This window comes from Nocardioides cremeus, from assembly GCF_030518195.1.
Classification (GTDB): Bacteria; Actinomycetota; Actinomycetes; order Propionibacteriales; family Nocardioidaceae; genus Nocardioides; species Nocardioides cremeus.
Map to the genome: position 1 here is coordinate 168639 of NZ_JAULSC010000001.1, position 55602 is coordinate 224240.

Genomic DNA, 55602 nt, shown 5'->3' on the forward strand with positions numbered 1-55602 from the left:
CGGTGCGCGGGGCGGCGTACGTCTGGTCGGTCGAGGTCACCAGCACCCGCAGCCGCGAGCCGACGGGCACCTCCCACGTGCCGCCCGGCAGCGCCACCTCGACGACGGTCTCCTCGCCCGGCGTGGTGGCCACGGTGACCGGGGCGACCAGGCGCCGCGCCAGCTCGGGGACGCCGTTGACGACCTGCCACAGGCTCAGGAACAGGGTGCTGCTGCGCCCGGTCGAGGTGACGGTGAGGCGCACCCGCGGCGAGCCGACGACGGTGCGGGCCTCGTCGAGCTCGGCGGTGTCGAAGGAGGCTGACTGGCCCGGCAGGGCCGCCAACGGGTAGGTCGAGACCACGTCGCTGAACTCGTCGACCGCCCCGCCGGTCGACGGCACCGCGGTGATCGACTGGGGCTCGCCGCCCGGCGGGTTGGCCACGGGCTGCGCCTCGCCCTCGAGCGAGAGCGACTCGTACGTCGTCGAGCCGGGGTCGTCGGTGCTCTGCACGGTCGAGGCGTCCTGGCCGCGGCTGCGCGGCAGCACCCAGCTGAACGCCGGGATCGGCAGGTCGGTGGCCTCGTCGACCCCGGGGCCGCGCAGGTAGTGCTCGAGCCACGGCTCGATGGTCGCGGTGTCGGCCTCCAGGGAGCCGCCGAGGTCGTCGTGGCCGCCGTCGCTCCAGCGCACCGCGACCGGCGTGCCCTGCTCGCGCAGCACCTCCGCGGTGGCCTCGGCCTGGTCGACGCCGAAGAGCGTGTCGGCCATGCCCTGCACCAGGTACGTCGGGGCGTCGAGGTCGTCGAGCAGCGGCGCCGGGCTGTGCTCGCCCAGCAGGTCCAGCAGCGCGGGGCTGGGCTCCCCGGTCTCCGTGGCCTCGAGGAACAGCCGGCACACCTCGGGGGCGAACCGCCCGCAGACGGCGCCGGCCGCGGGCGCCCGGCCCGACGTCCGCCCCAGCACCTCGCCCATGCCCTGGGCGGCGGTGGAGAGGAAGAACCGCGACGCCCACAGCTGCTTGAACGGTCCCGGGAGGTCGCTGTCGCGCACCGACTGGGGGAAGAACGACTCGGCCAGGTCGTGCCAGGTGATGGCCGCGACCACGGTGTCGACGCGGGGGTCGGTGGCGGCGGTCATCAGCGACACCGCGCCGCCGTACGACGCCCCGACGAGGCCGACGCGCGGGTCGCCGTCGGCGTCGGTGACGACGTCGTCGCGCTCGGCGAGCACGTCGACCAGCGCCCGGGCGTCGGCGATCTCGTAGTCGGGGTCGGCCAGGTGGATGCGCCCGCCGGAGGCGCCGAAGCCGCGGGCGGTGTAGGTCAGCACCAGGTAGCCGTCGTCCGCCAGGTCGTCGGCCTGCTCGACCAGGTCGTCCTTGCTGCCGCCGAATCCGTGGGTGAGCAGCACCGCCGGGTGCGGGCCGTCGCCGTCGGGCACGAACACCGAGGTGTCGAGCTCGACCTCGGCGCCGCCGGGCTCGGGACCGACCGCGACCAGCGCCTCGGTGACCTCCACTCCGCCCGCCCCGGTCGCGGTCGCGGGAGAGAGCAGGGCCACCGGGGCGGCGAGGGCCAGGGCGAGGGCGCCCGCGAGGGCGGCAGTGGAGCGGGCGCGCATGCCGCCAGTCAACAGGGTGCCCCGTCACCACCGCCGTTGGTCGAGCAGTGACGAGCGCCAGCGAGGAGCGACGCCGAGACCCGGTGACCGACGTGCTCGCCGTACGCCGGGGGCCGCCCCGCCGTTGGTCGAGCAGTGACGAGCGCCAGCGAGGAGCGTCGCCGAGACCCGGTGAGGTGCCCGCCCGCCGTACGCCATGGACTCACTGGGTCTCGGCGTCGCTCGAGCCTTCGGCCCTCGCTGCTCGACCAACGGCGGTGCGCTCCGTCGGTCGAGCAGTGACGAGCGCCAGCGAGGAACGTCGCCGAGACCCGGTGAGTGACGTGCTCGCCGTACGCCATGGGGTGAGGGGGTCTCGGCGTCGCTCGAGCCTTCGGCCCTCGCTGCTCGACCAACGACCGCCGTTGGTCGAGCAGTGACGAGCGCCAGCGAGGAGCGTCGCCGAGACCCGGTGAGTGACGTGCTCGCCGTACGCCATGGGGTGAGGGGGTCTCGGCGTCGCTCGAGCCTTCGGCCCTCGCTGCTCGACCAACGACCGCCGTTGGTCGAGCAGTGACGAGCGCCAGCGAGGAGCGTCGCCGAGACCCGGTGAGGTGCCCGCCCGCCGTACGCCGGGTTCTCGCGGGGTCTCGGCGTCGCTCGAGCCTTCGGCCCTCGCTGCTCGACCAACGGCGGGTGTCACTCGTAGCGGCGCACCCGCTCCTCGGGGCTGCCGGCGCCGCGGGTCAGCAGACCGGCCAGCTCGTGGGCGAGCACGGCGCCGACGCGGCGGCAGAACTCCTCGGGCTCCTCGGCGGCGTCGGGGTGCTCGGCCACGACGCGGTCGACGATGCCGGCCTCGTGCAGGTCGAGGGCCCGCACCCGCTGCTGGCGCGCCATCTCGGGGGCGTGGTCGAGGTCGCGGTGCACGATCGCGCTGGCGCCCTCGGGCGGCAGCGGCGAGAGCCACGCGTGCTGGGCGGCCACCACCCGGTCGGCCGGCAGCAGCGCCAGCGCCCCGCCGCCGTTGCCCTCGCCGAGCATCAGGCTCAGCGTGGGCGCGTCGAGGGTGACCAGGTCGCCCAGGCAGCGGGCGATCTCGCCGGCCAGGCCGCCGTTCTCGGCGTTCACGCTCAGCGCCGCACCCTGGGTGTCGATGACGGTCAGCAGCGGCAGCCGCAGCTCGGAGGCCAGCCGCATCCCGCGCCGCGCCTCGCGCAGCGCCTCCGGTCCGAGCGGGTGCGCCTTGGTCTGGCCGCGCCGGTCCTGGCCGAGGAAGACGCACGGCACGTCGCCGAAGCGCACCAGCGCGATCAGCAGCCCCGGGTCGGCCTCGCCCTGCCCGGTGCCGTTGAGCGGCACGACGTCGGAGGCGGCGTAGCGCAGCAGGCGGCGTACGCCGGGGCGCTCGGGGTCGCGCGAGCGGGTGACCGCCTCCCACGTGTCGACGTCGGGCACGGCGTCGTCGCCGGGGTCGGGCACCTGGGCCATCTGCTCGCGCGGGGGCAGCATGATGTCGAGGGCGCGGTGCAGGATGTCGGCGATGTCCTGCGGGGCGACGACGGCGTCGATGATGCCGCGGGCGTAGAGGTTCTCCGAGGTCTGCACGTCCTCGGGGAAGTCCTCGCCGTAGAGCGCCTGGTAGACCCGCGGGCCCAGGAAGCCCACCAGCGCACCGGGCTCCGCGACCGTCACGTGGCCCAGCGAACCCCAGCTGGCCATCACGCCGCCGGTCGTGGGGTGGCGCAGATAGACCAGGTAGGGCAGCCCCGACGTCTTGTGCGCCATCACCGCCTCGGCGATGCGCACCATCTGCACGAACGCCGGCGTGCCCTCCTGCATCCGGGTGCCGCCGCTGATCGGGGCGGCCAGCAGCGGCAGCCCCTCCGCGGTGGCCCGCTTGATGGTGGCGACCAGCCGGTCGGCCGTGGCCCGCCCGATCGAGCCGGCCAGGAAGCCGAACTCGCCCAGCACCACTGCCACCCGGCGCCCGCGCAGCACGCCCTCGCCGGTCACCACCGCCTCGTCGGTGCCGGCCTTCTCGCGCGCCGCCGCGAGCTCGGCGCCGTACTGCTCGCTGATCTCGCCGTACGCCGGCGCCTCGTCCCAGCTGCGCCACGACCCCTCGTCGAGCACGAGGTCGATGAGGTCGTGGGAGGTCAGCCGCGTCATGGTGCGAAGGCTAGGGCTCCCGGGGCAGCCGTGTGAGCACCTCTCGCTCCTCGGCCCGCGTCAACCCGGTGACCACCGCCTCCGGCGTCGCCCGCAGCCACGCCAGCGTGTCGGCGGCGGTCTCGGCGAGGGGACGGACGGTGAGCCCCGCGTCGCGCGAGGGGGTCCAGTCGTGCGCGAGCATGCCGTCGTACGCCGGTCGCGGCAGCCACAGCGGCAGCGAGCGCGGGCCCATCCACGGGGTCACCCCCGCCGCCGCGAGCGCCTCGTCGTCGACCCACCTCCAGCGCGGCGCTGCGCCGACCCCGGCGGCCACCTCGTCGAGCAGCCGGCCGAGCGGCACCGCGGGGCCGACCCCGTCGAAGACGCCGGTCAGGCCCCGTTCGGCGGCGTCGACCAGCCAGCCGGCCAGGTCGCGCACGTCGATGACCTGCACCTGGTCGTCGGGTGACCCGCCGGCCAGCACCGCCTCCCCGTCACCGACCTCGTCGAGCCGCGCGGGCCAGTAGGTGAAGCGACCGGTGGGGTCGCCGGGCCCGACGATCAGCCCGGGCCGCACCACGAGGGCCTGGCCCGCCTCGTCGAGCACCGCCTGCTCGCAGGCGGCCTTCATCGGACCGTAGGCCTCGGGCTCCTCGTGCAGGTCGGCGTCGTCTCGGGGCTCGCGCAGCGGCAGGGTGCCGGGGCGCCCGCCGCGGGTGGTGTCGTCGGCGTAGACGTTGATCGAGGACACGAAGGTCCAGTGCGCGCCGGGCCACGTCGCGACCGCCGCCCGCACCCACGAGGGCGTGCGGGCCACGTCGACCACGGCGTCGTACGCCGTCGAGGTGAGCTCGTCGGGCAGCCCGGCGACCCGGTCGACCGCGACGTGCCGCACGCCCTCGGGCACCGCGCCCGAGGAGCCGCGGCAGGCCGCCGTGACCTCGTGGCCGCGGGCGGCCGCCTCGACCGCCACCGCCCGCGACAGGAAGACCGAGCCGCCCAGCACCAGGAACCGCATGGGGTCAGCCTCGCACCCGCTACCCCCGAGCCGGCGTGACTTCCCCGAGCAACCAGTCGTCGAAGAACCCGGCGAGGTCGCGCCCGGAGCGCTCCGACCACCAGGCGGTGATCTCGTCGTAGGACGACGTGGCGTTCTGGTGCTCGGCCGGCCAGGCTCGCACCAGCTCGAGGAACAGCTCGTCGCCGAGGTCGCGGCGCAGCTCGTGCCACATCAGGGCGGGGCCGTAGTAGATGTTGGACTCGCCGAAGGTGGCCGGGTCGTAGTCGGCGGGCGGGCCGGCGGCGGCGCGCTCCTCGTCCTCGAAGGAGGCCCAGTAGTCCATCAGCTGCTCGAGCGTGTAGTCCTCCTGCTCGGCCTCCCACATGCCCTGCAGGTACATCGCCATGCCCTCGTTCATCCACACGTCGCGCCAGTCCGAGGGCGTCACGTCGTCGCCGTACCAGTGGTGCGCGAGCTCGTGGACGACCACGGCGGGCGAGGTGGTGTAGTCGGTCATCCCGAGCGTGATCATGGTCTGGGTCTCCATGCCGCTCTCGCTGTCGACGAGCAGGATGCCGAGGGTGTCGAAGGGGTAGGGGCCCAGGATCTCCTCGAGCCACGCCAGCCCCTCGGGGGTCGGGGCCAGGGCGCGTGCGAGGCGCTGCCGCTCGCGCGGCACCCAGTACTGGATCGGCACCCCGCTGGCCGACTCGTCCTCGGTGAGCACGTAGTCGCCGGTCGCGATCGTCATCAGGTACGACGCCGCCGGCTCGGCCAGGTGCCAGGTCGTGGTGCGCAGCCCGTCGGCCTCGGTGGTGTCGACGAGCTCGCCGTTGGCGATGCCGGTGAACGGCTCGGGCACCGTCACCGCGATGTCGTAGAGCGCCTTGTCGGAGGGGTGGTCGTTGACGGCGTACCATGTGTAGGCGCCGTGCGGCTCCTGCATGGTCCAGGTCGAGCCGTCGGGCATCGTGGTCCAGCCGTTGGTGGCGAAGTCGCCGCGGGTGGTGGGCGCGGGCACCGGCAGCGGGGTGCCCTCGAAGTCGAGCGCGAGCTCGTAGCGCTCGTCGGCCTCCACGTCGGCGACCACCACCAGGTCCTTGCCCTCGTGGCGGAAGTCGACCTCCTCGCCGTCGACCAGCACCGAGCCGACCCGCAGCTCGGGACTCAGGTCGAGCTGCAGCTCGTCGTCGTCCTCGGTCGAGCGCAGCAGCAGCACCTGGCGACCGGTGAGCACCTCCGCGTCGGGATCCCAGGCCAGGTCGAGGTCGTAGTGCAGCGCGTCCACGCCCGGGTCGCCGATGCGCGGGTAGACCGAGTCCTCGACCGGCTCGTTGAGCGCGACGTCGAGTGCCGGGTCGTCCACGCCGTCGTACGCCGCCTCCGCGGCCGCGGCCGGCACCACGAGGGCCGGTGCCCCGGCGCCGGCGGGCCGCTCGAGCAGCGGCTCCTCGGTCGCGCCCGAGCACGCGGCGAGCGCGAGCAGCGGCACGCCCAGCAGCGCGCGCCTCACGCGTCGTCCCCGCGCAGCAGCGGGCGGGCCAGCCGCCGGCCGTGGTGGATCTGGGCCTTGACGGTGCCCAGCGGGAGGCCGAGCAGGCTGGCGATCTCGTCGTAGGGCAGGCCGTAGACGTCGCGCAGCAGCAGCGGCTCGACCAGCTGGGGGTGCTCGCGCTCGAGCGTCTCCATCGCCTCGAGCAGGTCGAGGCGGGTGCCGGCGATGACGCTGGTGGTGCGGGGGTCGGGGCGCTCGAGGCGTCCGCCGCCCTCGGCCTGCGGGTCGGCGGGCACGGCCTGGTTCTTCATCCGGCGGTAGGTGGAGCGGGCGCTGTTGACCGCGACCGCGTGCATCCAGGTGGTGAAGCGCCCGCGCCCGGCCCAGCCGCCGATCTTGCCGGCGATGTTGATCAGCGCCTCCTGGCAGGCGTCCTCGGCGTCGGCGGAGTGCGGCAGCACGCCCTGGCAGACGCGCAGCGCCCGCGGCCGGACCGCGGTCAGCAGCTCCTCGAGGGCAGTGCGGTCCCCGGCCTGCGCCCGTCGGGCCAGGTCGTCGATCTGGTCGGCGTCGTACGCCTCCGGTGCGCCCACTGGTCTCCCTTTACTCGATGGCCCATCATGCCTGGGTGTCCACCGGTCAGCGGATCCCGCAGCGCCTGGGCCGCTACGCCGTGCGCCGGCGGATCGGCTCGGGTGGCTTCGCGACCGTGTGGCTGGCCTACGACGAGCACCTCGACTCCCCGGTCGCGGTGAAGGTCCTGGCCGACAACTGGACCGACGACGCGCAGGTGCGCCGCCGCTTCCTCGAGGAGGGACGCTACCTGCGCCGCGTCGAGTCGCCCCACGTCGTGAGCGTCTACGACGCCGGCGAGCTCGACGACGGCCGGCCCTACCTGGTGATGTCGTACGCCGACCAGGGCACCCTGGCCGACCGGCTCGAGATCGACGGGCTCAGCGCCGCACAGTCGCTCGAGATCGTGCGCCAGGTCGGCTCGGGGCTGACCGCGCTGCACGCGCGCGACATCCTGCACCGCGACGTGAAGCCGGCCAACGTGCTGTTCCGCACCGTCGAGGGCGAGGTCCGCGCGATGCTCGGCGACCTGGGGCTGGGCAAGGCGCTCGACGTGTCGTCGCGGCTGACGATGGTCGCCGGCAGCCCCTCCTACGTGGCGCCCGAGCAGGCGCAGGCCGAGGCCCCCGACGCCCGCGCCGACCAGTACTCCCTGGCCGCGGTGGCCTACCTCCTGCTCGCCGGGCGACCGGCCTTCTCCCACGCCAGCCTGCGCGCCGCCGCCGACCCGCAGCCGCCGGCGCCGCTGGGCGGCGACCTGCCCGCGGCCGTCGACGGCGTCGTACGCCGCGCGCTGGCGGTGGAGCGCGAGGAGCGCTGGCCCGACGTGGAGAGGTTCGTGGCCGAGCTGGGCGCGGTGCTCGCGCCGGCGGTGCGCGGGGCGGACGGCGCGTCCACCGCGCCGTGGCTGCCGGTCGACCCCGAGCTGACCCAGCCCGGCAACCGGCCCTCGCTGCACGCCCCGTCGGACCCGCTGGCCGAGCCCGAGCCGCCGGTGCGTCGGCGCCGACGTGGCCTGGTAGCCGCGACGGTCGTGGCCGGGGCGCTGGCCGCGGCCGGGGGAGCATGGGCCGGGCAGGCGGTCGAGCGCGAGACCCGCCCCGACCTGCGCAGCGTCAGCGACGAGGGCGGCACGCTCTCGGTCGAGGTGCCGGCCGACTGGGAGCGCAGCGTCGGCGGCGAGGGATGGGCCGGCCCCGACGGCAGCGGCTCCTACGCCGCCCTGTCGGTGGGCACCGACCCGGCCTGGACCGACCCGGGCCGCGAGGCCGAGGGCGCCTTCCTGGGCCTGATGCCCGGCAGTGCCCTGCCCGAGCTGATGCCGACCCATCCCGAGTGCGAGGAGGAGCAGTCACCGGTGGTCGAGGACGGCGAGACGCCGTCGGTCACGGTGCTGCACACCGGCTGCGGCGGCAGCGGGGTCGTGGTCGAGCGGGTGCTGCAGGTCGCCGGCAACCGGCTGCTGTGGGTGCAGGTGCGCAGCCTCGACCGGGCAGCGGCCAACCGGGTGCTCGACAGTGTGAGGACCTCCGGCATCTGAGCGCGTACGTTGCTCGGCATGGCCACCGTCACCACGAGCACCACCCCGAGCCTCCTGGGCCGCCTCGTCGGCGGCGCGGTGACGGCGGTCCGTCTGCCGGGCCAGGCGGTCGAGACGGGTCGCCGGCTCGTCGCCGACGCCACCGACGTGGTCGAGCAGGCCGCCGCGCTGGCGGTGCGCGTGGTGCGGCTCGTCGACCGTCTCGAGCTCCTCGTCGACGAGATCGCCGGCATCGCGGCGCGCGCCGACCTGGTGGCGTCGAAGGCGGACACCGTGGCCGGCGAGATCGGCGAGGTCTCCGCGCTCGCCGAGACCCAGGTGCAGCGCCTGCAGGGGCTGCTCGACGCGTGTGCCCCGGCCCTGCTGCACCTGCAGCCGGTGCTCGACCAGGCCGGCGTCGTGCTCGCACCCCGGCACGCCGACGCCGTGGCACGGCTGCTCGACCTGACGCCCGAGGTCATCGACCTGATCAGCCCGGCCCTGACGAACCTGGGCGCCCTCACCCCCGAGCTGAACGCGCTGGCCGAACGATTCGAGGCGATGGGCCAGATCGTGGAGGGCATCCCCGGCTCGAGGCGGCTCAAGCGCCGCGGTGCCGCCGAGGAGGAGCCGCCCGGCTAGGGATCACAGGCGGGGAGCTCAGGGTCGAGTCAGGGGCGAACCCGATGGCCTGCCGTGCCCAGGCGATCCACACTGGAGCCATCAGCCACCACCAGGGAGGAATGCCATGACCGACATCCGCACCAGCTTCGGCAACCAGGGCCTCGTACGCCCCCGCCAGGACCGGCTCATCGGGGGTGTCTGCGCCGGCCTGGGTCGCCGCTTCGGCCTCGGCCCGTGGGTCGCGCGGCTGCTGTTCGTCCTGATCCTGATGGTCGTGCCGGGCAGCCAGCTGCTGATCTACCCGGTGCTGTGGATCCTGATGCCCGACGAGGACGCAGGGGTGTAGCCACCGGGGCTACGTTGAATTGATGGAGCGCCACGAGGTCCTGGTCATCGGCGGCGGCAATGCCGGCGTCTCGCTCGCGGCTCGGCTGCTGCGCGACGGCGCCGAGGACGTCGCCGTCGTGGAGTCGCAGTCCGTGCACCGCTACCGACCACTGCTCAACTACGTGGGCTCCGGCGAGGCGAGCATGTCGTCTCTCGAGCGACCCGCGGCGAAGGTGATGCCCGAGGGTGCCACCTGGATCGAGGACCAGGTGGTCGGCGTCGATCCCGCAGGCCCGAGCGTGCGGCTGGCCAGCGGTCGCGAGGTCGGCTGCACCACGCTCGTGGTCTGCCCGGGCCTCGAGGAGGACTGGGCCGCCACTCCCGGGTTGCAGGAGGCGCAGGAGCAGGGCTGGGCCGGGTCGACCTTCGTGGTCGAGACGGCCCCGGTCGTCTGGCCCGCGCTGCGCCACCTGCGCACCGGCCGGGTCGTCTTCACGGTGCCGCCCGAGCCCGCGCCCTGCGGCGCCACCGCCCTCAAGCCGCTCTTCATGGCCTGCGACCACTGGCGCCGCCAGGGCCTGCTTGACGACATCGAGGTGCACCTGGTGCTCCCGGGCCCCACGCCCCTGGGCCTGGCCGGTCCCGACGAGCGTCTCGAGCGGGTGCTGGCGTCGTACGGCGTGCGGGTGCTGCGCGAGGGCCGGGTCACCGGCCTCGCCGACCGCCGCGTCACCGTGACGACGCCCGAGGGGGAGGTCGAGCTCGACGACGTCACCTACGCCCACGTCGTGCCGCACTACCGGGCGCCGCGGTGGGTGGTCGAGAGCGACCTGGAGGGGGAGAGCGAGGCCGGGCTCGTCGACGTCGACCCGCAGACGATGCGGCACCGCCGGCACCCGTCGGTCTGGTCGCTCGGAGACGTCGCCGACCTGCGCACCCGTCCCTCCGGCGGTGGCCTGCGCAAGCAGGTCGAGGTGCTCTCCCACAACATCACCACCGCCGGCTCCGCGCCCCCGGCAGCACTACGACGGCTACACCGTCATGCCGATCACGACCTCGAAGCGCCGCCTGATGCTCGTCGAGGTCGACCGCGACGGCCGCCCCTCACCCAGCGTGCCGTTCCCCGACCTCACCAAGCCGCGGATGGCCACCTGGTACGCCGACCGCTACGGGCTGCCGTTGACCTACTTCATGCGGATCCTGCGCGGGAAGGTGTAGGCCGGCTCGCCGTCAGCGGCCCCTGCACGCCTGGCCGGGCGACGGCACGGCACCCTTCAGACCCGCGCGCACGAAGATGCCGTAGCTCTGCACGCCGTGGTAGCGCTCGACGCCCGCAGGACTCTGGTTGCCTCGCTCAGCCAGCGCGTCGTCGTCGAAGCCCGGAGGGTTCCCCTCGACCGAGTCCGCGGTGTCGAGGCCGGAGAAGACGCACTCCGAGGAGGCGCGATCGGGCGCGGGGATCTCCTCCCCGTTGCCGTTCACCTCGCCTGCGCTCGCCGCCCCGCCTCCTGACAGCACCAGCCCCACCGCGACCGCGCCCACTCCCACCCAACGACTCATGACCTGTCTCCCTCTCCGCCGACGTCCTGACCGGCCCATCCTCGTCCTGGCCGTCGGCGGGCGGAATCCCTCGATCTGAGGAGATCTCACCCCGTGTGGTGGGGCACCGCTCGCCCCTCAGAGCAGCCCGGCGTGAATGGCGTACGTCGTGCACACGCCAGGTCAGCCCCGAGGCGATGCGCCGACGGCACCCGGACCTGCAGTGAGGAGCTTCCAGGCGACCAGCGCGAACCAGGTGGGCAGGAGCAGCCCGTAGAACAGGTAGCCGAGCCCGAGCACGGGTTGCAGCGCCTCGGAGACGATGCCCAGCGCCCCGGTGACCACGCCGAGGTAGGCCACGGTCCTGCCGAAGCAGCTGTGCCGCATGAGGGTGGAGAGGATCAGGATGGCCGCGGCGGTGAGGACCCCGCCCCAGCCGACGGCGTTGGTGGAGGCGATGAGCGCGTCGGCCGAGATGGCCAGCCCCGCCCGCTCGGCCTCGGTCTCGGCCTCGGCGTAGGAGCTGCTGAGCAGCACCAGTCCGCCCTGCAGCGACTGGGGACTCGCGGCGGTGGCGAGCGCGATGACCTCGGAGACGATCCCGAGGAGCGCGCCGATGGCGGCCACCGACTTGTCGACGCCCTTGAGGGCCACGGCGACGGCGGTGAAGACCACCAGCGCGGGCACCGCCAGCCCGACGAAGCAGAGCAGCTGGGTCAGGTAGACGACCTTGTGGTCGGCGATGTACTCGAGCAGCTCGCGGCCCTCGGTGGGCGGCAGCGGCGCCGTGAAGATCAGCACCACCGGGATCGCCACCAGCAGCACGTAGACGATCGCCGCGTAGCCCCCGACCCTGTAGAGCGTCACCCAGGACGGGTCGGGACGCCCGGCGTCACCGGGGGCGGTGGTGGTCGGCCTGCGTGATGGCTCCATCAGGCAGTGTCGACCGGTGTGCCTCCGCTTGGCCAGCGTGAGGCGTACTGAGCTTGTGGAGCGGACGCGAGGATTTGAACCTCGACCTCTTCCCTGGAAGGGAAGCGCGCTGCAACTACACCACGTCCGCGGAGCCGGCCTCTGGCGAGCCCGGCAGGGGTCAACTATGGACCATCGCTGGGAACGAGACGAACCGAGGGGTCTGGGGCCGGGCGCAGTCGACCGCCCGGCACCTCCTCCGGACGTCGGTCCCAGGACCAGTGCGAGGATGCGTGGATGAGCTGGGGAGACGTCTGGGTCAACGGCGACAAGGTCCGCCCCGAGATCGACGCCGCGGGCCCACGGGCGCCGTGGATCCCCGCGGGCACCATCTCCTCGGAGGAGCGGGCGTTCGTCGAGGCGACGCAGCTGCTGCGGAGGACCCGCGGGGCGCACGCCCGAGCGGTCGAGTTCGACCTCCAGCTCACCTCCGCCGCCGTGGGCAAGGAGCGCGCTGACACGGGGAAAGCCGTCGTCGGCTTCGAGCCGGACGGGTTGTGGCTCGCGGTGGACGTCACCCCGGCGGGGAGCCCCGTGGAGGAGTCGCGCTTCGTGGTGTTTGCGCAGCGTGTGCACGTCGTGGCCGGGGCCCGTCGGGCCGCCCAGCGCGGCACGAAGGGCGGCCCGCGAGGGACCATCCGGCTCCGCGGTCGCGCGCGATCGCGTGAGAGTGCCCTGGAGTGGGGTTACCGGCCGGCTCGGGACTGACCGTCCGACTCGGACGCTTGGGCTGAGCCGATGCCCGGCGGTAACACCAGGTCCGTGCTGCACACCAAACCCTTCGGCGTACGCGTCGACGGTGCCGAGGGAGCAGTGCTCACCACCGTCGATGGCGACCACGTCGTCGACCTGCTCGGCGATTACTCCGCCGGCCTGATGGGCCGCCGGTCAGAGCTGGCGGAGGCGGTGCGGGGAGTGCTTGCTCGGGGGTGGGGGTACGGCGCGATGAGTGCTGGGCTGGTCCATCGGGACTTTGCTCGGCCATATTGAGCGTTCGTCGCCCATTGTCGGTGCAGGGCGACACACTGCCGTCGTGCATGAAATGCAGGGGCGGATGTGACCGCGCCGAAGGGAGGGGCCCTGGTCGGGCCGCGAAGCCAGGCGCGGGTCTCATTTCATAACAACAGCAGCGACGTACGGTCTTTGTGGACCCTGCATCAGGCGGCTAAGACGAGCCGGGCAGTGAAACGGCACCTCGGCCCGGCCAACAAAGGCACTTACCTGCTGGTCGCTGCGCTATGGGAATCGTACTGCGAAGACGTCCTCGCCGAGACTCTCGACGAATTGATCGGAGCCACCGCAGACCCGCACTCGCTTCCTGTAGCAATCCGCCGAGCGGTCGCAAAGGACGTCAGGGCCGATCCGCATGAGCTGAGCCCGTGGGTTCTAGCGGGCACTGGTTGGCGAGAGGTCGTCAAGAACCGGGCTAGGAGGTTGTGCCGCGAGACAGTCTTCAACTCACCGAAGGCGGGGAACGTCGATGAGCTGTTTCGGCGAACCCTAGGCATTCAAAGCATCACGACCAGCTGGACTTCGGTACGCGCGACTGACCCAAGGTCTGCGCTGGATGAGCATCTCGTGCGCCGCGGAGAGCTCGCACACCGGGCCGCTCGTACGACGATCGCCAAGCGACAGGTTTCGGACTTCTACCAGCTGACCAGTGGCCTGGCGGAGTCGATGGACAGCACACTTGGGAACTTCCTCCTGGATGCAGTGGGAAGCGATCCCTTCGCCGCTCGCGACGCAGAGGAGCGGTGACGTGGTGGCTGATGGCGGCGGAATGCCGTCGGTCGCGATGTCCTCCACAGCGTCGGTCTGCGACTAGATCGGGACTGTCGGTGGCTGGTGCTTGGCTGGACTCATGCTCAAGGACGCGGTGGTGGAGGAGATGTCGGAGGACGCTGTCCTCGACACCGCTGCCGAGCTCGCGACCACGGCGCAGCGGGCCGAGGTGGGGTTGTTGCGGGTCGCGTACCGGTGGGCGGTGCTCCACGACCCCGCCCGCCCCGGAGTTATGGACCCCAAGGTGGCGGTGCTGCCGGGTCGGGAGAAGGCCCGCCAGTACGGCGGGGAGGGCACCGCGCCGGTCAGCGAGTTCGCGGCCGCCGAGCTGGGTGTGCGGATCGGGCGCACCACCCACGCGGCGGCGGCGTTGATCGCGGACGCGCAGGACCTGCACCACCGCCACCCCGTCCTGTGGGCACGGGTGGTGGCCGGGGAGGTGCGGTCCTCCTACGCCCGGTTCGTGGTCACCAAGACCCGTGAACTGACCGAACCCGAGGCCGCCTGGGTCGACGCGGAGGTCGCGGAGTCCGCTGATGGCCGGATCCCGTGGACGCGGTTCGAGGCGCTGGTGGTCGGCAAGGTCGCGGCCGCGGCACCGGAGCTGGCGCGGGAGAAGGAGGAACGTGCCCGTCGGGCGACGTTCGCGAAGATCGTCGGCACACCCGAGCACGGGATGGCCTCGTTCCTGATCCGCGCCCCGATCCCGGTCATCGCCCAGCTCGACGCCGCCGTCGGGGCGCTGGCCGAGCGGCTGCGCGAACAGCTGCCAGATGACCCGCACGCCGCCGACCCGATCCGTCAGCCGGTCGGGGAGGAGCAGCCCGACGAGGCGACCACGGTGGTGTGCGCCGACGAGCGCCGGGTGCTGGCGGTGCTGATGCTCGCCCACCCCGACGCCGCCCCCGAGGCCCTCGACCTGACCGGGCTCACACCGAGGGTGGAGGTGGTGGTCCACCTCGACGGCCACGACATCCACACCGACAGCGGCACGGATAGGGTCCCGGCGATCGGGCGGGTCGAGGGCCACGGTCCGGTGACCCGCGAATGGGTCCGCGAGGTCCTCGGCCCGCACGCGAGGTTCACGATCCGCCCGGTCTTCGACCCACTCGGACAAGTACCCGTCGATGCCTACGAGATCCCGGCGCGACATAGGCGGGCCGTGCGACTGATATCGCCGGCCGACGTGTTCCCCTATTCCTCCTGCACCAGCAACACGATGCAGACAGACCACACCGACCCCTGGGCGCCCGGGGTGGCCGGTGGGTCGAGCGAGGTCGGGAACTACGGACCGCTGACCACCAGCCACCACCGCGCCAAGACCTTTGGACACCTGCGGGTCAAGCAACCCTTCCCCGGCATCTTCCTCTGGCGCGACCGCTTCGGTGCCATCTACCTCGTCGACCCCACCGGCACCCGCCGCATCGACCAGGCCGCCTGAGACCGGCGGGGGCTACCCGCTCTCGGCGCTCAGCGCGATCCGGTCCAACAACCCCACCATCGCGTCACGGTCGACCCCGCGCCCGATCATGCCCAAGTAGTACTGCGCCGTCTCGCCGCTGCCCGGCGTCGTCAGCCAGCGCTCCAGCGAGTGCCGCCGGTAGCCCTCCGAGACGTAGCTGACCTCGAGGCCGTCGTACCTCTCCTCGACCACCTCCAGCTCCTGCACCTCCGAGGCGGTCGACAACGCCGAGCGTCGCGCCGCCCGCGCCGCGGGCACGCTCTGGAAGAGGTTCGCCACCTGGCGCACCCGCAGGAAGTAGAGGTTCTCGGCCGCGTCGGGCCCCGGTGGCGGGTACCAGCGCCACTCGCCACCGGCCGAGTCGCTGCGCACCCAGTCGCGCGGCACGGCCAGCGACACCGTGAACGGCGGCGTGCCCAGCACCACCCGTCGCAGCGCCACGCGGTCGGCCAGCGGCGGCTCGTCGCGGTCCTCGCGTACCAGCACCGGCCGGTCCGTCGGGTACGCCGGGTCGACCGCCACCAGCGGGCGCACCTCGCCGATCGGCGTGGGCGGCTCGTGGCCGGCGCGCGCGACGGCGTACCCCGCCACCCCGCCCCCGAGGGCGAGCAGCACCACCACGGCGGTGGCCGACCCGAGTCCGCGCGCGCTCACGCGCTCACGGTAGACCCTCGGTGCCGCTTCGTCGGTGCGGCTGTCCCGGCCCTACCGTTGCGCCATGAGCAGCCTGATCATCCGCCGCGCGCGCCTTGTCCCGGTGCACGCTGGCGACGAGGTGCCCCGCGAGCCGATCGACGTGCAGGTCACCGACGGCGTCGTCACGGCCGTCGGCGAGAGCCTCGACCGACCCGCCGGCGCGCCCGAGGTGCAGGCCGACGGGCGCTGGGTGATCCCCGGCCTCTGGGACCAGCACGTGCACCTGGCGCAGTGGACCCTCTCCTCCGGTCGCCTCGACCTCGCCGGTGCCCGCAGCCCCGAGGCCGCGCTCGCGATGGTCGCCGAGCGGGTCGCGGAGTACCCCGACCTGCCCGTCATCGGCTGGGGCCACCGCTCCGCCGGCTGGGACCGCGACGTCACCGTCAGCGAGCTCGACGCCGTCTCCGGCGAGACCCCCGTGGTGCTGATCTCCGGCGACGGCCACCACGCCTGGCTCAACACCGTCGCCCTGCTCTTCCTCGCCATGCCGGTGCGCGACTCCGTGGTCCGCGAGGCCGAGTGGTTCGCCGCCTACCCCCGCCTGGCCAGCCTCGTCGGCAACGACGGCACCTCGCCCGAGGCCTACCGCCGCACCCTCGATCACGCCGCCTCCATGGGCGTCGCCGGCCTCGTCGACTTCGAGTTCAGCGGCGGCGCCGCCGAGTGGGCCGAGCGCTGGGTCGAGGGCTGTGACGTGCTGCGGGTGCGGATGGCGACGTACGCCGAGGGCCTCGAGCCGGTGCTCGCCCACGGCCTGCGCAGCGGCGACCCGCTGCGCCTCGACCTGCTCGGCGCCGGCCCGGTCGACCCGCGCCTGACCATGGGCCCGCTCAAGATCATCAGCGACGGCTCCCTCAACACCCGCACCGCCTGGTGCTGCGAGCCCTACGGCGACGCCCACCGCCTCGAGTACCCCTCCGGGCAGCCCAACCTCTCCGGCGCCGAGCTGCGCGACCTGCTGCGCACCGCCCACACCGCGGGACTCGAGGTCGCCACGCACGCCATCGGCGACGCCGCTGTCGCCGAGGCGCTGGCGTCGTACGCCGAGACGGGCGCGCGCGGCTCGATCGAGCACGCCCAGATGGTCAACCGCGCCGACGTGCGCGAGATGGCCCGCCTGGGCATCCGGGCCAGCGTGCAGCCGGCCCACCTGCTCGACGACCGCGACCTGACCGACCGGATCTGGGGCGACCGCTCGGCGCGCTGCTTCGCCTTCCGCTGGATGCTCGACGACGGTGTCGCGCTGGCGATGGGCTCCGACGCGCCCGTCTCGCCGCTCGACCCGTGGCTGGCGATGGCCGCCGCGGTGCACCGCAGCGGCGACGAGCGCGAGGCCTGGCACGGCGAGCACGCCCTGACCCCGCAGGAGGTGCTCTCGGCCTCCGTGGACGCCCAGCCTACCGTCGGCGCGGGCAGCCGCGGCGACCTGGTGCTCCTCGACGCCGACCCGCTGCCGCACGGCTCCGCCGAGGAGCAGGCCCGTCAGCTGCGCGACATGCAGGTGGCCGGGACCTGGGTGGCCGGCCGAGAGGTGTTCACCACCTTCGACTGACCCCCGGCCCCGGCCGTACGCCGCTCGGGCGTGGGTCCTGCTCAGAGGTCGACCGGGCGCAGCACGCGGTTGATCGCGTGCCCGATCTGCTTGTTGCCCTTGTTGATGTCGACGGCCACGACCCGGGGGTCCTTGTTGTCGGGGTCCTGGTCGACGAGCGTGATCGAGCCGTTCTTGCCGTTGACGTCGACCGTGACGATCCCGCCCTGGGCGGTCTCGAGCTCGGCGCCGTCGGCCCCGGCCACGGCTCCCGAGTCCAGCGGCTTGCCGGGGACCACGTGGTAGAGCAGCACGGTCTCGAGCGTGTCGACGTCGACATTCTTGACAAGGGCCTTCGCGGCGCGCCGCTCGGTGCGCGCCGCCTTGTTGCCGACCAGGTTGCGGGTCAGCTTCTTGAACGCGAAGTCGTTGGGCAGGAAGGCGGTCGCCTTGAAGTCGCCGTCGGCCAGCACCCCGACCGCGCTGTCCGGCTTGTTCCTCAGCACGACGCGCACGACCCGGTCGAGGACGTCGAAGTCCTTGCCCGTGCGGTCGAACTTGTTGCCGTCCGCGGCGAGGACCTCGGCCAGGCTGGTGTCGCCGTAGCCGCCGCCCCCCTTGGCGTTCTCGTCCTCCCCGGCCTGCGCCGGAGCGGTGGTGGCCATACCCGTGCCGACCAGCAGTCCGGTCGTGGCGAGGGTCGCGACGATCCGGTTCTTGATGGTGCTCATGACGGTTGTTCCCTCCGTAGTGACGGCCCCCTCCCTCAAGGGCGCCTTTCAAGAGTGTTCGCCGTCACACGGGCGTCGGAGTGGTGTGGGAAGGCAAAGGATCGTCGACCTTTTACGCAGTGGTGCGCGAGCTCTTCGACAGCTGCCGCACCAGCTCGTCGGCGACCGCCTCCTGGCCGGCGGCGAAGGGGTGGAAGGCCAGCGCCCGCTCCGGGTCGTTGACCTGGCCGTTGACCCACGGCTCGTCGGCGCAGATGTCGTGGCCGCGGCTCAGCGCGAAGGTGTCGACGTACTCGACGCCGGCGGCCTCGGCGGCGTTCTCGAGGGCGTCCGCGAGGCCGCGGTTGACGGTGCGTGCGAAGGGCAGGTCGCCCTCGGCGAGCGGCAGCAGCTCGGGGCAGGAGCCCTCGGTCGGGATCAGCCGGGGGTAGCCGACCAGCACGACGCGGGCCTGCGGGGCGCGGTCCTGCACGCCGATGAGGGCTGAGGTGACCCGCTCGCTGATCCGGTCGAGGTCGGCGGTCGCGGTGCCGATGGCGGCATCGGTGCAGGGGGTGCCGCCGGCCTCCTCGTCAGCCGCTGCGACGCAGCCCGCGGTGAGCTTGCTGAAGAGCCCGAGGTCGTTGCCGCCGATGCCCACCGTCACCAGGTCGGTGTCGTCGTCGAGCGCGTCGAACTGCGCCGGGCGGGTCTCGCCGTCGAAGGTCTGCTGGGCCCCCACCAGCGACACCGTCTGCGCCCCGGCGCAGCTGACGTCGACCAGCTCGGAGCCGAGCTGCTCGGCGACCAGGCTCGGGTAGTTGCCGCTCGAGCGCAGGCATCCGTCGCCCCGGTCGGTCTCGGGCACGAACGGCGCCGAGGTGTAGGAGTCGCCCAGCGCGACGTACGTCGGGTAGTCGCTCTCGCGGGCGCCCTCGCGGCTGCTGCCGCCCCGCTCCTCGGCGGCCGAAGGGGTCGACGAGGGCGACGACGCGGTGGGCTCCCCGTCGTCGCCGCAGGCCGCCAGCCCGCCCAGGAGCAGGACGGCGGAGGCGGTCGAGACGGCGGCCCGCAGGGCGCGGGAGCGGCGAGAGGTCATGCGCGCCACCGTACGGCGGGCACCCCCACCCCCCCCCTCAACCCAGCGCGATCACCAGGGCCAGCACCGTGGCCGGGTCCTCGAGGTCGTCGCCGAAGAGCTCGCGCAGCTGGCCCATCCGGTAGCGCACGGTCTGGGGGTGCACGAAGAGCTCCTCGGCGACCGCGTCGCGCCGGCCCTGGTGCAGCAGCCACGAGCGCAGGGTCTCGGTGAGCTTCTCGGCGGTCGCCGGGCGCAGGTCGTCCAGCGGCGCCAGCACCGCCGCGCGCAGGTCGGCGCGGGCGTCGGCGTCGGCGGCCAGCACCAGCTCGGGCAGGTGCGCCTCGGTGTCGGGGCCCACGCCGAGCGCCCTGGCCCGGCGGGCGCGGTCGAGCGAGGCGCTGGCCTCGAGCCAGGGCCGGGCCGGGCCGGCGACGGCGTCGCGGCCCTCCAGCGTGCGCAGCAGCGCGCCGCGTGCGCGTCCGTGGGCGTCGGGCACCAGCAGCAGCCCGCCCTCCTCGATGTCGGGAGCCTCGGCCACCGCGATGGTCGCGCCGGGCAGCGAGACCAGCACCGGGCGCACCTGCGAGTCGGGCATCAGCACCGCGGTCAGCGTGGTCGGCGGCTCCCACTCGGCGCGGGTGGCGGTCTCGAGCACGGTCTCGGCGGGGGCGCCGGTCAGCAGCTGGCGGGCCAGGCGCTCCAGCAGCCGCTGGCGCACCCGGCCGGTGGTGGCCAGCTCGTCGGCATGGCCGGCGACGCTGGCCGCCGACAGCTCGTCGATGTAGGCGAAGACCAGCTCGGCGAAGCCGCCCAGCGTCTCCGCGTCCATCCCGGCCCGCACGGCGGTCGTCGACATCTCCCGCCACGAGACCCGCGCCCCGATCCGGTACGCCGAGAGCAGGGCGTCGGTCGTGCGCCCGGCGCGCGCCTCGCCCCGCCCCAGCTGGTAGGCGCCCTCCACCGACGGGGCGGTGGGGGTGCGGGGGTCGGCGCCGCGCCGACCCCCGGCCAGGGACAGGAACCCGCCCAGCGCCAGCTGCACCGCGTTGCGGATGTTCTCGCCCATCGAGCCGGTCAGCGCGTCGTCGTACGACGGCACCTCGGCGATGATGGCCGCCACCACCCGGTCGGCCACCGAGGCCAGGTCGGCGCGCATCTCGGTGACCGCCTGCGCGGGCAGCTGGAGGCCGTGGCCGGCGATGTGCGCGGGAAGCCGTCGAGCCATCTTGTTCGCTCCGAACAATAGTGTGGCAAAAGTCTGCATCGTCTGCACAGGACTTTAGCGGCTCTGTCCAGCACAGTGGAACACATGACCAGCACCGCCTTCCGAGCTCCCACCACCACGGCCCGTCCGTCGTGGTCGGCCGCCCTGCGCCGGCAGGCCCGCCGCGTCGCCGAGGCCGCCGTGACGCCGCTCGAGGTCGACGACGTCCTCGACGTCTTCCACCCGCTGCGCCGCGGCGCCCCTCTGCGCGGACGGATCACGGCGGTGCGCCCCGAGACCGACGACGCGGCCACGATCGAGATCAAGCCGGGCGCCGACTGGGCCGGGCACGTGCCGGGCCAGTACCTGCGCATCGGCATCGACGTCGACGGCGTGCGCCACTGGCGCGCCTACTCCCTCACCCACGGCCCGCGCCGCGACGGGCTGATCTCGATCACCGTCAAGGCCGTGCCCGACGGCAAGGTCAGCGACTTCCTCGTGCACCGCGCCACCGCGGGCACGATGGTCCACCTCGAGCAGGCGGCCGGCGAGTTCGTGCTGCCCGAGACCGTGGTCGGCCAGCCCACCAAGCTGCTCTTCGTCACCGCCGGCTCCGGCATCACCCCGGTCATCGGGATGCTGCGCAACCTCTTCCCGGCCACCGACACCGGCGTGCTGCGCCTGCGCCGCAGCGACGACCTCGACATCGTGGTCGTCCACGTCGCGCCGACCGAGCCCAGCTCGATCTTCCGCGACGACCTGGTCGCCCTCGACGAGGCCGGCGCGATCCGCCTGGTGGCGCGCTACGACGACACCCACGGGGTGCTCGACGTGGCCGACCTCGACGAGCTCGTGCCCGACCTCGCCGAGCGCCGCACCTTCGCGTGCGGGCCCTCCGGGCTCCTCGACGCCCTCGAGGTGCACCACCGCGAGGCCGGCGTCGACCTCTTCGTCGAGCAGTTCCGCACCGCCCGCGTCGCGCCCGGCGAGGGCGGCGCGGTCACCTTCGAGCAGGGCGGCACGGTCGTCGAGGCCGACGGCGCCACCCCCATCCTCGACGCGGCCGAGGAGGCCGGCGTCCTGATGCCCAGCGGCTGCCGGATGGGCATCTGCATGGGCTGCGTGCTGCCGCTGAAGGAGGGCTCGGTGCGCGACCTGCGCAACGGCGAGGTCACCACCGCCGTGCCCGGCGAGACCGACCCGCGCGGCGTGCTCGTCCAGACCTGCGTGAGCGCCGCCGCCGGCGCCTGCGCCATCGACCACTGACTCCGATCGACCACTGACCCGATCGACTCGAGGAGACCCACATGACTGCCATCACCCGCAAGCCCGAGAACCCGATCGCGCACCTGAGCGACGCCGACATCGAGGAGATCGGCGCGCGCCTCGACGCGATCCGCCAGGAGGTCGTCGACACCCGCGGCGCCGACGACGCGGCGTACATCCGCAAGGTCATCGACGTGCAGCGCAAGCTCGAGCTGGGCTCGCGCGCGGTGCTGCTGGCCAGCGTCTTCCCGCCGGCCTGGGTGCTCGGCACCCTCGGTCTCAGCGTGGCCAAGATCCTCGACAACATGGAGATCGGCCACAACATCATGCACGGCCAGTGGGACTGGATGCGCGACCCGAAGATCCACTCGAGCACCTGGGAGTGGGACAACGCCACCCCGAGCGACGCGTGGAAGCACAGCCACAACGAGGTCCACCACACGTACACGAACATCGTGGGCAAGGACAACGACCTCGGCTACGGCATCATGCGCGTCGACGAGGACCAGCGCTGGGTGCCGATGTACCTCGCGCAGCCGCTGTGGAACTTCATCAACGCCTGCTTCTTCGAGTACGGCATCGCCGCCTACGACCTCGAGCTCGGCAAGAACCTGCGCACCCCCAAGCACAAGCGCTCGGAGGTGTTCAAGGCCAACGTCAAGGGCACCCTGGGCAAGATCCGCAAGCAGGCGACCAAGGACTACGTCGTGCACCCGGTGCTGTCGATCCCGACCGGCTCCTTCGTGCCGACCCTGGCCGCCAACGCCACCGCCAACCTGGTGCGCAACCTGTGGACGCACTCGGTGATCATGTGCGGCCACTTCCCCGAGGGCGTCGAGACCTTCGAGAAGAAGGAGATCCCCGAGAAGGAGACCCGGGGCCAGTGGTACGTGCGCCAGATGCTCGGCTCGGCCAACATCTCCGGCTCCAAGGCGATGCACCTGATGACCGGCAACCTCTCGCACCAGATCGAGCACCACCTCTTCCCCGACCTGCCCTCCAACCGCTACGCCGAGGTCTCGGTGAAGGTGAAGGCGATCTTCGACGAGTACGGCCTGAACTACCACGAGGCCTCGCTGCCGGCGCAGGTCTACTCGGCCTGGCACAAGGTCGTGCGTCTGTCGCTGCCCAACGGCTGGATGGCCACCACCAACGCCAAGAACCTGCCGAGCCAGCTCAAGCTGCTCTACGGCATGACCACCAAGGGTCCCAAGGTGCGTCGTGCGGCGCAGGCCCGGCTGCAGCAGCAGGCGCGCAAGCTCGCCACCGCCGCCTGATCAGGCTCGCCCCACCGGCCTGCGCATGCGGTAGGTGCCCTGCCGCACCTCGTAGCCCAGGGCGGCGTTGACGGCGCGGATGCCGTGGTTGTGCTCCTCGTTCTCGGTCAGCGCCACCTTGGCGCCGGCCGAGGCGGCGCGGCGGTGCAGCTCCATCTTCACCGTCAGCGCCAGCCCGTGGCCGCGGTGCACCGGGTCCACGCCGGTGTAGGCCACGAAGAGCTCGGTGCCGACCACGGTGCCCTGGGCGATCGCCGCCGGGCGGCCCTCGACCCGGGCCAGCACCCCCACCGAGCGGGCTCCCTGGCTGGAGGAGAGCAGCGACGCGGCGGTGACGTAGCGACCGCCGCGCACCGCCTCGGGGTTGGTCTGGCTGGCGCGCAGCATCGCGTCGAAGGCCGCCTGGTCGCGCACCCGCAGGTCGTCGCAGGCCACCAGCTCGACCCCGGCCGGCAGCAGCGGCTCGGGCAGGTCGACCAGCGCCAGCGCCGACTCGATCGAGAGCTCCTCGACCTCGTAGCCCCAGTGCCGGGCCACCTCGAGGCTGCGCGGCTCGTCGTCGAAGACCTTGGTGGTCAGCAGCGTGGTGCCCGCCGGCGTGCGCGCGGCGAGTGCCCGGTGCAGCGCCGAGCCGACGCCGCAGCCCTCGGCCTCGGCGCTGACCGTGACCCACTCCGCGGCCCAGCCCTCGGGCAGGTGCGTGGCGCGGGTGATCCACCCGTAGCCGATGGTGGTGCCGTCGCCGCGCACCGCGCGCAGCGCCACCAGCCCGGGCCAGGTCTCGGGCACCATCAGCTGCCACCCGGCGTCCGACGGGCTCAGGTGCCGGTTGCGTCGCACGCCCAGCGCGATCAGCGCCTCGTACTGCTCGGAGGTGGCCTGCTCGACCCGCATCCTCCGAGCATGGCACTACACGGGGGCGGTGGCGAGGGGCTCGTCGTCCTCGTGCCCGGCCTCGGTCGCGGCGCGCAGGCGGGACTGCTGGGTGGCCATCAGCACGGTGGCCAGCAGGGTCGTGGCGACGGTGACCGAGAAGGCGGCGGTCGAGCCGTGCGCGTCGGCGAGCCGGCCGGCGACCGAGGAGCCCAGCGCGTAGCCGATGCCGGTGGCGCTGGCCAGGGTCGTCATCGCCGCACCCACGCGCGGGCGCGGCACCACGCGCTCGGCGAGCGAGAAGACCGCGATCATGTACGGCGCGACCGCGCAGCCCAGCACCAGCACCACGGCGGTGGCGCCGAGCAGGCTGTCCACCAGGAGCAGCGGCCAGCTCAGGGCGGCGAGCGCCAGCGCGGCGACCAGGGCCCGCCGCTCGTGGCCGACCCTCTCGGGCAGGTACGCCGTCGCGATGCCGGCCACCGCGCTGCCGACGCCGAGCGTGGCGTGCACCAGCCCGGCGACACCCGGCTGGCCGGCCTCGGTGGCCAGCACCGTGGCGCCGGTCTGGGTGGCGCCGAAGAGCACGCCGACGAGCAGCTGCGCGGCGCCCAGCACCACGAACACGACGCTGACCAGGCGCCCGGGGTGCACCGCGTGGTCGTGGCGGGGGACCAGGCGCGCCGAGCCGTCGAGGGCGAAGGCGCTGCCGAAGACGGCCAGCAGCACCGCGGCCAGGACCAGCCCGCCGCCGGGGGAGACCAGCACCGCGGCCAGGCCGATCAGGGCGGGGCCGAGCGCGAACGAGGCCTCGTCGGCCGCGCCCTCGTACGAGAACGCGGCGTCGACCAGGCGACGCTGCTGCGGGCCGGTGCCGCTGGTCAGCGGGCGCCAGCGCACCCGCGCCAGCGGACCGACCTGGGGCATCGCCAGGCCCGTCGCCGCGGCGATGGCCACGACGGTCGCGTCACCGGCGTCGCCGCCGACCGCGGTCACGAGCAGCACGAGGCCGGTGGCGCCCAGCAGCGACTGGACGAGCACGACAGGACGCTGGCCGATCCGGTCGGCGAGCGAGCCCGCGGCCGGCGCGCCCAGGGCGTTGGCCACGGCCAGGGCGCCGGCCGACAGGCCGCCGAGCCCGTAGCTGCCCGACGCGGTCGAGACGAGCAGGAGGGTGCCGAGCTGGCTCATCGCCAGCGGGAGACGGCCGAGGAACGCCACCAGGACGTAGGTGGGGCCGGCGAGGGCGATCAGTCGCCGGTAGGAGGACAGGGGGCTCACGGGTGGTGCCTTTCGGGTGCGTCACAGCGACGCGCCGAACCCACCTCCAAGCGCGCGTTGAACCCTCTGCGCGCCCGATGCTACAGCTCGAGCATCCGGGTGGTCTCCTCGCGCATCTCCACCTTGCGGACCTTGCCGGTCACCGTCATCGGGAACTCCTCGACGACCAGCACGTAGCGCGGGATCTTGAAGTGTGCGAGGCGGCCCTCGCAGAAGGCGCGCACCGCGGCGGCGTCGAGGGGCTCGGCGCTGTCGCGCAGCTTCAGCCACGCGCAGAGCTCCTCGCCGTAGCGCTCGTCGGGCACCCCGATCACCTGCACGTCCTCGACGTCGGGGTGGGTGTGCAGGAACTCCTCGATCTCGCGGGGGTAGATGTTCTCACCGCCGCGGATCACCATGTCCTTGATCCGGCCCACGATCGTGCAGTAGCCGTCCTCGCGCATCACCGCCAGGTCGCCGGTGTGCATCCAGCCGTCGGCGTCGATCGCCTCGGCGGTGCGGTCGGGGTCGTCCCAGTAGCCGCGCATCACCGAGTAGCCGCGGGTGCAGTACTCCCCGGCGGTGCCCCGGGGCAGGGTCTCGCCGCTGACCGGGTCGACCACCTTGATCTCCAGGTGCGGGTGCACCCGGCCGATGGTCGCCGTACGCCGCTCGAGGTCGTCGTCGACGCGGGTCTGGCAGCTGACCGGCGAAGTCTCGGTCATGCCGTAGGCGATGGCCACCTCGCTCATGTGCATGTCGTCGACGCAGCGCTTCATCACCTCGACCGGGCAGACCGAGCCGGCCATGATGCCGGTGCGCAGCGACGACAGGTCGTGCTCGGCGAAGGTGGGGTGCGACTGCATCGCGATGAACATCGTCGGCACGCCGTAGACACCGGTGCAGCGCTCCTCGGCGATCGTGCGCAGCGTCGTCTCGGGGTCGAAGCCGGGCGCCGGGATCACCATCGTGGTGCCGTGGGAGGTGCAGCCCAGGTTGCCCATCACCATGCCGAAGCAGTGGTAGAAGGGCACCGGGATGCACAGTCGGTCGTCGGGGCCCAGGCCGATCAGCTCGGTGGTCATAAAGCCGTTGCCCAGGATGTTGCGGTGCGTCAGCGTCGCGCCCTTGGGGTAGCCGGTGGTGCCCGAGGTGTACTGGATGTTGATCGGGTCGTCGGGGTGCAGCGAGGTCGCGCGCTCGCGCAGGGCCTCGTCGGTGATGTCGGCGCCGCCGGCGACCAGGGCGTCCCAGTCGTCGGTGCCGATGTGCACCACCCGGCGCAGGTCGGGGCACTGCGGGGCGACCTCGCGCAGCATCGCGGTGTAGTCGCTGGACTTGAACGACGTCGCGGCCACCATCAGCGCCAGCCCGCTCTGGTTGATCGCGTAGGACAGCTCGTGGGTGCGGTAGGCCGGGTTGACGTTGACCAGCACGGCGCCGGCGCGGGCGGCGGCGTACTGCACCAGGGTCCACTCTGCGCAGTTCGGCGCCCAGATCCCGACCCGGTCGCCCTTCTCGACGCCGGCGGCCATCAGCCCCTTGGCGACGCGGTCGACGTCGTCCTCGAGCTCGCGCCAGGTCCAGCGGCGCCCGCTGGCGACCTCGACGAGCGCCTCCCGGTCGGGGTGGGCGGCGACGGTGCGCGAGAGGTCGGCGCCGATCGTGGTGTCCGGCAGGGGCGGCTCGGTGGGGCCGGCGGCGTAGGAGTCCTGGGTCACAGGCGTACCTCACCAGTCCGCGCTGGTCTGGACAAGCCCGGGGTCTGGCAGGCTCACCCGGATGAGGGTGAGCAGGGTCGGGTACGCCGCCGCCAAGGGCACGCGGCACCTCGCGCGCGAGCGCCTGGTGCTCGCCGCGGACGGGGTCGTCGGCGACCGGCGCTGGTGCTTCGTCGACGTCGCCGCGCGGCGGGTGCTGCGCACCGTGGCCCACCCGGGGCTGGTGGGGCTGGTCCTCGACGAGGTCGGCGACGAGCTGGTGCTCTCGCCGCCCGGCGGTGCGCCGGTGCGTGCCCCCGTCGTGCTCTCGGGTGAGTCGGTCACCTGTGACTACTGGGGCCGCGAGGTGGCGCTCGAGCTGGTCGACGGGCCCTTCGCCGAGGCCGCCTCCGCCCACCTCGGTGTCCCGGTGCGGCTGGCGCGGGCGCCGGCCGGCGGGGTCGTCTACGGCGGCTCGGTCAGCCTCGTCGGCGCCGAGTCGGTCGCGGCGCTCGGCGACCTGGACCCGGCGCGGGTCCGCGCCAACATCGTGGTGCAGACCGGGGCGGCGTTCGCCGAGGACGACTGGGTCGGTCGTGACGTGGCCGTCGGCTCCGCCGTCGTGCGGGTCGTGTCCCGCACGCCGCGCTGCGCCGTGCTCGACCTCGACCCCGCCACTGGCACCCGCGGCCCCGGAGTCCTGGCCGCCCTCGCCACCCTGCGCGGCACCCCCACCCTCGGCGTCGACGGCCACGTCCTGCGCCCCGGCCTCGTCCACCCCGGCGACCCCGTGGTCCCCGCCGTCGTTGGTTGAGGAGGTTGCGCAGCAACCGTCTCGAGACCCGGCGACCCCATGGCGTACGGCGGGCGCGGTGCTTGCGGGGTCTCGGCGTTGCTCGTCGCTGGCGCTCCTCGCTGCTCGACCATCGGTGGTGGTCGCCGCCGTTGGTTGAGCAGTGAGGGCCGAAGGCTCGAGCGTCGCCGAAACCGGGTGAGTCCATGGCGTACGGCGGGCGCGGTGCTTGCGGGGTCTCGGCGTCGCTCGTCGCTGGCGCTCCTCGCTGCTCGACCAACGGGCGGGTCAGGGGAGGGGGCGGACCTCGAGCTGCTCCTCGATGGCCCGGTCGCCGGCTCGGCGCACCCGGTAGGCGCGGGCGCCCTCGCGCTCGGAGACGGCCTCGACCAGCTCGCCGTCGCGCCACAGCAGCGCGCAGCCGTCGTCGGCGGCGTGGCCGTCGGGCAGGGTGCCGGTGCCGACGAGGTCGAGGTAGGTGGGGCGGCGCTCGGCCTCTCCGTCGTAGTGGGGGCAGGCGCTGCCGGGCAGCAGCCCGAGTCCGTCGGGCAGCGCGGCCAGTGGGCCGTAGGAGTCGGTGACCGAGCCGTCGTACCAGCAGTTCATGCCGGCGCTGATGCCGGCGAGCACCGTGCCGGCGGCCGCGGCCTCGCGCAGCACCTCGTCGAGCCCGTGCAGGCGCCACAGCGCGAGCAGGTTGGCGGTGGAGCCGCCGCCGACGTAGACGACGTCCTGGGCCAGCACGTGCGCTCTCAGGTCGCCGCCGGGGATCTGGTCGTAGTAGAAGAGCGGCAGCACGCTGGTCTCGGCGCGCCCGGCGAAGGCGGTCGTGAACCCCTCGACGTACGACGCCGCGTCGCCGCTCGCGGTCGGCACGAAGCAGACCCGCGGCAGCCCGCCCGCGCCACGCGGTCGCTCGACCAGCGAGAGCAGGAAGTCGTCGAGCGGGGTCGCGACGGCGGGGTCGTCGGCCATCGAGAAGCCGCCCCCGCCCATCGTCAGGACGGTCGTGGTCATGCCGCGATCCTGCCAGCCTCCGCTCCCGTGGAGGGTGAGGTGTAGCCGTCGGCACGAGGGGGCATGCCTGCCAGGACGCGGCGCCCCGGGCGCCACCGCCGACGAGAGGAAACCATGTCCCAGTCCCAGACCAGCACTGCCGGCACCAAGCCCGGGCGCACCTTGTCGATCATCGGCGCCGTCCTCGGCGTCCTTGCGCTCGTGGTGCTCCCGATCGTGCTCGGGCCGATCGGCGCGGTGCTGGGCTTCGTCGCCCACTCCAAGGGCGACAAGCCCTTCGGCCTCTACGTCGGCATCGGCTCCATCGTGACCACGATCCTCGGCATGGCGCTGGGCGCGGCACTGCTGATGGGGGCCAGCTGACGGCCCGACCGGCCCCTCAGCCGCCCACTCAACCGCCCAGCGCGGCGCCGACCACCTCGCGGGCCTCGGCCTGCACCTGCGCGAGGTGGTCGGCGCCGCGGAACGACTCCGCATAGATCTTGTAGACGTCCTCGGTGCCCGAGGGGCGCGCGGCGAACCAGGCCGACTCGGTGGTGACCTTCAGCCCGCCGATCGCGGCGCCGTTGCCGGGCGCCTCGGTGAGCCGGCCGGTGATCGGCTCGCCGGCGAGCTCGGTGGCGGTCACCGCGTCGGCGCTCAGCGCACCCAGGGCCGCCTTTTGCTCCCGGGTCGCCGGAGCGTCCACCCGCGCGTACGCCGGGTCGCCGTGCTCGGCGACCAGGGCGGCGTACTGCTGCGAGGGCGTCGACCCGCTGGTCGCGAGGATCTCGGCGCCGAGCAGGCACAGCAGCAGGCCGTCCTTGTCGGTGGTCCACACCGAGCCGTCGCGGCGCAGGAACGACGCCCCCGCCGACTCCTCGCCGCCGAAGCCGAACGAGCCGTCGAGCAGACCCGGCACGAACCACTTGAAGCCCACCGGCACCTCGACCAGCGGCTTGTCGAGCGAGGCCGCGACCCGGTCGATCATCGACGACGAGACCAGCGTCTTGCCGATCCGCGCGGTGGCCGGCCAGCCGGGCCGGGCGCCGCCGAAGAGGTGCCCGATCGCCACGGCCAGGAAGTGGTTGGGGTTCATCAGCCCGGCGTCGGGGGTGACGATGCCGTGCCGGTCGGCGTCGGCGTCGTTGCCGGTCGCGATGTCGTAGGCGTCCTTCTGGGCCACCAGCGAGGCCATCGCCGACGGCGACGAGCAGTCCATCCGGATCCTGCCGTCCCAGTCGAGCGTCATGAAGCGCCACGTCGGGTCGACCAGCGGGTTGACCACGGTGAGGTCGAGGCCGTGCCGCTCGGCGATCTCGCCCCAGTAGGCCACCGACGCCCCGCCCAGCGGGTCGGCGCCGATGCGCACCCCGGCCCGGCGGATTGCCTCGAGGTCGACCACGCTCGGCAGGTCGTCGACGTAGGAGCCCAGGAAGTCGTACGCCGCCGCTGCCGCCCGGGCCCGAGCGAACGGCACCCGCCGCACGCCGTCGAGGCCGCCGCGGATCAGCTCGTTGGCGCGCCCCGCGATCACCTTCGTGGCGTCGGAGTCGGCCGGCCCGCCGTGGGGCGGGTTGTACTTGAAGCCGCCGTCGGCGGGCGGGTTGTGCGAGGGGGTGACCACGATGCCGTCGGCCAGCCCCGACCCGGTCGTCCGGCCGCCGTTGGCGCGCAGGATCGCGTGGGAGACCGCCGGGGTGGGCGTGTAGCCGTCGCGGTCGTCGACCAGCACGGTGACGTCGTTGGCGACCAGCACCTCCAGCGCGGTAGACCAGGCCGGCTCCGAGAGCGCGTGGGTGTCGCGGCCGATGAACAGCGGGCCGTCGTACCCCTGCTCGCGGCGGTAGTCGCAGATCGCCTGCGTGGTGGCCAGGATGTGGGTCTCGTTGAAGGCGGTGCGCAGGGAGGAGCCGCGGTGCCCGCTGGTGCCGAAGGCGACCTGCTGGTCGGGATCCTCGGGGTCGGGCACGCCGGTGTAGTAGGCGGTCACGACCTGCGCGACGTCGATGAGGTCGGCTGGCTCGGCAGTGGTCCCGGCGCGCTCGTGGCTCATCTGTGCATCATGCATCATGAGCGCATGACCCACCGGCCCGGACACGTCGCCTGCACCATCGAGGACGGCATCGCCCACGTGCGCCTCGACCGCCCCGACAAGCTCAACGCGCTGACCCTCGACGTGCTCGACGAGCTGGTCTCGACGGCGCGGATGCTGCGCCGCGACCGGTCGATCCGGGCGGTGGTGCTCTCCGGCGAGGGCGACGCGTTCTGCGCCGGGCTCGACTTCGCCACCGTGATGCGCACCCCCGGCCGGGTGGCGCTGGCCTTCGTGCCGCGGCCCTGGCGAGGCACCAACACCTTCCAGGAGGCCTGCTGGGCCTGGCGCCGGCTGCCGGTGCCGGTGATCGCCGCGGTGCACGGGCACTGCCTGGGCGGCGGGCTGCAGATCGCCCTGGCCGCCGACTTCCGCATCGCCACGCCCGACTCCAGGTGGTCGGTGCTCGAGGGCAAGTGGGGGATCATCCCCGACATGTCGGGGGTGCGCTCGCTCAAGGAGCTGGTCGGCATCGACGTGGCCAAGCGGCTGACGATGACCGCCGAGACCCTGGCCGGCAAGCAGGCCCACGACCTGGGCCTGGTCACCGAGATCGACAGCGACCCGGTCGCCGCCGCGCTCGAGCTCGCCGAGCAGCTCAAGGGCCGCTCGCCCGACCAGCTCGCGGCCGCCAAGCGGCTCTTCGACGACACCTGGACCTCCTCGGCGCGCCACACCTTCGCCCGCGAGCGGGTCGAGCAGGCGTGGCTGCTGTTCGCGCGCAACACCAAGGTCGCCCGGGAGGCCGCGTTCGCCCGGATCACCCCCGAGTTCGGCTCCCGCCAGCGCTGAGCGGGTGAGGCTCTGGCGCACGGCGGTCCTGCTCGGCCTGGGCCTGCTGTGGTTCCTGCTGGGCCCGCTGGTGCCCCTGCTGGCACTCGCGTCGCTGGCCCACCCGCGCGTACGCCGCGCCTGGCGGCCCACGCCCCGCGTCGTCGCCGGCTGGGCGCTGGCGGCGGTGGTGCTGACCGGGCTGGTCGTGGTCGCCCCCGACGGGCTGCTGCCGCTGCCGAGCGGGTCGGGCGCCCTGGTCACCCCTGGCTACACGGGGCGGCCCGTCACCGCGCAGCCGCTGAGCGTGGTGGCTCCCGACGCCGGCACTGCCAGCGGGCCCCTCGGGCTGAGCCCCGAGGTCGACTCGGCGCTCTACGGCACCGACCAGTGCGGCGGCCTGGTCTTCACCTCCGGCGGGCGGCTGGTCGCGCTGTGCGGCGAGGGCGACGACCAGCGGCTGCGGGTGGTCGACGCCGACACCCTGCGACCGCTGGCGGGCAAGGACCTGCCTGACCCGCCCGACGAGGCGGGCGCGGAGGCCTGTGACGTCTCGTTCCACCTCGACGGGCTCGACCGGGTGGTGGTGCCGACGGCCGACCGGCGGATCCTCGTGGTCGCCACCGCCGACGGCGCCGGCGAGGCCGACCTGACCACCGAGGAGACCCACGACCTGACCGGGGTGGTGCCCGAGGGCGACTGCCTGCTGGCGGTGCGCCCCGACAGCGACGACCGCACCTGGTTCGTCACCCGCCAGGGCCGCGCCGGCTTCGTCGACCCGCTCGGCGGGCCGCCCCGGCTGCTCGAGCTCGGCGAGGAGGTCGACCAGCCGCTGGCCGCCGGTCCCGACGGCGGCGTGTACGTCGTCACCCAGGCCGCGCTGCACCGCCTCGACGTGCGCCGCGGCGAGCCGGTCGCCACCTGGCGCAGCGCCTACGAGCGCGGCAGCGGGCGCAAGCCCGGCCAGCGCAGCCAGGGCAGCGGCTCGTCCGCGGCCGTGCTCGCCGACGGGCTGGTGGCGATCACCGACAACGCAAACCCCCGGATGCACGTCGTGGTCCACGACGCCGCCGACGGCGCCCGGGTCTGCCAGAGCGAGCTCTTCGACGACGACGCCTCGGCCGCCGAGGGATCGCTGGTGGCGGTCGGGCGCGGGGTCGTGGTCGCCAACACCCACGGCTACGACGGACCGCTGCGCACCCTGCTGGGCCGGGTGCCCGCCGGCGGCCTGGCCCGCGTCGACGTGGTGGGGCGCGAGTGCGTGCCCGCCTGGACCTCCCCGGCCGTCGCGCCCTCCGCCACCCCGGCGCTCGCGCCGGCCTCGGGGCTGCTCTACGCCTGGACCAAGCGGCGCAGCTGGTGGGGCGTCGACGCGTGGTACCTCTCCGCCCTCGACGTGCGCACCGGCCGGCCCGCCTTCTCCGTGCGCACCGGGCGCAGCCCCCTGCACGACACGCACCGCTCGGCGCTCGCCCTCGGCCCCGACGGTGCGGCGTACGCCGCCACCCTCGCTGGGCTCGTCCGGGTGCGCGACGAGCGGCGCTAATGATCGGTCAGGTGCTGGTCAGGGGTACCTGATGCCGGTGACCTCCTCGCTGACCTCCCACAGCCGCCGCTGGGCGACCTCGTCGTGGGCCAGGTGCCGCGAGGTGACCACCTGCGGGGCGCCGGACATCTCGCCCAGGCCGCCGGGGCCGCAGTAGGTGCCGCCCGGCAGGTCGGCCGTCGCGGCCATCAGCGTCGGCCAGGCGCCCTGGGCGATCGGCTGCGAGACCGCCTTGATCGCGGCGTCGAGGATCGAGGCGACGCCACCGCTGGTGCGGCCGTACTGGCCGTTGACCGCGAGGTGGCTGCCGGCGAAGCCGGGGTGCGCGGCGGTGGCGAGCACCGGCACCTCCGCGTCGCGGCAGCGCCGGTCGAGCTCGTGGGTGAAGAGCAGGTTGGCCAGCTTGGAGCGCGCGTAGGTCGGCCACCGCGAGTAGCGGCGAGAGGTGTCGCGCGGGTCCTCCAGCGGCGCGCTGCGCGCCGCGCGGTGCAGCTGCGACGAGACCGTGACCACCCGGCCGCCCTCGCTGGCCACCAGCTGGGGCAGCAGCAGCCCGGTCAGCAGGAACGGCCCGAAGTGGTTGGTGGCCATCTGCAGCTCGAGGCCGTCGGCGGTGCGCGAGTACGGCGTGGCCATCACCCCGGCGTTGTTGACCAGCACGTGGATCGGGCCCAGCCGGCCGGCGCCGGCCGCCGCGCGGCGTACGGAGGAGAGGTCGGAGAGGTCGACCAGCATCTCCTCGAGGTCGGCGCCGGGCACCTCGGCCTCGATCGCGTCGCGGGCCTTGTCGAGCTTGGCCTCGGTGCGCCCGGCGAGCACCACGCGGGCGCCGCGTCGGGCGAGCTCGAGCGCGGTGGCGTGGCCCAGCCCGCCCACCGACGGGCCGGTCACCACGACGGTGCGCCCGGCCTGGTCGGGGATGTCGGCGAGCTGCCAGGCATCGGTGGCGACCTCGCGGCTCACGGGGTGGTGGCCATCTGGTCGAGCACCCGGGCGCCGAGCTCGTGGTCGCCCTCGACGCGCACGGCGCCCGGCTCGGCGGCGCAGCGCCCGCCGATCAGGCGCACGAACGTGTCGCGGTCCATGCCCAGGGCCAGGGTCGGCGTCGCCGGGGGAGCCACCGGGCGCCCGCGCCCGTCGTCGCCGACGGCGAAGGCGGTCGGCTCGCAGCCCTCCACCTCGAGCACCAGCGTCGTGCCGGCCGGCGCACCCGCCTTCTTGGCGAGCACGTAGCCCATCGACTCCGAGAGGTACTCGATCGTGTGCTGCGCGGCCGCGCTGTCCAGCCCGCCGGGCCGGCCGGTGGCGCGCCGCACGTCCTGCTCGTGCATCCACACGTCGAGGGGCCGGTTGCGCAGCAGGGTGCCCCAGCTCCACGGCACCCCGCCGAAGGAGCGCTCGGGCGCGGCGGTGGCGTCGGTGGGCGGGTCGGCCAGCAGCGCCGTACGCCGCGTGGTCGCGGCCGAGCGGATCTCGTTGATGATCGCGTCGGGAGAGGCGTCGCGGCGGTTCACGACGCCGATCTCGGTGTAGAGGTTCATCAGCCCCTTGGCGTGCGGCGGCTCGCCGACCTCGGCGTGCTCCTCGACGCCGCTGGCGAGCACCTGCTCGAGGTGCGCCACGTGGGAGGCCACCGCGCGCACGTCCCAGCCGGCCAGGTCGGTCGGGGTGTCCCACTCGGTCTCGTCGAGCTGTTCCAGCAGGGCGGTGAAGTCGTCGATGGCCTGCCACCAGGTCTGGGTCCAGCCGGCGAGGAGGTCGCTGTCGTCGGGGGCGCTCATGGCCCGCAGCCTAGGCCCCCCGTAGGCTCGCGCGTCGAGGGAAGGGGTGCCCCATGGCAGCGACACGATCGGCACGGGCCCGCAAGGCCGCGGCCGAGGGCGGGGCGCTGGCGACGGTGACCATCGACGTGGGCGCCGACGACTCCTTCGTCTACCGGATCGCCTGCGCGCAGTGCACCACCGCCGCGTCGGCGCGGGCCACGGGGCGCACCGAGCGCCGGCCCTGGTCGACGTACCGTCCCGGGGCCGACAACGGCTACCTGGCCGCGATGGACCGCTGGACCTTCCACCTCACCGAGCGGCACCCCGACCAGGACGCCCCGTGCCTGGCCTACCTCGAGGCGGCCCGGCAGCGGCTGCACGAGCGGCGCGAGCAGGACTGACCGACTCGCTCAGTCGGTGGGTGTGAAGCGCACCGCCATCACGGCGATGTCGTCGTCGAGGTCGGCGTCGACGAGGTCGCGCAGCACCGCGTCGAGGAACTTCTCCACCGGCAGGTGCGCGTGGCGCGAGCCCGCCTCGCGCAGCCGCTCGAGTCCCTCGTCGAGGTGCTCGCCGCGGCGCTCGACGAGCCCGTCGGTGTAGAGCAGCAGCGTGGACCCGTCGTCGACGAGGGTGCGCTGGTCGGCGCGCTCGACGTCGGGCAGCACGCCGATCATCAGGTCGGGCGGGCCGTCCTGCAGGTAGCGGCCCTGGCCGTCGGGGCCCAGCAGCAGCGGCGGCGGGTGCCCCGCGTTGGTCCAGGCCAGCCAGCTGCTCTCGGCCTCGGCGCCGGTCTCGATGCGGGCGTGCACCAGCGTGGCCAGCCCCTCGACCTCGAGGTCGTGCAGGGCGTGGTCGAGCAGCCGCACGTTGGCGGCCGGGCGGTCGTCGACGGCCCAGGTGATGGCGCGCAGCATGTTGCGCACCTGGCCCATCGTCGCGGCCGCGGCGAGGTCGTGGCCCACGATGTCGCCGATCATCAGCGAGGTGTCGCCACCGGGCATCACCACGGCGTCGTACCAGTCGCCACCGACCTGGTCGCGCGCCGCCGCCGGCCGGTAGCGCGCGGCGATCTCGTGGGCGGTGCTGCGCGGCAGCGCCGGCAGCAGCGCGCTCTGCAGCGTCACCAGGGCGTCGAGCCGCTCCTGGACCAGCAGCGCCCGGCTCAGTGCCTGCGCGGTGTACGACGCCAGCGCGGTCATCGTCGTCAGGTCGTCGGTGCTCTGGTCGCGGGCGTCGTCCCAGACCAGGGCCATCGCGCCCAGCGCCGTGCCGTCGGTGTCGTAGAGCGGCAGGAAGGCGCGGGCCTCACCGGTCTGGGCGGACAGGTCGAGGTCGCGGTAGTGCTCGTTCTGGGCGGCGCGGTCGCGGAACCACACCGGCTCCTGCCGCACCATCGCGCTGCCCAGGGGGTTGGAGTGGTCCAGGCCGAGCTGCTGGTTGAGCTGCGCGGAGCGCCAGTCGTCGCCGGTGCGGGGCACGTAGTGGAGGGTGGCGTCCAGGCGGGCCGGCTCCGAGGTGCCGGGCAGCAGGCTGGAGTCGTCGATCCAGATGCCGGCGCGCGCGCAGCCCAGCTGCTCGACCGAGACCTGCTCGACGGCCACGGCGACGTCGCCGAGGGTGCGGGTGCTGGCCAGGCCCTCGCTCAGCGCCAGCAGCACCCTGCTGCGGCGGGTCAGGGTGGCCGCCGACTCGGCGGCCAGCGCGGCCTCCTCGCGCAGCCCCCGCTGGGCCAGCTCGCTCGAGCAGGCGGCCGCGAGGTCCTGCAGCGACGCGAGGTCCTCGCCGGTCCACTCGCGGGGCTCGTGGGTGATCGCGCAGAGCGAGCCGACGATGGTGCCGCGGTGGTCGCGGATCGGGTAGCCGGCGTAGCCGATGACGCCGAGGTCGGGGATCGCCAGGTTGGTGCGCAACCGGTCGTCGAGCCGCGCGTCGGAGATGACCAGCGGGGCCTGGTCGGCCACCACCCACTGGCAGAACGAGTGGGTCAGCGGGGTCTCGCGGGAGTCCGCGACGTCGCCGCTCAGCCCGTCGGCGCCCACGAAGGCCTGGCGGTGCTCCTCGACGAGGCTGACCAGCGCGATGTCGGCGCCCAGGGAGCGGCGCACCATCCGCGCGTAGCGGTCGTAGGTCACGTGCAGCTCGGCACCGGCCCGGAGGTCGGGGTGGGGCATGGCGTGCGACCTCCGTCGTCTCGAGGTCCCACGGTATCGCAGGCCGGTCCCGCCCCGGACGGGTTCGGGGCAGCCCGCCACAATGGTCGGGTGCGTGTACGAGCCCCTGAGCTGGTCGGTCGTGGCTGGCTGAACACCGACGGCCCCCTGTCCCTGAGCGACCTGCGCGGGCGCTTCCTGCTGCTGGACTTCTGGACGTTCTGCTGCGTCAACTGCCTGCACGTCCTCGACGAGCTGCGACCGCTCGAGGCGGCGTACGCCGAGGAGCTCGTGGTGGTCGGCGTGCACAGCCCGAAGTTCGCCCACGAGGCCGACCCGGACGCGCTGGCCGCGGCGGTCGAGCGCTACGGCGTGCACCACCCGGTGCTCGACGACCCCGAGCTGGTGACCTGGCAGGCCTACACCGCGCGGGCCTGGCCGACCCTGGTGCTGGTCGACCCCGAGGGCTACGTGGTGGCGCACTACGCCGGCGAGGGCCACGCCCACGCGATCGAGGCGCTGCTGGGCGAGCTGGTGCCCCAGCACCGCGAGCGCGGCACGCTGCAGCCCGCCGGGTCGCCGTACGTGGCGCCCGTGGTGGAGCCGACCGACCTGCGCTTCCCGGCCAAGGCGGTGCCGCTGCCCGGCGGCGGCGTGCTGGTCGCCGACGCGGGCCACGACGAGGTCGTCGAGCTCGACGCCGGGGGAGCCGTGGTGCGCCGCACCGGTGGCTTCCGCGAGCCCAACGGGCTGTGCCTGCTGCCGCCCGAGGTGGCCGGCGAGGTCGGGTACGACGTCGTGGTCGCCGACACGGTCGGGCACCGGCTCGCGGGGCTCGAGCTGGCGACCGGCGAGGTGCGCACCCTGGCCGGCGACGGCACCCAGTGGATGAGCGGCGACGGCACCAGCCGGCTCTCCTCGCCGTGGGACGTGGCCTGGTGGGGCGAGCGGGTGTGGGTGGCGATGGCCGGCATCCACCAGCTGTGGACCCTCGACCCGCGCACCGGTGAGGTGGCGGTCGCGGCCGGCACCGCCAACGAGGGGCTGCTCGACGGCCCGGCCGCCGACGCGTGGTTCGCCCAGACCTCGGGCCTGGCGCCGGCCGGCGACCGGCTGTGGCTGGCCGACAGCGAGACCTCGTCGCTGCGCTGGGTCGACGCCGACGCGCAGGTGGGCACGGCCGTGGGCAGCGGCCTCTTCGACTTCGGCTTCCGCGACGGCGACGCCGAGCAGGCGCTGCTGCAGCACCCGCTGGGCGTCACCGCGCTCCCCGACGGCTCGGTCGCGGTGTGCGACACCTACAACGGCGCCGTGCGCCGCTTCGACCCCGTGACCGCGACCCTGACGACGCTGGCCACCGGCCTGGCCGAGCCCAGCGGCGCCCACCTCGACCCCGCCGACCCCACGGTGCTCGTGGTCGTCGAGTCCGCGGCGCACCGCCTGACCCGGGTGCCCCTCGGGTCGGTGGCCACGGTCGACGGGTTCGCGCACTCCACGCAGCGCCCGGTGACCGAGGTCGCCGCCGGCGTCGAGCTGGTCGTCACGTTCGAGCCGCCCCCGGGACAGAAGGTCGACGACCGGTTCGGCCCGCCCTCCCAGCTGGTCGTCGAGGCCACCCCGCCCGGGCTGCTGCGCGAGGGCGCCGGCCGCGGCACCGCCCTGACCCGCTCGCTGGTGCTCGATCCGCACGCCGGCGAGGGCGTCCTGCACGTCGCGGCCCGCGCCGCCTCCTGCGACGTCGAGGGCGGCGAGGGCGCCGCCTGCCGGATGCACCAGCAGGACTGGGGCGTGCCGGTGCGTGTCGTCGACGGGGCGCCCGCGGTGCTCAGCCTGCCGCTCGGCGGCGTCGGGTGAGCGCCCGGCTCGGCTCCGTCCACCGCTACCCGGTGAAGTCGGCGCGCGGCGAGCGGCTGGACGAGGCGTCGGTCGAGCCCTGGGGCCTGGCCGGTGACCGGCGCTGGATGGTGGTCGACTCCGACGGGCTGGCGCTCACCGCGCGCGAGGTGCACCCGCTGCTGCTGCTGCACCCCGAGATCACTGCCGCCGGGCTGCGCGTGCAGGCGCCCGGTGCCGAGCCGCTCGACGTCGCCGTCCCCGACCCGGACCGCCAGGTGCCGGTGCGGCTGTGGCGCTCCGAGCTGACCGCGGCCCACGCCGAGGAGGCCGACGCCTGGCTCGGCGAGGTGCTCGGGCGCCCCGCTCGGCTGGTGCACCTCGACGACCCGACCCGCCGGCCCGTCTCGGCCGAGTACGCCGCCCCCGACGACCGGGTCTCCTTCGCCGACGGCTACCCGCTGCTGGTCACCACCACGGCCTCGCTGGCGGCCCTCAACGACGTGGTGCTCAAGCGCAGCCAGGGCACGCACGAGCCGCTGCCGATGACCCGCTTCCGCCCCAACGTCGTCGTCGACGGCGTGCCCGCCTGGGCCGAGGACGACTGGCGCCGGGTCCGCATCGGCGGGGTCGACTTCCGCGCGGTCAAGGGCTGTGCGCGCTGCGTGATCACCACCCTCGACCCCGGCACCGCCGAGGGCGGCAAGGAGCCGATCGCCTCGCTGGCGCGCATTCGCCGCTGGGACGGCGCCACCTGGTTCGGCACCAACCTGGTGCCCGACCTGCCCGACGGGCGCCCGGTCACGATCCGCGAGGGCGACGCGGTCGAGGTCCTCGAGGCCGTGGAGCCGGGGGCGGGGCCGATCCGGCCGGTGCGCTGAGCGCCGGCCCAGCTCTCAGTGCAGGACGAGCGAGACGGCCAGGGCGAGCATCACGATGCCGATCAGCAGGTCGAGCACCCGCCAGGCGCCCGGGCGGGCGAAGAGTCCCGAGGCCAGCCGGGCGCCGTAGCCCAGCCCGACGAACCACACCACCGAGCCCAGCGCCGCTCCGGCGGCGAAGGCCCAGCGGCCGTCGGCGCCGTAGCCGCTGGCCAGCGAGCCCAGCAGCAGCACCGTGTCGAGGTAGACGTGCGGGTTGAGCCAGGTCAGCGCGAGCGTGGTGAGCACCGCCGGCACCAGCCGGGTGACGCCCTGCGCCGCGGCCTCGAGCGTCTCGCCGCCGCGGGCGGCGCGCCGCAGCGACAGGGCGGCGTACGTCGCCAGGAAGAGCGCGCCGGCCCAGCGCACCACCACCAGCACCCCGGGCGCCTGCTCGACGAGGGTGCCGATGCCGGCCACGCCGGCGGCGATGAGCACCGCGTCGGAGAGCGCGCAGACCGCGACCACCGGGCCGACCTGCTGGCGGGCCAGGCCCTGGCGCAGCACGAAGGCGTTCTGGCTGCCGATCGCGACGATCAGGCCGAGCCCGGCGAGCAGCCCGGCGAGGGCGGTGGAGGTCATGTGACGAGGCTAGATGCCGCGGTGTGTGAAGGACAGCGAATGTTCCTGCGCATGCCTTAGCGTTGCTTCATGACGTACGCCGCCCCCCAGCTCGCCGCCCTGGTCGCGGTCTGCGACACCGGCACCTTCGAGGCGGCCGCCCGCGCACTGCACGTGACACCCAGCGCCGTGAGCCAACGGGTCCGCGCCCTGGAGACCGAGGTCGGCCAGGTGCTCGTGCGGCGGGCGACGCCGTGCACGCCCACCGACGCCGGGGTCGTGCTGGTGCGCCTCGGGCGGGCCCAGGCGCTGCTCGCGGCCGAGGCCCGGGCCGAGCTGGGCCTCGACCCGGAGGACGCGGACGGGGCCGCCGGTCCGCGGCTCGACCTGGGCGTGGCGGTCAACGCCGACTCGCTGGCGACCTGGTTCCGCGAGGTCCTGGCGGTCGTGGCGCAGTGGCCGGGGGTGGCGCTGGGCCTGCACGTCGAGGACCAGGCGTGGTCGCACGACCTGCTGCGCGAGGGCCGGGTGCTGGGTGCGGTCACCAGCGACCCGGTGGCGGTGCAGGGCTGCCGGGTCGAGCCGCTCGGGACGCTGCGCTACCGGCCGGCGGCGGCAGCCGCGCTGGTGGGGCCGGGGGAGGCGGCGCGCCCCGACTGGTCGGGGCTGCCGATGGTCGTCTTCAACGACAAGGACGCCCTGCAGGACCAGTGGCTGGCACGGCGCGGCGCCGCGCCGCCGCGGGTGGTGCACCGGGTGCCGACCTCGGCCGACTTCGTGGCCGCGATCGAGGCCGGGCTCGGCTGGGGGATGGTGCCGGAGCCCCAGCTGGTCCCCGCCCTGCGGGCCGGTGCGCTCGTGGCGCTGGGGGGCGAGGAGCACCTCGACGTGGCGCTGCACTGGCAGCGCTGGCGGCTGGGCTCGGAGGTCCTCGACCGGCTCAGCGCAGCTGTCGTCGGGGCTGCCCGACGACAGCTGCGCGCCTGAGCCGCGGGGGCTCAGGCGCGCAGGTGGTGACGCGGCTGCGTCAGATCAGAACGCGGCCTCGTCGAGGTCCATCAGCGACAGGTCGACGGCCTCGGCGATCGCCCGCTCGCTGCTGATCTTGGGCAGGTTGTAGGACGCGAAGAACTGCGCGGCCGCGACCTTGCCCTCGTAGAACGACTTGTCCTTGGCCGACACGTCGCCGCCGAGCTTCTCCAGCGCCACCTCGGCGCCGCGCAGCAGCAGCCAGGCGCAGACGACGTCACCGAGCACCATCAGCAGGCGGGAGGTGTTGAGCCCGACCTTGTAGATGTTGCGGATCTCGTCCTGGGCGCTCATCAGGTCGTTGATGAGGTGGCCGACCATCGCGTTGGCGTCGTCGAGGGCGGTGGCCAGCAGCTGGCGCTCGTTCTTCAGGCGACCGTTGCCGGCCTCGCTGTCGATGAAGCCCTGGATCTGGGCGGCGAGGTGGCCCAGCGCCTTGCCCTGGTCCTTGACGATCTTGCGGAAGAAGAAGTCCTGGCCCTGGATCGCGGTCGTGCCCTCGTAGAGGGTGTCGATCTTGGCGTCGCGGACGTACTGCTCGATCGGGTACTCCTGCAGGAAGCCGGAGCCGCCGAAGGTCTGCAGCGACTCGGTGCCCAGCAGCACCCACGAGCGCTCGGAGCCGTAGCCCTTGACGATCGGCAGGAGCAGGTCGTTGACGGCCTCGGCGAGCTTGGTCTCCTCGGCGTCCATGGTGCCCTCGTGCTCGGCGACCATGATCTGGTCCTGCCACGAGGCGGTGTAGAACACCAGCGCGCGCATCGCCTCCGAGAACGACTTCTGCACCATCAGCGAGCGGCGCACGTCGGGGTGCGCGGTGATCGCCACGCGGGGCGCGGTCTTGTCGCCCGACTGGGTCAGGTCGGCGCCCTGCTGGCGCGACTTCGCGAACTCCAGTGCGTTGAGGTAGCCGGTGGACAGCGTGGCGATGGCCTTGGTGCCGACCATCATCCGGGCGTTCTCGATGACCTGGAACATCTGGGCGATGCCGTTGTGCACCTCGCCGAGCAGCCAGCCCTTGGCCGGCTCCTTCTCGCCGAAGGTGACCTCGCAGGTGTTCGAGACCTTGATGCCCATCTTGTGCTCGACGTTGGTGACGTAGACGCCGTTGCGCTCGCCGGTCAGCTCGCCGGTCTCGTGGTCGAAGTGGTACTTCGGCAGCAGGAAGAGCGAGAGGCCCTTGGTGCCCGGCCCGCCCGCACCCTCGACGCCCACGGGGCGTGCGAGCACGAGGTGCATGATGTTCTCGCTCATGTCGTGCTCGGCCGAGGTGATGAAGCGCTTGACGCCCTCGATGTTCCAGGAGCCGTCGTCGTTCTGGGTGGCCTTGGCACGACCCGCGCCCACGTCGGAGCCCGCGTCGGGCTCGGTCAGCACCATCGTGGCGCCCCACTGGCGCTCGACCATGATCTCGGCGATGCGCTTGTCGCGCTCGTTGCCGTTGCGGTGCACGACCCCGGCGAACGGCGCGCCGGCGCCGTACATCCACACGGGGGCGTTGGAGCCCAGGACCAGCTCGCCGAGCGCCCAGACCAGGCTCGAGGGGGCGGGGGTGCCGCCGAGCTCCTCGTTGATCTGCAGGCGCCAGAACTCCGAGTCCATCCAGGCCTGGTAGCTCTTCTTGAAGGACTCGGGGATCGGGGCGGTGCTGGTCTCGGGGTCGAAGACCGGGGGGTTGCGGTCGCTGTCCTCGTAGGAGGCCGCCATCTCCTCGCGGGCCATCCGGTCGACCTCGGCCAGGATCTCGCGCGCGGTGTCGCTGTCGACCTCGCCGAAGGGACCGGTGCCCAGCACCTCGTCGCGGCCCAGGACCTCGAACAGGTTGAACTCGATGTCGCGCAGGTTGCTCTTGTAGTGGCTCACGGCCCCCACCTTCTTCGTCGTCAGGGTCTCGGCCGGCCGGCAGACACGCGTCATACTGGTCGGTAACTTGAATGGTACGGGCCAGTAACTTGGCTCGCAACAGGTTCACCCGACCGGGTCGAGGAGCTGATAGTCGAGTTGCTTGATCGACTCGTCTGAGACACTGGACTCGTGCGAGTTTCCGCGAAGTCCGACTACGCCCTGCGGGCGCTGATCGAGATGGCGGGGCGCAGCGACCGCAAGGCCGTCAGCGCCGAGGAGCTCGGCCGGATCCAGGACATCCCGCACGGGTTCCTGCAGGCGATCCTCGCCGACCTGCGCCGCGCGGGCATCGTGATGTCGCAGCGCGGGCAGTCCGGTGGCTGGCGGATGGCGCGCGAGGCCGAGGGTGTCTCCGTGGCCGACGTGATCCGTGCCGTCGACGGGCCGCTGGTCTCGGTCTACGGCCTGCGGCCCGAGGCGGTGGAGTACAACGAGTCCGCCGAGGTGCTGCAGCACGTGTGGATCGCGGCCCGCCGCTCGCTGCGCGACGTCTTCGAGCAGGTCTCGATCAGGCAGCTCGCCGACCGCGACCTGCCCGCCCAGGTCACCGAGCGGACCGCCGACGAGGACGCCTGGCAGCCGCACTGAGCGGCCGTGCCGCCGACTAGCTGATCGCGGCGGCGAGCCGGGCCTTGAGCGTGGCCTTCTTGCGGGCCAGCTTGGCCACGCGGGCCTCGAGCTCGTTGTTGTGCTCGCGCAGCCGCGTCGTCTCCACGAGCAGGTCGGCCAGGGCGTCGGTGGCCGAGGCCAGGCGCTGGTCGGTGGTGCTGGTGTCGGCGGCGTACGCCGCTCCCAGCGCCAGCGGGGAGGCCGGCTGCAGGTGGGCGGTCTCGCCCGCCAGGCTGTAGCCGCCCTCGGCGACCGCCTTGGCCCAGGCGTCGGCCAGGTCGCAGAGCTCGTCGTGCAGCTCGGGCGAGAGGCCGCCCGTGGTGCTGCCGGTGGCCCCGTCCGGCTCGTGGGCGCGCAGCTGCTGGTCGAGCGAGGCGCGCGACTCGCGCACCTGGGCCCTGCCGTCGACGGCGCGGTTGACGTGGCGCAGCACGCCCAGGCCGACCGGGGCCAGCGGGGCCCGCGCGGGCTCGCGCACCGGCAGGCCCTCGGCCTCTACGCCGACCAGATCGGCGATGACGCGCCAGGTGGCCTCGGTGCGGTCCTGGCCGGGGGCGGGCACGACCACGTGCAGCCGGTCGGGGCTGCGCAGCTCGGCCCGCCAGCGCTCGAGCACGGCAGGCACGTCCTGCCCGGCCCAGAACTCGCGGGCCTCCTCGGTCTCGCGGCCGCTGTCGAGCACCCGGCGCGAGTAGCGACGCAGCGAGAGCGAGCCGCCCGCGCGCACCGCGCCCGCCCAGCCGTCGACCAGCTGGGAGGCCGGGTCGCGCAGCGTCGCCACGACGTGCACCTCGAAGCCACCCAGGGAGTCCAGGAGCAGCGCGACCTGGTCGGACGACGCGCCCGCGAGCAGCTCCTCGCTCACGACCACCGCAGCGTGTGCGGTGGCGCCCTGCTTGCGGGCACGCCGGACCAGGTCGGCCCAGGCGCCCTCGACCTCGCGGCGCTTGAAGCCCCAGGTCTTGTGCAGCCGGCGCATCTCGATCGCCGCGCGCAGCGAGTCGTCGGGGGTGCGGGCCGGGCATCGCACGCCGAGCTCCAGGAGCCGCTCGCGGTGCTCGGCCAGGCCGGCCGTGACGCCGTCGGCGCCGGTGTGCTCGAGGCCGATGTGGAGGACGAACCTGCGCTTGCTCATGGCGCCACGCTGGCAGCGCCGGGAGGCGCGCGGGTGAACTGCGCATGTCGTCGCCGGCACGGCTGGTCGACGCTCTGACGAGCGCCGCGACACTAGAACATGTTCCATCCCGGTCCTACGATGCCTCGCATGACGACCTCGCTCCCGTCCGCGATCAGCTCGCCCGCCGTCGAGTGGCACGCCACCCTCGAGGAGCACCCGGCCCGGACGGCGTCGATGCGCTCCTACTCCGCGGTGGCCAAGGGCGACCTCGAGGAGTGGCTCGGCGTGTACGCCGAGGACGCGGTGCTGGAGGACCCCGTGGGTCCCTCGATGTTCGACCCCGAGGGCCGCGGCCACCACGGCCACGACGGCATCGCCGCGTTCTGGCGCCTGGCGATCGAGCCGATCGCGACCTTCCGCTTCGAGATCAGGGAGTCCTTCGCCAACGGCGCGACCTGCGCCAACGTCGGCACCATCCACACCGGCTTCGCCGACGGCGGCTCCACGCACACCGACCTCGTCATGGTCTACGTCGTCGACGACGAGGGCCGGGTGCGCTCCATGCGCGCCTTCTGGGAGCCCGAGCGCACGATGGCCACCTACCGCGCCCCCTGACCCGGCCCGAACTTCGCGCCGACCCGGCCCGTACCTCAGTCCTGGCAGTGCCGGGCCAGCCACTCCACGAGGGGACGCAGGGTCCGCCAGTCGTCGTGCACCAGGTCGAGGGCGGCGGGGGTGTGGATGACCGGCTCGAAGCCGTGGGAGCGCCCCAGCGTCAGCGACTTGTGGCGCAGCAGCTCGATGCGCGGGTGGTCGGCGTCGAAGCCGCGCGGGGAGGTCTTGAGGCGCTCGCCGCCCAGCTCGAAGCCGTCCGCGACCGCGGCCGCCACCAACGACTCCAGCTCGGGGCCGAACCGCTCGTGGGCGACCGCCTCGCGGAACGAGGCCAGCCGGGCGCCGGCGGCCTCGTAGAACCCGGCGCCGGTGCGCAGGCCGCGCGGTGAGATCTCGACGTACCAGCCGGTGGCGGGCCCCACGGCGACGAACGCCCCCTGGTGGGTCTTGTACGGCGTCTTGTCCTTCGCGAAGCGCACGTCGCGGTAGGGCCGGAAGATCTTGGCCTGCCCGAACTCCGGCTCCAGGGCCCGGCACAGCGCCGTCATCGGCGCCTTCACCGACGCGGCGTAGACGTGCTTGTGGGCCTCCCAGTACGACTTCGTGTTGTCGACCTCGAGGTCGTCGTAGAAGTCCAGGGCGGCGGAGGGGAACCCGGTGAACTCCCCGGCGCTCCCGCCCGCGGCGCCGCTCGCTGGTGGGGTCATGCCCCCGAGCCTAGGCCGGGAAGAGCCCCCCGCGCGGGTGGCCCCAGGTGAGGGGAGCGGGTGGAGCGGACGACGAGACTCGAACTCGCGACATCGACCTTGGGAAGGTCGCGCTCTACCAACTGAGCTACGTCCGCATGCACCACCGAGGTGGTGCGCGGCCATGCTAGACGATCACGCGCCGGCCGGTGCGATCCGGGTGTACTCGGGGTAGCGCGGCGCCATCCCGTCGCCCGACGAGCGTCCGGTGACCCGGCGGTGCAGCCACGGCACCAGGAAGCTGCGCACCCAGGTCGCGTCGGTGCGCAGCCGCTGCGCCCACGAGGTCGGCCCGGGATCGGCCAGCACCAGCGGCTCCAGGTCGTGCTCGATGCCGAGGGTGTCGAGCACCTCGATCGCCATCCGCTGGTGGCCGGCCGGGCCCATGTGCATCCGGTCGGCGTCCCACATCCGCCAGTCGGCGTACTCGGTGAGGTGCCAGTAGTCGAGCACCCGCGCGCCCTGGCGGGCCGCGATCTCGCGCACGCCCTCGCTGTAGCGCCGGAACCGGTCGCGCACCAGCCGGTACGTCGCCGAGCCGCCCGGGTCGGCGGAGGTCCACACGAGCACCTCGGCGCCGCCGGTGCGCAGCCGCGCGATCATCTCCTCGTACGACGCCAGCAGCGCATCGAGGTCGACCGAGGGCCGCATGATGTCGTTGGCCCCGGCGTAGACGGTGACCAGGTCGGGCTCGAGCACCAGCGCCGGCTCCACCTGCTCCTCGAGGATCGGCGCCAGCTTGCGACCGCGGATGGCCAGGTTGGCGTAGGCGAAGCCGGGGTCGCGCTCTCCCAGGACCTCCGCGACCCGGTCGGCCCAGCCGCGCACCCCGTTGGGACGCTCGGGGTCGTGGTCGCCGACCCCCTCGGTGAAGGAGTCGCCGAGGGCGACGTAGCGGGAGAAGCGCGGGCTCGAGCTCATGGGCCCCATTGTCCCCGGGTGCCGGTCGGCTGCCACGGCCGGGGCGCGGACGGTAGGTTGGCGCCCGTGCTCCTCAGCGACCGCGACATCATGGCCGAGATCGACGCCGGGCGGGTCGCCCTCGACCCGTTCGACCCCACGATGCTGCAGCCCTCGTCGATCGACGTGCGCCTCGACCGGTTCTTCCGGGTCTTCGAGAACCACAAGTACCCCCACATCGACCCGGCGGCCGACCAGTCCGACCTGACCCGGATGATCGAGCCCGAGGGCGACGACGCGTTCATCCTGCACCCCGGCGAGTTCGTGCTCGGCTCGACCTACGAGGTCGTCTCGCTGCCCGACGACATCGCCGCGCGCGTCGAGGGCAAGTCGTCCCTGGGCCGCCTCGGGCTGCTGACCCACGCGACGGCCGGCTTCGTCGACCCGGGCTTCAGCGGGCACGTGACCCTCGAGCTGGCCAACGTCGCGACGCTGCCGATCAAGCTCTACCCGGGCATGAAGATCGGGCAGTTCTGCTTCTTCCGGCTCAGCTCGCCCTCCGAGCACCCCTACGGCTCGGAGAAGTACGGCAGCCGCTACCAGGGCCAGCGCGGCCCGACGCCCTCGCGCTCGTTCCAGAGCTTCCACCGCACCGCGATCTGATGGCTCCGGCCGACGACCAGCTCACCGACGAGGACCGCCCGGTCTTCCTGCTCGGCACGGGCTGCCAGAAGGGCGGCACGGCCTGGCTGCACGACTACCTCGGCTCCTCCGCCGAGACCGACCTGGGCTTCATGAAGGAGTACCACGTCTGGGACCGGCTCGACCTCGCCGAGGACCTCCCCGGGCTCAAGCGGGTGCTCAAGCGCGGCCGCACCGCCCTCGACACGCTGGCCACCGGCGGCCGCAGCGCCGACGTACGCGCGCTGCGCCAGGCGACGTTCATGCTCGACCCGGACTCCTACTTCGACTACTTCGCCTCGCTGGTCGGGCCCGGCCGGGCCCGGCTGACCGGCGACCTGACGCCGGCGTACGGCGGCCTGGGCGCGCAGCGCCTGGCGATGGTGCGCGAGGGCGTGGAGCAGCGGGGCCTGCAGATGCGGGTGCTGATGTCGCTGCGCGACCCCGTCGAGCGGATCTGGTCGGCGGTGCGGATGATGCAGATGCGCCAGCCCTCGCGCTACCCCGGCGCCTCGGCCGACTGGGTGCGCCGCCTGCACGCCGACGACGAGGTCGCGGCCCGCACCCGCTACGACCTGACCCTGGCGCGGGTGCGCGAGGCGTTGCCCGACGAGCAGGTGCACGTGGTGCTCTACGAGACGCTCTTCGAGCCGGCCTCGCTGCGCGCCCTGACCTCCGCCCTGGGGCTCTCGCACATCGAGCCCGACACCGAGTCCCGGCCCAACCAGACGCCGCGCACCGCCGAGGTGCTGCCCGACGAGCTGGTGGCCCAGGTGGCGCGGCACTACCGCGAGGTCTACGAGGGCATCGACCGGGCCTACCCCCACCTCGACGTCGGGTCGAGGTGGGCCTCGGCCCGTTTCCTGTGAGCGAGCCCGTGACTGACCCCGCGGGCACCCGGGCCCGGCTCGAGGCCGAGCGTGCCGAGGTGCTCGAGCGGCTCGCGCTGCTGCGTGCCGACCTCGAGGGCTTCCGCGCCGCCTCCGAGCGCGACAACGCCGACGACGAGCACGACCCGGAGGGCGCCACCATCGCCTTCGAGCGCTCCCAGGTCGCGGCCCTGCTGCGCGAGGGCGAGCGGCGCCTCGGCGACCTGGACGCCGCGCTGGAGCGCGAGGCGGCCGGCACGTACGGCGTGTGCGAGCGGTGCGGGCGCCCGATCCCGGCCGCGCGGCTCGAGGTCCGCCCCGCGGCGCGCACCTGCGTCACCTGCGCCTGACCCGTCCCTCGCCCGCAGGGGTGGGCTCGAGGGTAAAGGCGGGGCCTAGCCTCGACCGACTGCTCTCTGCCCGCAGTCGTGCTCCCTCGCGAAAGGACTGCCGGTGACATCCGTCTGGGCCGGTGACACGATCATCTCGGCGCACCCCGTCGACTACCTGATCATCGCCATCTACTTCGGCTTCGTGCTCACGATCGGGGTGGTGGCGCGCCGCCAGGTCTCCGACTCCGTCGACTTCTTCCTGTCCGGGCGCTCGCTGCCGGCCTGGGTCACCGGGCTGGCCTTCATCTCCGCCAACCTCGGGGCCGTCGAGATCATGGGGATGAGCGCCAACGGCGCGCAGTTCGGGCTGCCCGCGGTGCACTACTTCTGGATCGGCGCGATCCCGGCCATGCTCTTCCTGGGCGTGGTGATGATGCCGTTCTACTACGGCTCGCAGGTGCGCTCGGTGCCCGAGTTCATGTACCGCCGCTTCGGCACCGGCGCCCACCTGGTCAACGCGATCTCGTTCGCCGTGGCCCAGCTGCTGATCGCCGGCATCAACCTCTACCTGCTCGGCAGCATCATCCAGGCGCTGATCGGCATCGACCTGATCATCGCCCTGGTCGTGGCCGCGGCGGTGGTGCTCAGCTACATCACCCTCGGCGGACTGAGCGCGGCGATCTACAACGAGGTGCTGCAGTTCTTCGTCATCGTCGCCGGGCTGCTGCCGCTGACGCTGCTGGGCCTCTCGCGGGTCGGCGGCTGGGACGGGCTCAAGGAGCGCATCGCCGCCGACGCCGGCGCGCCCGGGGTGCCGTCGGCCGCCGAGCAGCTCAACTCGTGGCCCGGCACCGCCCTGACCGGCTTCTCCTCCGACATCCTGTCCGTGGTCGGCATCGTGCTCGGCCTGGGCTTCGTGCTCTCCTTCGGCTACTGGACCACGAACTTCGTGGAGGTCCAGCGCGCGATGGCCACCGACTCGATCTCCTCGGCCCGCAAGACCCCAATCATCGGCGCCTTCCCCAAGATCTTCATCCCCTTCATCACCATCCTGCCCGGCATGATCGCCGCCGTGCTGGTCAGCGAGATCGCCCGCACCAAGGCCGGCGAGGAGGTCACCGGAGGCGCCGAGGGCACGGTGCAGTACAACGACGCGCTCATCTACCTGATGCGCGACGTGCTGCCCAACGGCCTGCTCGGCGTGGCCATCGCCGGCCTGCTCGCGGCGTTCATGGCCGGCATGGCCGCCAACATCTCGGCGTTCAACACCGTCTTCAGCTTCGACCTGTGGCAGCGCTACGGCGTGCAGGACCGCCCCGACCGCTACTACCTGCAGGTGGGCCGGCTGGCGACCATCGGCGCCACGGTGGCCGCGATCGGCACCGCCTACCTGGCCTCCAGCTTCTCGAACATCATGGACTACCTCCAGACGCTGTTCGGCTTCTTCAACGCCCCGCTCTTCGCCACCTTCATCCTCGGCATGTTCTGGAAGCGGATGACGGCCACCGCGGGCTGGGCCGGCCTGGTCGCCGGTACGTCGGCGGCGGTGCTGGTCGGCTTCCTGGCCGAGGGCACCCTGGGCGGGCTGAGCATCGGGGTGCTGCCGCTCAGCGGCCAGGGCGCCGCCTTCGTCGCCGCCGGCGCGGCCTTCGCGGTCGACATCGTCGTCAGCGTCGCGGTCTCGCTGGTCACCGCCCCCAAGCCCGAGGGCTCGCTGCGCGGCCTGGTCTACTCGGAGACCCCGCGCGAGGAGCGCACCGACCCCGACGAGGCGTCGTACCCCTGGTACCGCCGCACCGTCCCCCTGGCGAGCATCGCGCTCGTCATGGTCATCGCACTCAACCTGGCCTTCTGAGGAGACCTCGATGCCTGAGAACACCACCGGCCGGGACAGCACCGGCGGGGCGCGCCGGCACCAAGCCGGCGCCTTCGACATCCGCAACATCATCGGCTGGCTGATCGGCGCCTACGGCGTGATCCTGGTGCTGATGGGCCTCCTCGCCGACCCCGAGACCGACAAGACCGGCGGCGTGAACGCCAACCTGTGGGCGGGGCTGGCGATGCTCGTGGTCTCCGCGGTCTTCCTGGGCTGGGCGCGGCTGCGCCCGGTCTACGTCCCCGACGGGGCCGTCGACGACGACTGACGTCCACAGCGAGGCGCCGGCGCCGGCCCCTCCACAGGTGCCAGGCGCGCCCGGCGCGGGGGGCCCGCCCGAGACAGGGTCGGGTCATGGACGAGATCTCCCGGCTGTTGCGCGACCAGGGCGGCGTCGTGGCGCGCCGCCAGCTGCTCGAGCTCGAGGACGTCGACCGGGTCGGCGTGGCCCGGATGCTGCGCCGGCGCGACCTCATCGAGGTGCACCGCGGCGTGTACGTCGACCACACCGGGCCGTTGGACTGGCCCCGGCGAGCGTGGGCGGCGGTGCTGTGGGCGGCGCCCGCCGCGCTGTCGCACGAGAGTGCGCTGCGCGCCGCCGAGGGGCCGGGGCGGCCCGGGCGCGAGACCGACCTCGTGCACGTCACCGTCGGCCGCGGCCGACGGCTCGACCCGCCCCGCGGGGTCGTCGTGCACCGGGTCGCCGGCTACGAGGCACGGGTGCGGTGGAACGCCGGGCCGCCACGGCTGCGCTACGAGGAGGCGGCGCTCGACGTCGCGCTCGCCTGCGACGACGAGCTGGCCGCGATCGCGGCGCTGGCCGATGCCTGCGGCTCGCGGCGCACGACGGCGCAGCGCCTGGTCACCGCCCTCGACGCCCGGCCCTGGGCGCGACGCCGGGCCTGGGTCGCCGGCGTGCTCCTCGACGTGGCCGAGGGCACCTGCTCGGTGCTGGAGCACGAGTACCTCACCCGCGTCGAGCGCGCCCACGCGCTGCCGGTCGGCAGCCGGCAGGTCCGGGCCCGCCACGAGGGTCGCACCACCTGGCAGGACGTCGTGTACGCCGAGCAGGGCGTGAGCGTCGAGCTCGACGGGCGCCTGCACCACTCCTCGGTGCGCCAGCGCGACCGCGACCTCGACCGCGACCTGGCCCACGCCGTGGCGAGCGCCGGTGGCGAGACGCTGCGCATCGGCTGGGGGCAGGCGGTCGACCGGCCCTGCGCCACGGCCCGTGCGGTGGCGGCGGTGCTGACCCGCCGCGGCTGGACCGGCCAGCTGGAGCCCTGCGGAAAGTGTGGAGCCCCGGACCAACCAGGTTGATCCGGGGCTCCACACTTCTCGTCGGCCACGGGGGCCGACCTGCTCAGAGGTCGAAGAGCGATCCCGACTCGTCGATGTCGACGTCGGTCTTCGGCGTGTGCGTGGCGCCGCTGGAGGCCGGCTTCGGCTTCTCCTCCTGCACGGGCTCCTCGGCCTGCGCCTCGGTCGGCTCCGGCTCCTCGGCCGCCTGCTCCTCGACCGGGGTCTCCTCGACCACGGCCTCGGCCTCGGCCGGCTCGGGGGCCGGCGTCTCCTCGGCGGTGCCTGCGGCCTGGGTGGCGGCCGCGCTGAGCGCGGCGCCGTCGGGGACGTCGTCCGAGCCGGTCGTGCTCTCGGCCTCGGCCTCGGTGGACTCCGGCGCCACGGCCGTCGCCTCCGCAGCCTCCGCCTCCGCAGCCTGCGCCTCGGGCTCCGGCTGGGCCGGGGCGGCGGGACGCTCGACCGTGGTGGCCTCGGGGGCCTCGATGTCGAAGAGCGAGCCCATCGAGTCGAGGTCGACGTCGGTCTTGGGCGCAGTCGCCGACCCGGACGAGGCCGGGGCTGCTGCCGGTGCCGCTGCCGGGGCCGGTGCAGTTTCCGCTGCGAGCTCGGGCTCGGGCTCGGGCTCGACCTTCGCCTGCGGCTCCGGCTCGGGCTCGGGCGTGGGCTCCGGCTCGGGCGTGGGCTCGGCCTTCGCCTGCGGCTCGGTGGGCGCGGGGGCGGCGATGTCGAAGAGCGACCCGCTGGACAGGTCCGGGGCCTCCGCCTTCGGGGCCGCCTTCGGGGCCGCCTTCGGTGCCTCGGCAACGGGTGCTGCCTCGGCCTTCGCGGGCTCGGCCTTGGCGGCGGGGGCCGCCGGCTCGTCGGCGCTGATGTCGAAGAGCGATCCGCCCGAGCCCAGGTCGGCCTCGGCCGGGGCGGACTCGGTCGGGGACTCGGTCGCCGCAGCCTTCGGCTCTGCCTCGGCCTCCGGCTCCGGCTCTGCCTTGGTCGAGGGCTCGGTGGTCGCGGCCTCGGGCTCGTCACCGCCGAGGTCGAAGAGCGACCCGCCGGAGCCGAGGTCGTCGGCGGGCGCGGCGGGCGCTGCCTTCGCCTCGGGCGCCGGCTCGGCCTTCGCCTCGGTCTTCGTCTCCGTCTGGGCCGGCTCGTCACCACCGAGGTCGAAGAGCGAGCCGCCGGAAGACTCGGGCTTGGCTGCCTGGGCCTCCTCGGCGACCGGCTTCTCCTCGGCCGCGGTGTCGGGGGTGTCGAAGAGCGAGCCGCCCGAGGTGGCGCCGGCCGGCTTGTCGTCGGCGGCCGCGGCGTCGGGGGAGTCGAAGAGGCTGGAGCCTCCGCTGGCCTTGGCCAGCGGGCCGGCGTCCTGGGTCTCGACGACGGTGTCGTCGGTGATCGTCTCGTCGCCGGCCTCGGGCTCCGCCTTGGTCGCGACGTCCTCGGCGGGAGCAGCAGCGGGAGCAGCCTTGGCGGCCGGGGCCGCCTTGGCCGGGGCGCCGGCCGAGCCGGGCGCGGCCTTGGTGGCCATCTCGCCCTTGACCGAGGCCAGCAGCATCTGCGCGACGTCGAGGACCTCGACCTCCTCGCGGGCCTCGCCCTTCGACTGCTTCATGGTCAGCCCGTCGGAGAGCATCACGCGGCAGAAGGGGCAGCCCACGGCGATCTGGTCGGCGCCGGTGCCGACGGCCTCGTTGGTGCGGTTCATGTTGATCCGCTCGCCGGTGTTCTCCTCCATCCACATGCGCGCGCCGCCGGCGCCGCAGCAGAAGGACCGCTCGGAGTTGCGCTCCATCTCGACGACCTCGGCGCCGGGCAGGATCTGCAGCAGCTCGCGGGGCGGGGTGTAGACGCCGTTGTGGCGACCGATGTAGCAGGGGTCGTGGTAGGTGATCGAGCGCTTGTGGGCGCCCGCGCCCTCCTTGACGGGGGTGAGCTTGCCCTCGCGGACCAGGCGGTTCAGCAGCTGGGTGTGGTGGACCACCTCCAGCTCGATGCCGAACTCCTTGTACTCGTTCTTGAGCGTGTTGAAGCAGTGGGCGCAGGTCGAGACGACCTTCTTGACCTTGTACTCGGTCAGCGTCTCGACGTTCTGCGCGGCCAGGCCCTGGAAGACGAACTCGTTGCCGGCGCGGCGGGCCGGGTCGCCGGTGCAGGTCTCGCCGTTGCCGAGCACGCCGAAGGAGACCCCGGCCATGTCGAGCAGCTCGGCGACCGCGCGGGTGGTCTTCTTGGCGCGGTCCTCGTAGGCGCCGGCGCAGCCGACCCAGAACAGCCAGTCGACCTCGTCGAGGGACTCGATGTCCTCACCCACGACCTTGACGTCGAAGTCGAGGCCCTTGGCCCAGTCCATGCGGGCCGAGGCCGACATGTTCCAGGGGTTGCCCTTGTTCTCCAGGCCCTTGAAGAGGCCGTTGAGCTCGGCGGGGAAGTTGGACTCGACCAGCACCTGGTAGCGGCGCATGTCGACGATGTGGTCGACGTGCTCGATGTCGACGGGGCACTGCTGCACGCAGGCGCCGCACGAGGTGCAGTTCCACAGCACCTCGGGGTCGATGACCGCGGAGCCGTTGGCCGGGTTGTAGAACCACTCGCCGTCGTCGAGGCCGTCGAGCCGGCCGCCGGTCTCGCCGACCAGGGGGCGCTCGACCTCGGTGGCCAGGGCGGTGTCGCCCTCGAGCAGCGCCGCGCGCTCGTCCTCGCCCGCGCGCAGGTAGGGGGCCTTGGCGTACGTCGCGTCGCGCAGCGCGGTGATCAGCAGCTTGGGCGAGAGCGGCTTGTCGGTGTTCCAGGCCGGGCACTGGCTCTGGCAGCGGCCGCACTCGGTGCAGGTGGTGAAGTCGAGCAGGCCCTTCCAGGAGAAGTCCTCGACGGCGCCGACGCCCAGCTTGGCGTCCTCGTCGAGGTCCTCGATGTCGTCGAGGCTGACCCGCACGCCGTTGTTGGTCAGCGGCTTGACCGCGCCCAGGGCGGTGGTGGCGCCGTCGGTGTCGCGGCCGATCGACTCGCGCTTGAAGAAGATGTTGAACCAGGCGGTGAAGCGGTGCCAGGCGACACCCATGGTCAGGTTGGAGGAGATGACCATCAGCCAGATCATCGCCAGGACGACCTTGATCATCGCGATGACCACGATGGTCGTCTCCAGGGCGGACTCGTTGCCGGCGACCCCGGCCGGGAAGAGCGCCTCGCCGACGAGGCTGGAGATCGGGAAGTGGAAGGCCGTGAAGTCCTCGGGGTGGGCGGAGTCGATCTGGCCCAGGTTGTACTCCGCGCCGCGGATGAACAGGATCGCGGCGCTCTCCACGAGCACGAACGCCTCGACGAAGTAGGCCTGCCACTGGTTGGAGCCGAAGAACCGGCTGCGGCGGCCCTTGTCGCGCGGATGGTTGAGCTGGCGGTGGACGGCCAGGTAGATGATGCCGATCGTGCCGAGCAGGCCCAGACCCTCGCTGACCCACTCGAAGAGGAAGAAGTGGCCGATGATCGGCAGCGCGAAGTCGGGGTTGAACAGCTGCACGTAGCCGGTGGCCACCGCCGCGGAGAGCACGATGAAGGCGGCGTACACGAACCAGTGC

52 protein-coding genes, 2 tRNA genes and 1 pseudogene (2 of these 55 running past the window's edge) are annotated in these 55602 nt (G+C 73.6%); 28 read left to right on the plus strand and 27 right to left on the minus strand.

What is annotated here, in order from left to right:
* The 5 genes from QWJ41_RS00775 to QWJ41_RS00795 all read right to left on the minus strand — a co-directional run.
* Window positions 1-1603, minus strand: partial view of an alpha/beta fold hydrolase gene (locus QWJ41_RS00775; protein ID WP_302705212.1) — the 5' portion only. Its footprint begins 1157 nt before the window's first position; only the first 1603 of its 2760 coding nucleotides appear in the window; the start codon lies at window positions 1601-1603; its stop codon lies beyond the left edge, outside the window.
* A gap of 678 nt (window positions 1604-2281) precedes the next feature.
* Window positions 2282-3754, minus strand: a complete 1473-nt coding sequence (locus tag QWJ41_RS00780) for a carboxyl transferase domain-containing protein (protein WP_302705214.1) — start codon at window positions 3752-3754, stop codon at window positions 2282-2284.
* Window positions 3755-3764: 10 nt separating this feature from the next.
* Window positions 3765-4754, minus strand: coding sequence for a Rossmann-fold NAD(P)-binding domain-containing protein (locus tag QWJ41_RS00785; protein ID WP_302705215.1), 990 nt, complete (start codon window positions 4752-4754; stop codon window positions 3765-3767).
* 19 nt (window positions 4755-4773) lie between these two features.
* A complete protein-coding gene (locus QWJ41_RS00790) occupies window positions 4774-6249 on the minus strand; it encodes a M1 family metallopeptidase (RefSeq protein WP_302705216.1) in 1476 nt (491 codons plus the stop codon).
* On the minus strand, window positions 6246-6824 hold the full coding sequence (locus QWJ41_RS00795; RefSeq protein WP_302705217.1) for an RNA polymerase sigma factor: 579 nt from the start codon (window positions 6822-6824) through the stop codon (window positions 6246-6248). Before QWJ41_RS00795 ends, QWJ41_RS00790 begins: the two co-directional genes overlap by 4 nt.
* A 35-nt stretch (window positions 6825-6859) precedes the next feature.
* Between QWJ41_RS00795 and QWJ41_RS00800 the strand changes: the two genes are divergently transcribed.
* The 5 genes and pseudogenes from QWJ41_RS00800 to QWJ41_RS00820 all read left to right on the plus strand — a co-directional run bounded on the left by QWJ41_RS00800 (window position 6860) and on the right by QWJ41_RS00820 (window position 10492).
* Window positions 6860-8344, plus strand: coding sequence for a serine/threonine-protein kinase (locus QWJ41_RS00800; protein WP_302705218.1), 1485 nt, complete (start codon window positions 6860-6862; stop codon window positions 8342-8344).
* An 18-nt stretch (window positions 8345-8362) separates the two neighbouring features.
* A complete protein-coding gene (locus QWJ41_RS00805) occupies window positions 8363-8965 on the plus strand; it encodes a hypothetical protein (RefSeq protein ID WP_302705220.1) in 603 nt (200 codons plus the stop codon).
* A 106-nt stretch (window positions 8966-9071) separates the two neighbouring features.
* The gene (locus QWJ41_RS00810; RefSeq protein ID WP_302705222.1) at window positions 9072-9293 is read left to right on the plus strand and encodes a PspC domain-containing protein; all 222 of its coding nucleotides are present in this window, start codon (window positions 9072-9074) and stop codon (window positions 9291-9293) included.
* 22 nt (window positions 9294-9315) lie between these two features.
* A pseudogene (locus QWJ41_RS22020) lies at window positions 9316-9609 on the plus strand (FAD-dependent oxidoreductase); the annotation flags it as partial.
* Window positions 9610-10315: 706 nt separating this feature from the next.
* Window positions 10316-10492, plus strand: a complete 177-nt coding sequence (locus QWJ41_RS00820) for a hypothetical protein (protein WP_302705224.1) — start codon at window positions 10316-10318, stop codon at window positions 10490-10492.
* A gap of 12 nt (window positions 10493-10504) precedes the next feature.
* On the opposite strand, the gene QWJ41_RS00825 is transcribed toward QWJ41_RS00820, so the two are convergent.
* The 3 genes from QWJ41_RS00825 to QWJ41_RS00835 form a co-directional block, all read right to left on the minus strand.
* Window positions 10505-10834 (minus strand): hypothetical protein, encoded by a 330-nt coding sequence (locus QWJ41_RS00825; protein ID WP_302705225.1) that lies wholly within the window; start codon window positions 10832-10834, stop codon window positions 10505-10507.
* 162 nt (window positions 10835-10996) lie between these two features.
* Window positions 10997-11680: a hypothetical protein gene (locus QWJ41_RS00830; RefSeq protein WP_302705226.1), complete on the minus strand. Its 684-nt coding sequence runs from the start codon at window positions 11678-11680 to the stop codon at window positions 10997-10999.
* Window positions 11681-11802: 122 nt separating this feature from the next.
* A tRNA-Gly gene (locus QWJ41_RS00835) sits at window positions 11803-11876 on the minus strand.
* A gap of 146 nt (window positions 11877-12022) precedes the next feature.
* On the opposite strand from QWJ41_RS00835, the gene QWJ41_RS00840 reads away from it, so the two are divergent.
* From QWJ41_RS00840 to QWJ41_RS00855, 4 genes are all read left to right on the plus strand, one after another.
* Window positions 12023-12493, plus strand: coding sequence for a hypothetical protein (locus QWJ41_RS00840; RefSeq protein ID WP_302705227.1), 471 nt, complete (start codon window positions 12023-12025; stop codon window positions 12491-12493).
* 54 nt (window positions 12494-12547) lie between these two features.
* Window positions 12548-12775, plus strand: a complete 228-nt coding sequence (locus tag QWJ41_RS00845) for a hypothetical protein (protein WP_302705228.1) — start codon at window positions 12548-12550, stop codon at window positions 12773-12775.
* Window positions 12776-12967: 192 nt separating this feature from the next.
* The gene (locus tag QWJ41_RS00850) at window positions 12968-13543 is read left to right on the plus strand and encodes a HEPN domain-containing protein (RefSeq protein WP_302705229.1); all 576 of its coding nucleotides are present in this window, start codon (window positions 12968-12970) and stop codon (window positions 13541-13543) included.
* A gap of 103 nt (window positions 13544-13646) precedes the next feature.
* Window positions 13647-15008, plus strand: coding sequence for an HNH endonuclease signature motif containing protein (locus QWJ41_RS00855; RefSeq protein ID WP_302705230.1), 1362 nt, complete (start codon window positions 13647-13649; stop codon window positions 15006-15008).
* A 12-nt stretch (window positions 15009-15020) separates the two neighbouring features.
* Here the strand turns inward: QWJ41_RS00855 and QWJ41_RS00860 are convergent, their stop codons facing one another.
* Window positions 15021-15683: a hypothetical protein gene (locus QWJ41_RS00860; RefSeq protein WP_302705232.1), complete on the minus strand. Its 663-nt coding sequence runs from the start codon at window positions 15681-15683 to the stop codon at window positions 15021-15023.
* 64 nt (window positions 15684-15747) lie between these two features.
* On the opposite strand from QWJ41_RS00860, the gene QWJ41_RS00865 reads away from it, so the two are divergent.
* Window positions 15748-17277: an amidohydrolase gene (locus QWJ41_RS00865; protein ID WP_302705233.1), complete on the plus strand. Its 1530-nt coding sequence runs from the start codon at window positions 15748-15750 to the stop codon at window positions 17275-17277.
* Between the two features lie 41 nt (window positions 17278-17318).
* On the opposite strand, the gene QWJ41_RS00870 is transcribed toward QWJ41_RS00865, so the two are convergent.
* The 3 genes from QWJ41_RS00870 to QWJ41_RS00880 form a co-directional block, all read right to left on the minus strand.
* The gene (locus tag QWJ41_RS00870; protein WP_302705234.1) at window positions 17319-17987 is read right to left on the minus strand and encodes a fasciclin domain-containing protein; all 669 of its coding nucleotides are present in this window, start codon (window positions 17985-17987) and stop codon (window positions 17319-17321) included.
* Between the two features lie 112 nt (window positions 17988-18099).
* The gene (locus tag QWJ41_RS00875; protein WP_302705235.1) at window positions 18100-19065 is read right to left on the minus strand and encodes an SGNH/GDSL hydrolase family protein; all 966 of its coding nucleotides are present in this window, start codon (window positions 19063-19065) and stop codon (window positions 18100-18102) included.
* Window positions 19066-19102: 37 nt separating this feature from the next.
* Window positions 19103-20272: a PucR family transcriptional regulator gene (locus QWJ41_RS00880; RefSeq protein WP_302705236.1), complete on the minus strand. Its 1170-nt coding sequence runs from the start codon at window positions 20270-20272 to the stop codon at window positions 19103-19105.
* 84 nt (window positions 20273-20356) lie between these two features.
* Between QWJ41_RS00880 and QWJ41_RS00885 the strand changes: the two genes are divergently transcribed.
* Window positions 20357-21517, plus strand: coding sequence for a ferredoxin reductase (locus QWJ41_RS00885; protein WP_302705237.1), 1161 nt, complete (start codon window positions 20357-20359; stop codon window positions 21515-21517).
* 41 nt (window positions 21518-21558) lie between these two features.
* Complete coding sequence (locus tag QWJ41_RS00890; protein WP_302705238.1) at window positions 21559-22794, plus strand: fatty acid desaturase family protein; 1236 nt, start codon at window positions 21559-21561, stop codon at window positions 22792-22794.
* Here QWJ41_RS00890 and QWJ41_RS00895 read toward each other — a convergent pair whose 3' ends face one another.
* From QWJ41_RS00895 to QWJ41_RS00905, 3 genes are all read right to left on the minus strand, one after another.
* The gene (locus QWJ41_RS00895) at window positions 22795-23688 is read right to left on the minus strand and encodes a GNAT family N-acetyltransferase (RefSeq protein WP_302705239.1); all 894 of its coding nucleotides are present in this window, start codon (window positions 23686-23688) and stop codon (window positions 22795-22797) included. It lies immediately after the preceding gene.
* Between the two features lie 15 nt (window positions 23689-23703).
* On the minus strand, window positions 23704-24948 hold the full coding sequence (locus tag QWJ41_RS00900) for an MFS transporter (RefSeq protein WP_302705240.1): 1245 nt from the start codon (window positions 24946-24948) through the stop codon (window positions 23704-23706).
* Between the two features lie 80 nt (window positions 24949-25028).
* On the minus strand, window positions 25029-26648 hold the full coding sequence (locus QWJ41_RS00905; protein WP_302705241.1) for an AMP-binding protein: 1620 nt from the start codon (window positions 26646-26648) through the stop codon (window positions 25029-25031).
* 61 nt (window positions 26649-26709) lie between these two features.
* Here QWJ41_RS00905 and QWJ41_RS00910 point away from each other — a divergent pair, with 61 nt between their 5' ends.
* On the plus strand, window positions 26710-27441 hold the full coding sequence (locus QWJ41_RS00910) for an MOSC domain-containing protein (protein ID WP_302705242.1): 732 nt from the start codon (window positions 26710-26712) through the stop codon (window positions 27439-27441).
* 267 nt (window positions 27442-27708) lie between these two features.
* Here the strand turns inward: QWJ41_RS00910 and QWJ41_RS00915 are convergent, their stop codons facing one another.
* Complete coding sequence (locus QWJ41_RS00915) at window positions 27709-28437, minus strand: Type 1 glutamine amidotransferase-like domain-containing protein (protein WP_302705243.1); 729 nt, start codon at window positions 28435-28437, stop codon at window positions 27709-27711.
* Window positions 28438-28551: 114 nt separating this feature from the next.
* On the opposite strand from QWJ41_RS00915, the gene QWJ41_RS00920 reads away from it, so the two are divergent.
* A complete protein-coding gene (locus QWJ41_RS00920; protein ID WP_302705244.1) occupies window positions 28552-28800 on the plus strand; it encodes a hypothetical protein in 249 nt (82 codons plus the stop codon).
* Between the two features lie 28 nt (window positions 28801-28828).
* On the opposite strand, the gene pgm is transcribed toward QWJ41_RS00920, so the two are convergent.
* Complete coding sequence (gene pgm / locus QWJ41_RS00925) at window positions 28829-30472, minus strand: phosphoglucomutase (alpha-D-glucose-1,6-bisphosphate-dependent) (RefSeq protein WP_302705246.1); 1644 nt, start codon at window positions 30470-30472, stop codon at window positions 28829-28831.
* A gap of 24 nt (window positions 30473-30496) precedes the next feature.
* Here pgm and QWJ41_RS00930 point away from each other — a divergent pair, with 24 nt between their 5' ends.
* Together QWJ41_RS00930 and QWJ41_RS00935 are read left to right on the plus strand one after the other, a co-directional pair.
* Window positions 30497-31303 (plus strand): crotonase/enoyl-CoA hydratase family protein, encoded by an 807-nt coding sequence (locus QWJ41_RS00930; protein WP_302705247.1) that lies wholly within the window; start codon window positions 30497-30499, stop codon window positions 31301-31303.
* A 4-nt stretch (window positions 31304-31307) separates the two neighbouring features.
* A complete protein-coding gene (locus QWJ41_RS00935; RefSeq protein WP_302705248.1) occupies window positions 31308-32828 on the plus strand; it encodes a hypothetical protein in 1521 nt (506 codons plus the stop codon).
* 18 nt (window positions 32829-32846) lie between these two features.
* Here QWJ41_RS00935 and QWJ41_RS00940 read toward each other — a convergent pair whose 3' ends face one another.
* Both QWJ41_RS00940 and QWJ41_RS00945 read right to left on the minus strand, forming a co-directional pair.
* Window positions 32847-33791 carry an oxidoreductase gene (locus QWJ41_RS00940; protein ID WP_302705249.1) on the minus strand — a complete coding sequence of 315 codons (945 nt, stop codon included), beginning with the start codon at window positions 33789-33791 and terminating at the stop codon, window positions 32847-32849.
* Window positions 33788-34609, minus strand: a complete 822-nt coding sequence (locus QWJ41_RS00945; RefSeq protein ID WP_302705250.1) for a maleylpyruvate isomerase family mycothiol-dependent enzyme — start codon at window positions 34607-34609, stop codon at window positions 33788-33790. The genes QWJ41_RS00940 and QWJ41_RS00945 overlap by 4 nt, the downstream gene beginning before the upstream one ends.
* Window positions 34610-34662: 53 nt before the next feature.
* Here QWJ41_RS00945 and QWJ41_RS00950 point away from each other — a divergent pair, with 53 nt between their 5' ends.
* Window positions 34663-34992, plus strand: coding sequence for a hypothetical protein (locus QWJ41_RS00950; protein WP_302705251.1), 330 nt, complete (start codon window positions 34663-34665; stop codon window positions 34990-34992).
* Between the two features lie 9 nt (window positions 34993-35001).
* Here QWJ41_RS00950 and QWJ41_RS00955 read toward each other — a convergent pair whose 3' ends face one another.
* Window positions 35002-36765, minus strand: coding sequence for a GAF domain-containing SpoIIE family protein phosphatase (locus tag QWJ41_RS00955; RefSeq protein WP_302705252.1), 1764 nt, complete (start codon window positions 36763-36765; stop codon window positions 35002-35004).
* A 90-nt stretch (window positions 36766-36855) separates the two neighbouring features.
* Here QWJ41_RS00955 and QWJ41_RS00960 point away from each other — a divergent pair, with 90 nt between their 5' ends.
* Window positions 36856-38598 (plus strand): NHL domain-containing thioredoxin family protein, encoded by a 1743-nt coding sequence (locus QWJ41_RS00960; RefSeq protein ID WP_302705253.1) that lies wholly within the window; start codon window positions 36856-36858, stop codon window positions 38596-38598.
* The gene (locus QWJ41_RS00965; protein ID WP_302705254.1) at window positions 38595-39458 is read left to right on the plus strand and encodes an MOSC domain-containing protein; all 864 of its coding nucleotides are present in this window, start codon (window positions 38595-38597) and stop codon (window positions 39456-39458) included. The genes QWJ41_RS00960 and QWJ41_RS00965 overlap by 4 nt, the downstream gene beginning before the upstream one ends.
* Window positions 39459-39473: 15 nt before the next feature.
* Here the strand turns inward: QWJ41_RS00965 and QWJ41_RS00970 are convergent, their stop codons facing one another.
* Entirely contained in the window at window positions 39474-40079 is a 606-nt protein-coding gene (locus QWJ41_RS00970) for a LysE/ArgO family amino acid transporter (protein WP_302705255.1), read from the minus strand.
* 69 nt (window positions 40080-40148) lie between these two features.
* On the opposite strand from QWJ41_RS00970, the gene QWJ41_RS00975 reads away from it, so the two are divergent.
* Window positions 40149-41045 (plus strand): LysR family transcriptional regulator ArgP, encoded by an 897-nt coding sequence (locus QWJ41_RS00975; protein WP_302705256.1) that lies wholly within the window; start codon window positions 40149-40151, stop codon window positions 41043-41045.
* A 45-nt stretch (window positions 41046-41090) separates the two neighbouring features.
* On the opposite strand, the gene QWJ41_RS00980 is transcribed toward QWJ41_RS00975, so the two are convergent.
* Window positions 41091-42950: an acyl-CoA dehydrogenase gene (locus QWJ41_RS00980; protein WP_302705257.1), complete on the minus strand. Its 1860-nt coding sequence runs from the start codon at window positions 42948-42950 to the stop codon at window positions 41091-41093.
* 171 nt (window positions 42951-43121) lie between these two features.
* On the opposite strand from QWJ41_RS00980, the gene QWJ41_RS00985 reads away from it, so the two are divergent.
* A complete protein-coding gene (locus QWJ41_RS00985) occupies window positions 43122-43580 on the plus strand; it encodes an RrF2 family transcriptional regulator (protein WP_302705258.1) in 459 nt (152 codons plus the stop codon).
* A 16-nt stretch (window positions 43581-43596) separates the two neighbouring features.
* Here QWJ41_RS00985 and QWJ41_RS00990 read toward each other — a convergent pair whose 3' ends face one another.
* The gene (locus QWJ41_RS00990; RefSeq protein ID WP_302705259.1) at window positions 43597-44736 is read right to left on the minus strand and encodes a hypothetical protein; all 1140 of its coding nucleotides are present in this window, start codon (window positions 44734-44736) and stop codon (window positions 43597-43599) included.
* A 129-nt stretch (window positions 44737-44865) separates the two neighbouring features.
* Here QWJ41_RS00990 and QWJ41_RS00995 point away from each other — a divergent pair, with 129 nt between their 5' ends.
* Window positions 44866-45333, plus strand: coding sequence for a nuclear transport factor 2 family protein (locus QWJ41_RS00995; RefSeq protein ID WP_302705260.1), 468 nt, complete (start codon window positions 44866-44868; stop codon window positions 45331-45333).
* Between the two features lie 35 nt (window positions 45334-45368).
* Here the strand turns inward: QWJ41_RS00995 and QWJ41_RS01000 are convergent, their stop codons facing one another.
* From QWJ41_RS01000 to QWJ41_RS01010, 3 genes are all read right to left on the minus strand, one after another.
* The gene (locus tag QWJ41_RS01000) at window positions 45369-46040 is read right to left on the minus strand and encodes a DUF2461 domain-containing protein (protein WP_302705261.1); all 672 of its coding nucleotides are present in this window, start codon (window positions 46038-46040) and stop codon (window positions 45369-45371) included.
* Between the two features lie 61 nt (window positions 46041-46101).
* Window positions 46102-46177: transfer RNA gene (locus tag QWJ41_RS01005), tRNA-Gly, on the minus strand.
* A 37-nt stretch (window positions 46178-46214) separates the two neighbouring features.
* Complete coding sequence (locus QWJ41_RS01010) at window positions 46215-47000, minus strand: SGNH/GDSL hydrolase family protein (protein WP_302705262.1); 786 nt, start codon at window positions 46998-47000, stop codon at window positions 46215-46217.
* Window positions 47001-47066: 66 nt separating this feature from the next.
* Here QWJ41_RS01010 and dcd point away from each other — a divergent pair, with 66 nt between their 5' ends.
* From dcd to QWJ41_RS01040, 6 genes are all read left to right on the plus strand, one after another.
* A complete protein-coding gene (dcd, locus tag QWJ41_RS01015) occupies window positions 47067-47642 on the plus strand; it encodes a dCTP deaminase (protein ID WP_302705264.1) in 576 nt (191 codons plus the stop codon).
* Complete coding sequence (locus QWJ41_RS01020) at window positions 47642-48529, plus strand: sulfotransferase (RefSeq protein WP_302705265.1); 888 nt, start codon at window positions 47642-47644, stop codon at window positions 48527-48529. Before dcd ends, QWJ41_RS01020 begins: the two co-directional genes overlap by 1 nt.
* Before the next feature lie 8 nt (window positions 48530-48537).
* Window positions 48538-48879 carry a TraR/DksA family transcriptional regulator gene (locus QWJ41_RS01025; protein ID WP_302705266.1) on the plus strand — a complete coding sequence of 114 codons (342 nt, stop codon included), beginning with the start codon at window positions 48538-48540 and terminating at the stop codon, window positions 48877-48879.
* Between the two features lie 103 nt (window positions 48880-48982).
* Window positions 48983-50716 carry a sodium:solute symporter family protein gene (locus QWJ41_RS01030; protein ID WP_302705267.1) on the plus strand — a complete coding sequence of 578 codons (1734 nt, stop codon included), beginning with the start codon at window positions 48983-48985 and terminating at the stop codon, window positions 50714-50716.
* 10 nt (window positions 50717-50726) lie between these two features.
* Window positions 50727-51005, plus strand: coding sequence for a hypothetical protein (locus tag QWJ41_RS01035; protein WP_302705269.1), 279 nt, complete (start codon window positions 50727-50729; stop codon window positions 51003-51005).
* 86 nt (window positions 51006-51091) lie between these two features.
* Window positions 51092-52057: a type IV toxin-antitoxin system AbiEi family antitoxin domain-containing protein gene (locus QWJ41_RS01040; protein ID WP_302705270.1), complete on the plus strand. Its 966-nt coding sequence runs from the start codon at window positions 51092-51094 to the stop codon at window positions 52055-52057.
* 43 nt (window positions 52058-52100) lie between these two features.
* On the opposite strand, the gene QWJ41_RS01045 is transcribed toward QWJ41_RS01040, so the two are convergent.
* Window positions 52101-55602, minus strand: partial view of a (Fe-S)-binding protein gene (locus QWJ41_RS01045; protein ID WP_302705271.1) — the 3' portion only. 206 nt of this gene lie beyond the right edge of the window; the window shows 3502 of its 3708 coding nt (coding positions 207-3708); its start codon lies off the right edge, out of view; the stop codon is at window positions 52101-52103.

What these genes read in the sequence shown, in the direction of transcription:
- QWJ41_RS00780 (WP_302705214.1), bottom strand. Translation starts at nt 3,754, where the DNA reads ATGACGCGGCTGACCTCCCACGACCTCATCGACCTCGTGCTCGACGAG.
- QWJ41_RS00785 (WP_302705215.1), bottom strand. Translation starts at nt 4,754, where the DNA reads ATGCGGTTCCTGGTGCTGGGCGGCTCGGTCTTCCTGTCGCGGGCGGTG.
- QWJ41_RS00805 (WP_302705220.1), top strand. Translation starts at nt 8,363, where the DNA reads ATGGCCACCGTCACCACGAGCACCACCCCGAGCCTCCTGGGCCGCCTC.
- QWJ41_RS00810 (WP_302705222.1), top strand. Translation starts at nt 9,072, where the DNA reads ATGACCGACATCCGCACCAGCTTCGGCAACCAGGGCCTCGTACGCCCC.
- QWJ41_RS00820 (WP_302705224.1), top strand. Translation starts at nt 10,316, where the DNA reads ATGCCGATCACGACCTCGAAGCGCCGCCTGATGCTCGTCGAGGTCGAC.
- QWJ41_RS00825 (WP_302705225.1), bottom strand. Translation starts at nt 10,834, where the DNA reads ATGAGTCGTTGGGTGGGAGTGGGCGCGGTCGCGGTGGGGCTGGTGCTG.
- QWJ41_RS00840 (WP_302705227.1), top strand. Translation starts at nt 12,023, where the DNA reads ATGAGCTGGGGAGACGTCTGGGTCAACGGCGACAAGGTCCGCCCCGAG.
- QWJ41_RS00855 (WP_302705230.1), top strand. Translation starts at nt 13,647, where the DNA reads ATGCTCAAGGACGCGGTGGTGGAGGAGATGTCGGAGGACGCTGTCCTC.
- QWJ41_RS00865 (WP_302705233.1), top strand. Translation starts at nt 15,748, where the DNA reads ATGAGCAGCCTGATCATCCGCCGCGCGCGCCTTGTCCCGGTGCACGCT.
- QWJ41_RS00870 (WP_302705234.1), bottom strand. Translation starts at nt 17,987, where the DNA reads ATGAGCACCATCAAGAACCGGATCGTCGCGACCCTCGCCACGACCGGA.
- QWJ41_RS00875 (WP_302705235.1), bottom strand. Translation starts at nt 19,065, where the DNA reads ATGACCTCTCGCCGCTCCCGCGCCCTGCGGGCCGCCGTCTCGACCGCC.
- QWJ41_RS00880 (WP_302705236.1), bottom strand. Translation starts at nt 20,272, where the DNA reads ATGGCTCGACGGCTTCCCGCGCACATCGCCGGCCACGGCCTCCAGCTG.
- QWJ41_RS00885 (WP_302705237.1), top strand. Translation starts at nt 20,357, where the DNA reads ATGACCAGCACCGCCTTCCGAGCTCCCACCACCACGGCCCGTCCGTCG.
- QWJ41_RS00890 (WP_302705238.1), top strand. Translation starts at nt 21,559, where the DNA reads ATGACTGCCATCACCCGCAAGCCCGAGAACCCGATCGCGCACCTGAGC.
- QWJ41_RS00895 (WP_302705239.1), bottom strand. Translation starts at nt 23,688, where the DNA reads ATGCGGGTCGAGCAGGCCACCTCCGAGCAGTACGAGGCGCTGATCGCG.
- QWJ41_RS00910 (WP_302705242.1), top strand. Translation starts at nt 26,710, where the DNA reads ATGAGGGTGAGCAGGGTCGGGTACGCCGCCGCCAAGGGCACGCGGCAC.
- QWJ41_RS00915 (WP_302705243.1), bottom strand. Translation starts at nt 28,437, where the DNA reads ATGACCACGACCGTCCTGACGATGGGCGGGGGCGGCTTCTCGATGGCC.
- QWJ41_RS00920 (WP_302705244.1), top strand. Translation starts at nt 28,552, where the DNA reads ATGTCCCAGTCCCAGACCAGCACTGCCGGCACCAAGCCCGGGCGCACC.
- pgm (WP_302705246.1), bottom strand. Translation starts at nt 30,472, where the DNA reads ATGAGCCACGAGCGCGCCGGGACCACTGCCGAGCCAGCCGACCTCATC.
- QWJ41_RS00930 (WP_302705247.1), top strand. Translation starts at nt 30,497, where the DNA reads ATGACCCACCGGCCCGGACACGTCGCCTGCACCATCGAGGACGGCATC.
- QWJ41_RS00945 (WP_302705250.1), bottom strand. Translation starts at nt 34,609, where the DNA reads ATGAGCGCCCCCGACGACAGCGACCTCCTCGCCGGCTGGACCCAGACC.
- QWJ41_RS00950 (WP_302705251.1), top strand. Translation starts at nt 34,663, where the DNA reads ATGGCAGCGACACGATCGGCACGGGCCCGCAAGGCCGCGGCCGAGGGC.
- QWJ41_RS00955 (WP_302705252.1), bottom strand. Translation starts at nt 36,765, where the DNA reads ATGCCCCACCCCGACCTCCGGGCCGGTGCCGAGCTGCACGTGACCTAC.
- QWJ41_RS00970 (WP_302705255.1), bottom strand. Translation starts at nt 40,079, where the DNA reads ATGACCTCCACCGCCCTCGCCGGGCTGCTCGCCGGGCTCGGCCTGATC.
- QWJ41_RS00975 (WP_302705256.1), top strand. Translation starts at nt 40,149, where the DNA reads ATGACGTACGCCGCCCCCCAGCTCGCCGCCCTGGTCGCGGTCTGCGAC.
- QWJ41_RS00990 (WP_302705259.1), bottom strand. Translation starts at nt 44,736, where the DNA reads ATGAGCAAGCGCAGGTTCGTCCTCCACATCGGCCTCGAGCACACCGGC.
- QWJ41_RS00995 (WP_302705260.1), top strand. Translation starts at nt 44,866, where the DNA reads ATGACGACCTCGCTCCCGTCCGCGATCAGCTCGCCCGCCGTCGAGTGG.
- QWJ41_RS01000 (WP_302705261.1), bottom strand. Translation starts at nt 46,040, where the DNA reads ATGACCCCACCAGCGAGCGGCGCCGCGGGCGGGAGCGCCGGGGAGTTC.
- QWJ41_RS01010 (WP_302705262.1), bottom strand. Translation starts at nt 47,000, where the DNA reads ATGAGCTCGAGCCCGCGCTTCTCCCGCTACGTCGCCCTCGGCGACTCC.
- QWJ41_RS01020 (WP_302705265.1), top strand. Translation starts at nt 47,642, where the DNA reads ATGGCTCCGGCCGACGACCAGCTCACCGACGAGGACCGCCCGGTCTTC.
- QWJ41_RS01035 (WP_302705269.1), top strand. Translation starts at nt 50,727, where the DNA reads ATGCCTGAGAACACCACCGGCCGGGACAGCACCGGCGGGGCGCGCCGG.
- QWJ41_RS01040 (WP_302705270.1), top strand. Translation starts at nt 51,092, where the DNA reads ATGGACGAGATCTCCCGGCTGTTGCGCGACCAGGGCGGCGTCGTGGCG.